This window comes from Kordiimonas sp. (assembly GCF_048260245.1).
In the GTDB taxonomy this organism is placed as follows: domain Bacteria; phylum Pseudomonadota; class Alphaproteobacteria; order Sphingomonadales; family Kordiimonadaceae; genus Kordiimonas.
The window spans coordinates 1-56,606 of record NZ_JBLXGZ010000016.1 but is presented as its reverse complement, the minus strand read 5'-3'; the positions used below and the strand labels follow the sequence as shown (position 1 = coordinate 56,606).

General features: G+C 55.6%; 55 protein-coding genes (1 of these 55 running past the window's edge). 28 read left to right on the top strand and 27 right to left on the bottom strand.

Annotation, left to right across the window (positions count from 1 at the left end):
- Nucleotides 1-1,569, bottom strand: partial view of an AsmA family protein gene (locus ACN0VM_RS10150; RefSeq protein ID WP_417450767.1) — the start only. Its footprint begins 1,899 nt before the window's first position; 1,569 of the gene's 3,468 nt are visible here — the first part of the coding sequence; it begins with the start codon at nt 1,567-1,569; its stop codon lies beyond the left edge, outside the window.
- A gap of 224 nt (nt 1,570-1,793) precedes the next feature.
- Between ACN0VM_RS10150 and ACN0VM_RS10145 the strand changes: the two genes are divergently transcribed.
- From ACN0VM_RS10145 to ACN0VM_RS10135, 3 genes are all read left to right on the top strand, one after another.
- Entirely contained in the window at nt 1,794-3,599 is a 1,806-nt protein-coding gene (locus tag ACN0VM_RS10145; RefSeq protein ID WP_417450766.1) for a chloride channel protein, read from the top strand.
- 105 nt (nt 3,600-3,704) lie between these two features.
- Nucleotides 3,705-6,062 carry an ATP-dependent helicase gene (locus tag ACN0VM_RS10140; protein WP_417450765.1) on the top strand — a complete coding sequence of 786 codons (2,358 nt, stop codon included), beginning with the start codon at nt 3,705-3,707 and terminating at the stop codon, nt 6,060-6,062.
- Between the two features lie 20 nt (nt 6,063-6,082).
- Nucleotides 6,083-6,994, top strand: coding sequence for a 50S ribosomal protein L11 methyltransferase (locus ACN0VM_RS10135; RefSeq protein WP_417450764.1), 912 nt, complete (start codon nt 6,083-6,085; stop codon nt 6,992-6,994).
- Nucleotides 6,995-7,057: 63 nt separating this feature from the next.
- Here ACN0VM_RS10135 and ACN0VM_RS10130 read toward each other — a convergent pair whose 3' ends face one another.
- From ACN0VM_RS10130 to ACN0VM_RS10110, 5 genes are all read right to left on the bottom strand, one after another.
- A complete protein-coding gene (locus tag ACN0VM_RS10130) occupies nt 7,058-7,384 on the bottom strand; it encodes a hypothetical protein (protein WP_417450763.1) in 327 nt (108 codons plus the stop codon).
- 216 nt (nt 7,385-7,600) lie between these two features.
- A complete protein-coding gene (locus tag ACN0VM_RS10125) occupies nt 7,601-8,569 on the bottom strand; it encodes a TIGR00341 family protein (RefSeq protein ID WP_417450762.1) in 969 nt (322 codons plus the stop codon).
- 80 nt (nt 8,570-8,649) lie between these two features.
- The gene (gene ligA / locus ACN0VM_RS10120) at nt 8,650-11,010 is read right to left on the bottom strand and encodes an NAD-dependent DNA ligase LigA (protein WP_417450761.1); all 2,361 of its coding nucleotides are present in this window, start codon (nt 11,008-11,010) and stop codon (nt 8,650-8,652) included.
- Nucleotides 11,011-11,019: 9 nt separating this feature from the next.
- Nucleotides 11,020-12,690: a DNA repair protein RecN gene (gene recN, locus ACN0VM_RS10115; RefSeq protein WP_417450760.1), complete on the bottom strand. Its 1,671-nt coding sequence runs from the start codon at nt 12,688-12,690 to the stop codon at nt 11,020-11,022.
- 18 nt (nt 12,691-12,708) lie between these two features.
- Entirely contained in the window at nt 12,709-13,518 is an 810-nt protein-coding gene (locus ACN0VM_RS10110) for an outer membrane protein assembly factor BamD (RefSeq protein ID WP_417450759.1), read from the bottom strand.
- Nucleotides 13,519-13,723: 205 nt separating this feature from the next.
- Between ACN0VM_RS10110 and ACN0VM_RS10105 the strand changes: the two genes are divergently transcribed.
- Nucleotides 13,724-14,134, top strand: a complete 411-nt coding sequence (locus tag ACN0VM_RS10105) for a helix-turn-helix domain-containing protein (protein WP_417450758.1) — start codon at nt 13,724-13,726, stop codon at nt 14,132-14,134.
- A 32-nt stretch (nt 14,135-14,166) separates the two neighbouring features.
- On the opposite strand, the gene ACN0VM_RS10100 is transcribed toward ACN0VM_RS10105, so the two are convergent.
- Entirely contained in the window at nt 14,167-15,045 is an 879-nt protein-coding gene (locus tag ACN0VM_RS10100) for a branched-chain amino acid aminotransferase (RefSeq protein ID WP_417450757.1), read from the bottom strand.
- Between the two features lie 113 nt (nt 15,046-15,158).
- On the opposite strand from ACN0VM_RS10100, the gene ACN0VM_RS10095 reads away from it, so the two are divergent.
- The 7 genes from ACN0VM_RS10095 (at nt 15,159) to ACN0VM_RS10065 (ending at nt 21,509) form a co-directional block, all read left to right on the top strand.
- A complete protein-coding gene (locus tag ACN0VM_RS10095; RefSeq protein ID WP_417450756.1) occupies nt 15,159-15,647 on the top strand; it encodes a MarR family winged helix-turn-helix transcriptional regulator in 489 nt (162 codons plus the stop codon).
- A 255-nt stretch (nt 15,648-15,902) separates the two neighbouring features.
- The gene (locus ACN0VM_RS10090; RefSeq protein ID WP_417450755.1) at nt 15,903-16,295 is read left to right on the top strand and encodes a hypothetical protein; all 393 of its coding nucleotides are present in this window, start codon (nt 15,903-15,905) and stop codon (nt 16,293-16,295) included.
- 39 nt (nt 16,296-16,334) lie between these two features.
- Nucleotides 16,335-16,922, top strand: a complete 588-nt coding sequence (locus ACN0VM_RS10085; RefSeq protein WP_417450754.1) for a PAS domain-containing protein — start codon at nt 16,335-16,337, stop codon at nt 16,920-16,922.
- Nucleotides 16,923-16,994: 72 nt separating this feature from the next.
- Nucleotides 16,995-17,642: a carbonic anhydrase gene (locus ACN0VM_RS10080; RefSeq protein ID WP_417450753.1), complete on the top strand. Its 648-nt coding sequence runs from the start codon at nt 16,995-16,997 to the stop codon at nt 17,640-17,642.
- A complete protein-coding gene (locus tag ACN0VM_RS10075) occupies nt 17,635-17,934 on the top strand; it encodes a nucleotide pyrophosphohydrolase (RefSeq protein ID WP_417450752.1) in 300 nt (99 codons plus the stop codon). The genes ACN0VM_RS10080 and ACN0VM_RS10075 overlap by 8 nt, the downstream gene beginning before the upstream one ends.
- 118 nt (nt 17,935-18,052) lie before the next feature.
- Entirely contained in the window at nt 18,053-19,420 is a 1,368-nt protein-coding gene (locus tag ACN0VM_RS10070) for a dicarboxylate/amino acid:cation symporter (protein ID WP_417450751.1), read from the top strand.
- Between the two features lie 67 nt (nt 19,421-19,487).
- Complete coding sequence (locus ACN0VM_RS10065) at nt 19,488-21,509, top strand: M28 family peptidase (protein ID WP_417450750.1); 2,022 nt, start codon at nt 19,488-19,490, stop codon at nt 21,507-21,509.
- A 3-nt stretch (nt 21,510-21,512) separates the two neighbouring features.
- Here ACN0VM_RS10065 and ACN0VM_RS10060 read toward each other — a convergent pair whose 3' ends face one another.
- The 4 genes from ACN0VM_RS10060 to petA form a co-directional block, all read right to left on the bottom strand.
- Nucleotides 21,513-21,932 (bottom strand): RidA family protein, encoded by a 420-nt coding sequence (locus tag ACN0VM_RS10060; protein ID WP_417450749.1) that lies wholly within the window; start codon nt 21,930-21,932, stop codon nt 21,513-21,515.
- A 110-nt stretch (nt 21,933-22,042) separates the two neighbouring features.
- The gene (locus tag ACN0VM_RS10055; RefSeq protein WP_417450748.1) at nt 22,043-22,837 is read right to left on the bottom strand and encodes a cytochrome c1; all 795 of its coding nucleotides are present in this window, start codon (nt 22,835-22,837) and stop codon (nt 22,043-22,045) included.
- Nucleotides 22,838-22,849: 12 nt separating this feature from the next.
- Complete coding sequence (locus ACN0VM_RS10050; RefSeq protein ID WP_417450747.1) at nt 22,850-24,121, bottom strand: cytochrome b; 1,272 nt, start codon at nt 24,119-24,121, stop codon at nt 22,850-22,852.
- Nucleotides 24,122-24,131: 10 nt separating this feature from the next.
- Nucleotides 24,132-24,686 (bottom strand): ubiquinol-cytochrome c reductase iron-sulfur subunit, encoded by a 555-nt coding sequence (petA, locus tag ACN0VM_RS10045; protein WP_417450746.1) that lies wholly within the window; start codon nt 24,684-24,686, stop codon nt 24,132-24,134.
- A gap of 292 nt (nt 24,687-24,978) precedes the next feature.
- Here petA and ACN0VM_RS10040 point away from each other — a divergent pair, with 292 nt between their 5' ends.
- The 5 genes from ACN0VM_RS10040 to ACN0VM_RS10020 all read left to right on the top strand — a co-directional run bounded on the left by ACN0VM_RS10040 (nt 24,979) and on the right by ACN0VM_RS10020 (nt 27,904).
- Complete coding sequence (locus ACN0VM_RS10040; protein ID WP_417450745.1) at nt 24,979-25,443, top strand: tRNA (cytidine(34)-2'-O)-methyltransferase; 465 nt, start codon at nt 24,979-24,981, stop codon at nt 25,441-25,443.
- Between the two features lies 1 nt (nt 25,444).
- Complete coding sequence (hemF, locus tag ACN0VM_RS10035; RefSeq protein WP_417450744.1) at nt 25,445-26,311, top strand: oxygen-dependent coproporphyrinogen oxidase; 867 nt, start codon at nt 25,445-25,447, stop codon at nt 26,309-26,311.
- A gap of 6 nt (nt 26,312-26,317) precedes the next feature.
- A complete protein-coding gene (locus ACN0VM_RS10030) occupies nt 26,318-26,764 on the top strand; it encodes a YqaA family protein (RefSeq protein ID WP_417450743.1) in 447 nt (148 codons plus the stop codon).
- Nucleotides 26,765-26,788: 24 nt separating this feature from the next.
- The gene (locus tag ACN0VM_RS10025; protein ID WP_417450742.1) at nt 26,789-27,250 is read left to right on the top strand and encodes a nucleoside deaminase; all 462 of its coding nucleotides are present in this window, start codon (nt 26,789-26,791) and stop codon (nt 27,248-27,250) included.
- 84 nt (nt 27,251-27,334) lie between these two features.
- A complete protein-coding gene (locus ACN0VM_RS10020) occupies nt 27,335-27,904 on the top strand; it encodes a YSC84-related protein (protein WP_417450741.1) in 570 nt (189 codons plus the stop codon).
- Nucleotides 27,905-27,972: 68 nt separating this feature from the next.
- Here ACN0VM_RS10020 and ACN0VM_RS10015 read toward each other — a convergent pair whose 3' ends face one another.
- Nucleotides 27,973-28,527, bottom strand: coding sequence for a TetR/AcrR family transcriptional regulator (locus tag ACN0VM_RS10015; RefSeq protein WP_417450740.1), 555 nt, complete (start codon nt 28,525-28,527; stop codon nt 27,973-27,975).
- 88 nt (nt 28,528-28,615) lie between these two features.
- On the opposite strand from ACN0VM_RS10015, the gene ACN0VM_RS10010 reads away from it, so the two are divergent.
- Nucleotides 28,616-29,356, top strand: a complete 741-nt coding sequence (locus ACN0VM_RS10010) for an SDR family NAD(P)-dependent oxidoreductase (RefSeq protein WP_417450739.1) — start codon at nt 28,616-28,618, stop codon at nt 29,354-29,356.
- A 10-nt stretch (nt 29,357-29,366) separates the two neighbouring features.
- Nucleotides 29,367-29,969, top strand: a complete 603-nt coding sequence (locus ACN0VM_RS10005) for a 2-hydroxychromene-2-carboxylate isomerase (protein WP_417450738.1) — start codon at nt 29,367-29,369, stop codon at nt 29,967-29,969.
- Between the two features lies 1 nt (nt 29,970).
- Here ACN0VM_RS10005 and ACN0VM_RS10000 read toward each other — a convergent pair whose 3' ends face one another.
- The 7 genes from ACN0VM_RS10000 to ACN0VM_RS09970 form a co-directional block, all read right to left on the bottom strand.
- Nucleotides 29,971-31,146: a CCA tRNA nucleotidyltransferase gene (locus ACN0VM_RS10000; protein ID WP_417450737.1), complete on the bottom strand. Its 1,176-nt coding sequence runs from the start codon at nt 31,144-31,146 to the stop codon at nt 29,971-29,973.
- Nucleotides 31,127-31,468 carry a hypothetical protein gene (locus ACN0VM_RS09995; protein WP_417450736.1) on the bottom strand — a complete coding sequence of 114 codons (342 nt, stop codon included), beginning with the start codon at nt 31,466-31,468 and terminating at the stop codon, nt 31,127-31,129. The genes ACN0VM_RS10000 and ACN0VM_RS09995 overlap by 20 nt, the downstream gene beginning before the upstream one ends.
- 1 nt (nt 31,469) lies before the next feature.
- Complete coding sequence (locus ACN0VM_RS09990) at nt 31,470-32,117, bottom strand: CoA pyrophosphatase (RefSeq protein ID WP_417450735.1); 648 nt, start codon at nt 32,115-32,117, stop codon at nt 31,470-31,472.
- Nucleotides 32,114-32,701: a DUF1285 domain-containing protein gene (locus ACN0VM_RS09985; RefSeq protein ID WP_417450734.1), complete on the bottom strand. Its 588-nt coding sequence runs from the start codon at nt 32,699-32,701 to the stop codon at nt 32,114-32,116. Before ACN0VM_RS09985 ends, ACN0VM_RS09990 begins: the two co-directional genes overlap by 4 nt.
- A gap of 62 nt (nt 32,702-32,763) precedes the next feature.
- Nucleotides 32,764-33,339: a GNAT family N-acetyltransferase gene (locus tag ACN0VM_RS09980; protein ID WP_417450733.1), complete on the bottom strand. Its 576-nt coding sequence runs from the start codon at nt 33,337-33,339 to the stop codon at nt 32,764-32,766.
- A 309-nt stretch (nt 33,340-33,648) separates the two neighbouring features.
- Entirely contained in the window at nt 33,649-34,947 is a 1,299-nt protein-coding gene (locus ACN0VM_RS09975; RefSeq protein ID WP_417450732.1) for an OprO/OprP family phosphate-selective porin, read from the bottom strand.
- Between the two features lie 320 nt (nt 34,948-35,267).
- A complete protein-coding gene (locus tag ACN0VM_RS09970) occupies nt 35,268-37,319 on the bottom strand; it encodes a methyl-accepting chemotaxis protein (RefSeq protein WP_417450731.1) in 2,052 nt (683 codons plus the stop codon).
- Nucleotides 37,320-37,610: 291 nt separating this feature from the next.
- Between ACN0VM_RS09970 and ACN0VM_RS09965 the strand changes: the two genes are divergently transcribed.
- Together ACN0VM_RS09965 and ACN0VM_RS09960 are read left to right on the top strand one after the other, a co-directional pair.
- Nucleotides 37,611-37,994 (top strand): PRC-barrel domain-containing protein, encoded by a 384-nt coding sequence (locus tag ACN0VM_RS09965; protein WP_417450730.1) that lies wholly within the window; start codon nt 37,611-37,613, stop codon nt 37,992-37,994.
- Between the two features lie 33 nt (nt 37,995-38,027).
- Nucleotides 38,028-38,186 (top strand): YqaE/Pmp3 family membrane protein, encoded by a 159-nt coding sequence (locus tag ACN0VM_RS09960; protein ID WP_417450729.1) that lies wholly within the window; start codon nt 38,028-38,030, stop codon nt 38,184-38,186.
- Nucleotides 38,187-38,339: 153 nt separating this feature from the next.
- On the opposite strand, the gene groL is transcribed toward ACN0VM_RS09960, so the two are convergent.
- Nucleotides 38,340-39,989: a chaperonin GroEL gene (groL, locus tag ACN0VM_RS09955; protein WP_417450728.1), complete on the bottom strand. Its 1,650-nt coding sequence runs from the start codon at nt 39,987-39,989 to the stop codon at nt 38,340-38,342.
- A gap of 59 nt (nt 39,990-40,048) precedes the next feature.
- Entirely contained in the window at nt 40,049-40,336 is a 288-nt protein-coding gene (gene groES, locus ACN0VM_RS09950) for a co-chaperone GroES (RefSeq protein WP_262691100.1), read from the bottom strand.
- Between the two features lie 419 nt (nt 40,337-40,755).
- Between groES and ACN0VM_RS09945 the strand changes: the two genes are divergently transcribed.
- Nucleotides 40,756-42,318 (top strand): hypothetical protein, encoded by a 1,563-nt coding sequence (locus tag ACN0VM_RS09945; protein ID WP_417450727.1) that lies wholly within the window; start codon nt 40,756-40,758, stop codon nt 42,316-42,318.
- 73 nt (nt 42,319-42,391) lie between these two features.
- Here the strand turns inward: ACN0VM_RS09945 and ACN0VM_RS09940 are convergent, their stop codons facing one another.
- Entirely contained in the window at nt 42,392-44,167 is a 1,776-nt protein-coding gene (locus ACN0VM_RS09940) for a hypothetical protein (protein ID WP_417450726.1), read from the bottom strand.
- 157 nt (nt 44,168-44,324) lie between these two features.
- On the opposite strand from ACN0VM_RS09940, the gene ACN0VM_RS09935 reads away from it, so the two are divergent.
- A complete protein-coding gene (locus tag ACN0VM_RS09935) occupies nt 44,325-45,638 on the top strand; it encodes an FAD-dependent oxidoreductase (RefSeq protein ID WP_417450725.1) in 1,314 nt (437 codons plus the stop codon).
- A 13-nt stretch (nt 45,639-45,651) separates the two neighbouring features.
- Here ACN0VM_RS09935 and ACN0VM_RS09930 read toward each other — a convergent pair whose 3' ends face one another.
- Genes ACN0VM_RS09930 through ACN0VM_RS09920 form a run of 3 tightly spaced genes read right to left on the bottom strand, consistent with a single transcriptional unit; the run spans nt 45,652 to nt 48,087 of the window.
- Nucleotides 45,652-46,074: a PaaI family thioesterase gene (locus ACN0VM_RS09930; protein ID WP_417450724.1), complete on the bottom strand. Its 423-nt coding sequence runs from the start codon at nt 46,072-46,074 to the stop codon at nt 45,652-45,654.
- Nucleotides 46,075-46,096: 22 nt separating this feature from the next.
- Nucleotides 46,097-47,227 carry a sialidase family protein gene (locus ACN0VM_RS09925; RefSeq protein ID WP_417450723.1) on the bottom strand — a complete coding sequence of 377 codons (1,131 nt, stop codon included), beginning with the start codon at nt 47,225-47,227 and terminating at the stop codon, nt 46,097-46,099.
- An 8-nt stretch (nt 47,228-47,235) separates the two neighbouring features.
- Complete coding sequence (locus ACN0VM_RS09920; RefSeq protein ID WP_417450722.1) at nt 47,236-48,087, bottom strand: AIM24 family protein; 852 nt, start codon at nt 48,085-48,087, stop codon at nt 47,236-47,238.
- Between the two features lie 146 nt (nt 48,088-48,233).
- On the opposite strand from ACN0VM_RS09920, the gene sppA reads away from it, so the two are divergent.
- From sppA to ACN0VM_RS09905, 3 genes are all read left to right on the top strand, one after another.
- On the top strand, nt 48,234-50,066 hold the full coding sequence (sppA, locus tag ACN0VM_RS09915) for a signal peptide peptidase SppA (protein WP_417450721.1): 1,833 nt from the start codon (nt 48,234-48,236) through the stop codon (nt 50,064-50,066).
- On the top strand, nt 50,066-50,467 hold the full coding sequence (gene msrB, locus ACN0VM_RS09910; protein WP_417450720.1) for a peptide-methionine (R)-S-oxide reductase MsrB: 402 nt from the start codon (nt 50,066-50,068) through the stop codon (nt 50,465-50,467). The genes sppA and msrB overlap by 1 nt, the downstream gene beginning before the upstream one ends.
- Before the next feature lie 138 nt (nt 50,468-50,605).
- On the top strand, nt 50,606-51,232 hold the full coding sequence (locus ACN0VM_RS09905) for an FMN-dependent NADH-azoreductase (protein WP_417450719.1): 627 nt from the start codon (nt 50,606-50,608) through the stop codon (nt 51,230-51,232).
- A 71-nt stretch (nt 51,233-51,303) separates the two neighbouring features.
- Here the strand turns inward: ACN0VM_RS09905 and ACN0VM_RS09900 are convergent, their stop codons facing one another.
- Nucleotides 51,304-52,689: a DUF3667 domain-containing protein gene (locus ACN0VM_RS09900; RefSeq protein WP_417450718.1), complete on the bottom strand. Its 1,386-nt coding sequence runs from the start codon at nt 52,687-52,689 to the stop codon at nt 51,304-51,306.
- Nucleotides 52,690-52,751: 62 nt separating this feature from the next.
- Entirely contained in the window at nt 52,752-53,408 is a 657-nt protein-coding gene (locus ACN0VM_RS09895) for an MBL fold metallo-hydrolase (RefSeq protein ID WP_417450717.1), read from the bottom strand.
- Nucleotides 53,409-53,860: 452 nt separating this feature from the next.
- Between ACN0VM_RS09895 and kynA the strand changes: the two genes are divergently transcribed.
- The 3 genes from kynA to kynU all read left to right on the top strand — a co-directional run.
- The gene (gene kynA, locus ACN0VM_RS09890) at nt 53,861-54,721 is read left to right on the top strand and encodes a tryptophan 2,3-dioxygenase (protein ID WP_417450716.1); all 861 of its coding nucleotides are present in this window, start codon (nt 53,861-53,863) and stop codon (nt 54,719-54,721) included.
- 11 nt (nt 54,722-54,732) lie between these two features.
- Complete coding sequence (gene kynB / locus ACN0VM_RS09885; RefSeq protein ID WP_417450715.1) at nt 54,733-55,371, top strand: arylformamidase; 639 nt, start codon at nt 54,733-54,735, stop codon at nt 55,369-55,371.
- The coding region (kynU, locus tag ACN0VM_RS09880) for a kynureninase (protein WP_417450714.1) at nt 55,368-56,606 on the top strand (1,239 nt) is incomplete at its 3' end. The genes kynB and kynU, both read left to right, overlap by 4 nt.

Below are 56,606 nucleotides of genomic sequence, written 5' to 3'. Positions count from 1 at the left end.
CAGCAGTGAAGGCGCTGGCAACACTATCGGTTCATCGTTATTTTCCGGCAGATAGGCGTCGAGGTTAATATTGTCAGCGGTGAGCGCGACGCTGGCGGGCCATGCCTCGGTATAATCACCACGCACTTCACCGCTGAGGTTGGTCGTATCCAGCCGACTTTGGATGCCGGTAACTTCCCAACTGGCAGGTGACAGCGTAACCGTCGCGTCCAGATCGGCGGTAGCCAGACGCCCGACAGGCAACTGCCCTGCCGGGTCATACCCGGCCCAGCGCAGGAGGTCTGGCAGGTTGCCCGACGAAACCGTCAGCGTGCCTTTGCCGGTTTTATTCATGCCGACGCGTCCAAGAAAAACGAGGTTTGTCGCGCCTGGCAGCAAGGCTTGCAGGTCGCTTACAAACGGTCCGCTGTCATTAACCCCAACAGCGAAATCCACCTGCTGGATAATATCCCCCTGTGTTTGAATACCTTCAATTGTCACATCCACGGTGCCAAATACCGGTAAGTCGCTCATGCTATCAGTTTTGCCGACTGCTTCGGCCTGCTGAGCTTGCGGCGCTGTTTCCGTCGCTGCCAGCCAAGGAGCCAGGTCAACAATACCCAGCGACAGAGTGCCCCCCACGTGCGTTTTGCCGCCGCGCGGTGCGAGTGTGAGATCCATCCGGCCATGTGTGTCGCCAATGTGCAGTGTGCGGGAGGTCGCCTTGGTCACGCCAGATGTGCGTTCTACCTGCACATCAAGGGCAAATGCCTGCTCAGGGAGCGCCACCGCGCTGCCCTCACCCGTTGCAAGGCTTTGAATTGCCGATACGAAACTACTGAATTCCGCGCCCTGAACCTGCAAGCGCCCGGTAAATCCGTCGTGATCCAGACGACCTGATAGATCGGCATCACCACCGCGAATGCCGATGTCGGCCTTGACCGACATGATGTCACCATCCGCTCCGGGCCGCAGTTTGCCCGACGTTGTTACTCGCTCATCACCTGTGGTGAAACCGCCTTCCCATTCAAGCGGCCCCGATGGCAACGTGCCGGAGAGCTCAAGGTTTATGCCGCTGATCTGGCGCTTGCCGCCATCTGCAAACATAATAGTGACCGCGCTGTTCGACAGCGACAACCTGTCCATCTGAACGGGGGCGCTGCTCTCCTCCGCCTGCCCGTCACTTTCTGGCCAGCCGCGCAAGCCAATGCTGCCGTCCGTGCGCTCTTCCAAGGTTACAGCGATACCGCGCAGGCCCAAGTGCTGCACTTCAAGCTCTCCCCTGATCAATGCACCAAGGCCAAGGCTCGCCTCAATGAGTTCAGCGGTCGCGACGGGGTCAATCGCGCTTTCCTGTGCGGGTAACAGCCTAACTGATTCGGCGGACATGGACGGACGCGGGAGTATGCCCAAGCGAATGTCCCCGGCGAGCTCAACACGCATGCCGAGGCGGGATGAAACCAATTCAGCCAATTTACCGCGATACTGATTCCAGTCGAGAAAGCTGAGGACGGCCGATGTCAAAATGACCAGGGCGGCAAGCGACCCCACTACCCATAAAACAATCCGTCCCGGCTTTCCAATTTTCATTCGACCTCTCCGTTTCAATAAAGAGTGCGCATTAGAGCACAGGATTGCAAGCGTGAGTGCTGATACGAACATATCAATGGGGCAGCCATGGGGCGAATTTTCTTAACCTTTTTGAAAAGCCACACTAAGGTTCAAAATCAAATTTTGATCCGGTTAACACATCATATGCTGAAACAACTGTTTTACACTGCGATTATTCATGCTGGATGGAGGCAAAATCAGGCATGACCAGTCGCCGCACCAAAAAACTGCTCTCCAAACTGCGCCGCCGTGTCAGAGCCTCACTTTTTAGTTCCGGCGGCTATGAGTTTGGCGCGATTACCGTTATTGCGGCCATCACTGGCGTTGTGGCCGGCTATGCCGCGATCGCCTTCTATCTCGGCATAGGAGAACTGCTTCAATTTGCTTTCGGCCCAGATGAAGATGCTCTTGCGACAGGCGCGGCCAGCTTGCCCTGGTACCATTTGCTGGCTGTTCCCGTCATTGGTGGTCTTGCCGTCGGACAGTTACTGCGCTTTTTGCCAAACCACCAGACACGCGCCGTACCAAACGTGATTGAAGCGGCCGCCCTGAACAATAGCCAGCTTAGCCTGCGTGAAGGCCTGCTGAGTGCGGGAACCACGGTGATTTCGCTCGGGTCCGGCGCGTCTCTTGGCCGGGAGGGACCGGTGGTACACCTCGGCGCGACGCTAGCTGCAGCGATTACACGCGTACTACACCTCAACCCCGCAGTTGCGCGCACCTTGCTAGGGTGTGGTGTAGCGTCAGCGGTCGCCGCGTCTTTTAACGCTCCCATCGCTGGCGTCTTTTTCGCGCTAGAGGTTATCATCGGACACTATGCCCTGCATGCGTTTGCCCCGGTGGTTATCGCGGCCATTGCAGGTACACTTGTCAGCCGCGCGCATCTGGGCAATTTCCCCGCATTTGAAACTGCGGAATATTTCATTACCAGCTTCTGGGAATTTCCGGCCTTTTTCATTCTCGGCATCGTGTCAGCCCTCGCTGCAGTTATTTTCATGTCAGGTATGAACTGGGCGGACCAGATCAGAGTGCGCCTGAACCGGATTCCCTATTGGCTGCAACCCGCAATCGCCGGGCTTTTTGTCGGCCTTATCGCGCTCTATTTTCCCGAGATTCTAAGCGTAGGCTACGAGGCGACCAGCAAAGCGCTGAACGGCGAATATGGTTTTGAACTGCTGATATCATTGGTGGTCGCCAAAATGGCTGCAACGATCATCTCTTATGGTGGCCGGTTTGGCGGCGGTGTCTTTTCTCCGTCCCTGTTTCTTGGCGCCATGGTCGGCGGAGCATTTGGCATTGCTGCCGGGTCTGTATTCCCGGCCCTTGCATCCACCCCCGGCCTATATGCCGTGGTCGGCATGGGAGCTGTTGCTTCAGCGGTACTTGGCGCGCCGATATCCACTATGTTGATCGTGTTTGAAATCACCGGTGACTATAATGTCACCATAGCCGTAATGATTGCGTCGGCTATCTCCAGCATGGTCACAAACGCCTTTTTCGAGCGCTCCTTCTTCCACATGCAGTTAGCCAACCGCGGCGTGCGCCTTGAAGGCGGCAAGGCAACCTATCTGCTAAAGTCTGCTCAGGTCATGCACCATATGACCCGGGACTTTTTCACCCTGCGCGACAATGAGCTTGCGATCAAGGCGAGGGAACTTCTCGTCACACAAGGGGGGGGTATGCTTGTCATTACAGACGATACCGGAAAAATGTCCGGTGTGCTGAGCATTGGCCAGTTGCCTATGGAGATTTTCGAGGGCGACACGGCGCTTCAGCACACGGTATCCGAATACATGCGAGACCCTCCCCAACTTGTCTACGCCAACCAGCCGCTACAAACAGCGCTGCATAAGCTGGAAGTAAGCGGTGAAGATATTCTGCCGGTGCTGTCGTCAGCGCAAGAAGGAATCGTCGTTGGCCTTATCCGCCACAGAGACGTGATGAAGGAATATAACCGGGCATTGCTCGAAAGTCAGGGCGGGGATATGGAAATCGGCCGCCGACGCTAAAAAAGCGACCGTAATCGCCCACAGGAACAAGCCGGGAACAAAAGTTTTTCGTCCCAAGGCAATCCCACACTTTGCGCACTGCCACATGGGTGCTATAGACACCCAATGATGAGTGATCCTTTTGACCTAGATGACCTCGGTGAAGACCTGCCTCCGCAGTCCTTGCCTGCAGCAGATATGCCACCACCATACCTGAACGGCCTGAACGCACCGCAGCGCGATGCCGTTCTGGCGACCGAAGGTGCTGTGCTGGTGCTTGCTGGCGCAGGCACCGGGAAAACACGGGTGTTGACCACGCGCCTCGGCCATCTGATGGCGACAGGGCGTGCGGCACCGTGGAATATTCTTGCTGTGACCTTCACTAACAAAGCAGCGAAGGAAATGCAGGAGCGCGTCGCGCGGGTGATCGGCCGCCCGGTTGAAGGTATGTGGATCGGCACCTTCCATTCCGTATGTGTGCGTATTTTGCGCAAACATGCCGAACTTGTCGGCCTCAAATCCAACTTTACCATCCTTGATACCGACGACCAGATCAGGCTACTCAAACAGCTCATCCAAGCTGAAAACATTGACGAGAAGCGCTGGCCTGCCCGCACGCTTGCCGGGCTGATCGACCGCTGGAAAAACCGCGCGCTCACCCCGGCAAAAGTCCCGCAAGGTGAAACCTTTGCTTTTGCAAACGGCCTGGGCGGCACCTTATATGAACAGTATCAGGCGCGCCTCCAGGTATTGAACGCCTGCGACTTTGGTGACCTTCTGATGCATGTCATCACCTTGCTCCAGAACAACCCGGATGTGCTGCGCGAATACCATAACCAGTTCCGCTATATTCTGGTCGATGAGTATCAGGATACCAATGTCGCGCAATATCTTTGGCTTCGTCTGCTCGCCCAAGCATCAAAGAATATCTGCTGCGTGGGTGATGATGATCAGTCTATTTACGGGTGGCGCGGCGCCGAAGTTGGCAACATCCTCAAATTCTCCACCGACTTCCCCGGCGCCAAGGTTGTCAAGCTTGAGCAGAACTACCGCTCAACCGGGCATATCCTCGCCGCCGCCGCCGCGCTGATTGCCAGCAACGAAGACCGCTTGGGCAAAACCTTATGGACAGAAAGTGACGACGGCGAAAAGCTTGATGTGCGCGGTGTTTGGGATGGCCCCGAAGAAGCGCGCGCCATTGGCGAGGAGATCGAGAGCCTACAGCACAAAGGACAAAAGCTCAGCGAGATTGCCATTCTTGTGCGCACTGGCTTCCAGATGCGCGAGTTCGAGGAGCGCATGATCACCCTTGGCCTGCCCTACCGCGTGGTGGGCGGCCCGCGTTTTTACGAGCGCGCTGAAATTCGTGATGTGATGGCTTATCTACGTGTGATCGCGCAGCCCGATGATGACCTTGCATTTGAGCGCATCATAAACGTACCCAAACGCGGGCTTGGCACAACAGCTGTGCAGAATGTGCACCATCTGGCGCGATCGCATGGCATTTCCATGACCCGGGCCGCACGGCAGATCACCGGGCTTGATATGCTGAGGCCACAGGCGCGTAAATCCATCACAAACCTGATGGATGATTTTGACCGCTGGCGTGGCCTTCTGCACTCCCACAGTCATGTTGAAGTTACCGAGATGATTCTGGAAGAATCAGGCTATATGGAGATGTGGCAAAACAACAAATCTCCCGAAGCCGCAGGGAAGCTTGAGAACGTCAAGGAAATGGTCTCCGGCATGGGTGAATTTGAGAACCTTGGCGGTTTCCTTGAACACATCGCGCTGGTGATGGAAAACGACAACAACAGCACGCTTGAAAAGGTCACCCTTATGACCCTTCATGCCGCCAAAGGCCTTGAATTCGATACTGTTTTTCTGCCCGGTTGGGAGGAAGGCCTGTTCCCGAACCAGCGCGCACTGGACGAAACAGGCGTGCGCGGGCTTGAGGAAGAACGCCGTCTTGGCTATGTGGGCATCACCCGCGCCAAACGGAAAGCCTACATCTATTTTGCCGGCAACCGCCAAGTATTCGGCCAGTGGCAGTCAAGCCTGCCGAGCCGTTTCATCGAGGAACTGCCGGCTGAGCATATCGAGATGGAAACTGCCCAAGGGTTATATGGCGGCCGCAGCCAGCGCAGCGGCTGGGGTGAAGAGCACAGCAGCTTTGGCGCCGGGGACGACACAGGGTATTATACCTCAGGCGGCGACAAATATGGCCCCGGCTGGCAGCGGGCGCAAAGCTGGCGACAAAACCAGCAAAGCAGCTATGGCCGCACCATTGAGGCAACGCCAACCCGTCCTAAAAAGAAAAAAACCGCTGCACCAAAACTGAGCGATATCGCAATCGGCGAACGGGTATTCCATGATAAATTTGGCTACGGCCTTGTCGAGGATGTGGAGGGCAACAAATTGCTCGTCGCTTTCGACAAGGCTGGAAGCAAACGGGTGGTTGACACCTTTGTAACCCGTGCCTGACGCGCACTTAGGAGCTTACCATGACCGACAACATCTGGTGCCTTAAAGGTCAACTGCCGCTCGAGCGCGCGCAGAAACTGGAGACACTACTTGAGACCATGGGCGATGAACGGGGAGAATTTCCGCCAACCCTGTCCTACTTTGAGCAGGCACCCGGCCAGGACTGGATGGTAGAGATTTTCTTCGCCGAACAACCAGCCGATACCTTTGTGGATGAAATCCTGAAACGCGCTACGCTGGAAGCTTGGCCACATGAGTTCAGCCGGGTTGAGAACAAAGACTGGGTTAGCGAGAGCCAGAAGCTGTTATCACCGGTTGAAGCTGGCCGCTTTTTTGTCTTTGGCGCACACGATGCCGACAAAGCGCGGGACGGCGCTATCAACATGCAGATTGATGCCGGACAAGCATTTGGAACCGGCAAACATGAAACCACCGCTGCCTGCCTTGAAGTCCTTGATAGGTTAGCTGGCGAGATCAACCCGGATACCGTTCTTGACCTTGGTACCGGCTCCGGCGTTCTGGCACTTGGCGCACACAAGATATGGTCGGAGGCCAAAGTCGTTGCAAGCGACATCGACCCCATCGCCGTCGAGGTTACAGATGAAAACATTGAGATTAATGATGGCACCGCCAGAGCTATAGGCGACAACAAAGCCGGCATTGCAACACTCGCCGCCGACGGCCTGGATGATCCGGCCTTCACATATGAGAAGCCATTTGACCTGATTATCGCCAACATTCTGGCCGGGCCGCTGATCGACCTGTCAGACGATATCACTGCAGCGCTGGCGAATGGGGGCACCCTCGTGCTATCCGGCCTTCTTGTCAGCCAGAAAAAAGAAGTCCTCGACGCCTATCAGGCTCGAGGACTAGTATCTCTGGGCAGAGTAGAGAAGGGAGAATGGCTCGCGCTTACTATGAGCAAACCATGAACCTCATTTGAGGTTCGGAAGGTGCGGGCGATCCAACGGGAATGGACCGCCACGCTGTAATCTCTAGTGAGCTAGCGCACCGCCACCGAAGGTACCGCCACCCATACCGCCAAAACCACCGCCGAGGCTGCGAGGCCGCGTGATCTTGAACTGGGAAGGCTTACGTGCTGGCTCGGCGCGCATCATGCCGTTCGCTGTCATTAGGGTGAAAAAATCACCTTTAGCGGTAAGGTCAAGGGCGAGTTCAATCGCTGCTTCTTCAGCTGCGACCAGAAAGAATTCCTTGGCTTTCGAACCACATACGGCGCCCGGCACTTTGCCATTGGCAGCCATGAGGCCCATAAAACTGAATGCATCAACCGTTTCGAATTCTTTTGCTGCGTTAGCCATCGGCTTTCTCCTTCACCTGTCCCGCTAAACTTTTGCGCCGACCACTGTCGGCACCGGGTAGATAGGCTTGTAGAGGGCGATTAAGTAGCTATTAAAAGCGCAGACTAGCCATGCGTTAAATGCATACGTTAAAAGGAAAGCCTCCCATATTACGCACGTCATGAAATGGTAGCAGTTTGACTGTTTTACGACAGGTACTTGAAATTTACCGCGCTTTCAGGAAACGGACCGAATATCGATGACAAAAACAAGCAAGATCAGCAAAGTCGCCCAAACGCCTATTCCGCTTAACAGAAACGGAATTGCCATCCGGCGCTCAAACCACCGACGCGGCCTTATGCCTTTCGCAAAGAAAACCAGCAAGCCAGAGAGGTTGACGCATACAACGTTGGAAACCAACAACAGTAGCGCGCCATAAGCTAACATAAACTCCCCGCGCCCAAGCAGAAAACCAAGGGCCGCGGCTGGGGGTAGTAGCGCGACGGCAACCATGACACCGACAAGCGTCATCGAGAGCCCCGAAGTCAGAGACAGCACACCCGCCATCCCCGATGCGGCCGCAAGCGCTAGACTGCCCAAGTCTATCTGGGTGCGTAGCATGAGTTCCTGACTATCAGGTGTTTCATGCCAGACATAACCCATCAGCGCTGAACCGCCGACCGCAAGAGCAATACCGCCAAACGCGGTCAGGAAAGCACGGCTCATCATCTCTTTGTCACCCAGAGATGTACCAAAAGCGAAGGCGAGGTTTGGGCCCAACAGTGGCGCAATTACCATAGCACCCACCACGACCGCGACATTATTCTGGATAAGCCCGACCAGCGCGACGATGGTGGACAGAAGGGTCAGCGTAAGATAGTTCAGGTCAGGACGCGCGCCCTGCCGCATCTTGTAATAAAGTTCCTCCCGACTGTCATTTGAACCACCCACCTCAACATGCGGCAACGTAGTATCCACCGGCAGAATGGTGATACGCGCCTTTGTGGAGGTGCCCAGGAGCGACTGCAGATCATCAATGATTGCCTGGCGTCCGTCAGCATTGGTCAGGAGGAAGAACACTGCATGATCGTCCTCAAGCGGCACACCCTTGTAATAAGAAATCACACAATCATGCTCTGTGGCCAGTTTACGAATATTAGCCTCGATAGAGACCGGAGCCACCACCTCAATCAATTTGAGCGACATGAATAAATTCCCCTAAGGTTAGATCGCCACACTAGCGGCGGGCAACTCACCTCACAAGCGTCAAAGCAGAGGAAAGACAATTAGCCAGCGATATGGGCCAGCCACTCATCCTCGCTCATGGTGCGTACACCTAAATCCTGCGCTTTCTTGAGTTTGGAGCCAGCGCCAGGACCCGCGATTACAATGTCTGTCTTTTTCGACACCGAGCCAGCCACTTTAGCGCCGAGAGACTCGGCCTTGGCCTTTGCCTCATTCCGCGTCATTTTCTCCAGACTACCGGTAAAAACCACTGTCAGACCGGAGACAGGGCTGTCGCTGGCCTGTGAGGCCGCTTCACCAATACTGAGTTCCGCGACAAGGCGCTCAAAAGCTGAACGGTTCTGCGGTTCGGCATAAAAATCCTCAATGTTGAGAATGGCATCCACGCCAATACCATCAATGTTGGCGAGTTCCTGATTATGGGCATGCAACGCACGGGCGGTATCCGCCGGAAAGCGGAAGTTATTGTTGTTCAGGAACCCTGCAACTGTCTCCAGGTGTGCCACCTTGATATTATCACCTTTGAGGCGGCCAGCTTTTATACGCTGCACGCGCTCGGCGATTAAGCGCACATAAGCGTTGGGGTCAGCGAGCAAATCTCCCGGACGCAGGGCATCCTCAAACGCCTTCAAGGTACCAAACTTCATCAGCACGTAATTGAGCGAGGACAATTCCTGCGGGCTGAACTGCGCCTCAAGGTCCTCAATAAGCGTTAGAGCCTCAGCCAGATAAGCCCTGAACGCCGACACATTGCAAAAGTGCCGCGCGAGCAATTTTGCAGTTTCCTGTCCGATCGACGGGATACCGAGGCCAAACAGGAAGCGGTGGAAATCGATCTTGCGGCGCTCTTCAATCGCTGCCATCAGGTTATCGACTGACTTGTCGCCCCAGCCCTCTTTCTGCTTCAACTCATCGGTGCGGGCAGACAGGTCGAATATGTCACCGGGTTCCTTCACCCAACCCCATGTTACAAAGGCTTCGATCTGCTTGGCGCCGAGTCCTTCAATATCAAAGGCGTTACGGCTTACAAAATGGCGTAGGCGTTCTGTAAGCTGGGCGGAGCAGATCAACCCACCAGAACAGCGTACGACAACGTCATCGCCCTCCGCTACGGCTTGCGAGCCGCAAACAGGGCATTCTTCGGGAAACTCAAACGGCTGAGCGTCAGCCGGGCGTCTCTCCATGACCACAGCCACCACTTGCGGGATCACATCACCAGCGCGCTGGATGATGACTGTATCACCTATACGTACACCCAAACGTGCGATTTCGTCCCGATTGTGCAAGGTGGCGTTTGAGACAACCACGCCGCCGACAGTCACGGGTTCAAGCTTGGCAACGGGCGTAAGTGCCCCTGTGCGGCCAACTTGGATGTCGATATCACGCAGGATTGTCATTGCCTTCTCTGCCGGGAATTTGTGCGCAATGGCCCAGCGCGGTGCGCGTGCCACCATGCCCAGACGATCCTGCAGATCAAGCCTGTCTACTTTGTAGACAACGCCGTCAATGTCATAATCAAGCGTTGGTCGCTCTTCCTCAATCAGGTGATAGCGCTTTGTTGCCTCACCTGCCCCCTCGCAGCGGATCATCAGCGGGTTAACTTCAAAACCCCAAGCTTTGAAGCACTTGATCATGCCCATCTGCGTATCAGCGGGCATGTCGCTCACCTCACCCCAGGCATAGGCAAAAAACCTGAGAGGCCGGGATGCCGTGATACTGCGGTCAAGCTGACGCAGGCTGCCTGCAGCGGCATTGCGTGGATTGGCAAATACCTTGGCGCCCTTGGCCTCCTGCGCCTCATTGAGCGCAAGGAAGTCAGCCTTGCCCATATAAACCTCGCCGCGCACCTCAACGACCTCCGGCCATCCGTCGCCAGCCAACTCATCGGGTATATCCGCAATCGTGCGGGCGTTCGCTGTCACATTTTCGCCCACCGTCCCGTCGCCGCGCGTGGCCGCCTGTACCAGCTTGCCCTTCTCGTAACGCAGGGCAAGCGAGAGACCGTCAATTTTGGGTTCTGCCGTCAAATAGAGCGGAAGATCAGCAGCCTGCCCCAGAAAGCGGCGCACTCGTGCAACAAACTCGCTCACATCGTCATCGCTGAACGCATTCTCAAGCGACAACATGGGTTTTGAGTGGGTAACCTTCGCGAATTTGCTGGCACGTATTTGCGCACCTACACGCCCAGAAGGGCTGTCGGTCCGAACCATGGCTGGAAAGCGCGCTTCTATTGCTTCATTGCGCTGTCGTAACGAATCGTATTCAGCATCTGACACCGCCGGGTCGTCCTGCCCATGATAAAGCTGGTCATGGTATGCGATTTCCATCGCGAGGCGGGCAAGCTCTGCGCGAGCCTCTTCCTCCGAAAGCTCTTCAACAGGCAGGTCGGATGCTTCAGCCATGGATCGGTCCTATATTGTCGCGGTCAGTAATTTGTCAGCGGCAGCGCGCGCCTCATCTGAAATAGTCTCTCCCGCCAGCATACGGGCTATTTCCTCGCGGCGTTCGGCATTGCTCAGTTTAACCACACGTGTGCGGGTTTCTCGGTCCGTGTCATGTTTGGATATCTGGAACTGGCTATCGCCGCGCGCGGCGACTTGCGGGCTGTGGGTCACCACAAGAACCTGCGCGCCTTCTGTCAGCCGCTTAAGCCGTTCCCCAACGGCGCTGGCTGTTGCCCCGCCAATACCGCGGTCCACTTCGTCAAACACCATGACAGGCACGCTGGACTTTTGCGCAAGCACTACCTTAAGCGCCAAAATAAACCGCGCCAGCTCGCCACCCGAAGCGATTTTGACAAGGGCACCAAAAGGCGTACCCGGGTTGGTTTTGACTTCAAATGTGATCTGGTCCGCTCCCGAGGAAGACCACTCACTTTCCGGCAAGGTATACACGGATGTGCGAAAAATCGCTTTCTCGAGCTTCAAGGGCGGCAATTCGGCCATTACCAATGTATCCAGACTCCCAGCCGCCTCCGCGCGGCGTCCGCTCAAAACCCTGACAGCTTGCGCAAAAGCCTGCGACGCTGCCTTTGCTGTTGCACGAAGCCCTGCCACGGTTTCATCTCCCGCCTCCAAAGCGGCGTGACGGGCTTCAAGTGCTGCCTGCATAGAAGCGAGGGCGTCCGGCTGACAATTATGCTTGCGTGCGAGGCGGCGAATTTCGAAAAGCCGTTCCTCCGTTCGCTCCAGCTCCAGCGGATCAAACTCCAGATCCCGGGCCAATGTTTCCAGAGCGGCGATGCCCTCACTGAGCTCTATGGCTGCGCGGTCAAGCGCTTCCATAACCGGGGTTAGCAATGTGGCCACCTCGGCCTCAGTGCGTTCCATTCGTCGCAATACGCCGCGAACGATACCATCCACGCCGCCATCAGCCGCAAGGGCCTCTTGATATTCACTCAGGCTTTCGGTCAATTTCTCGCCCTGCATCATCAGGGAGCGTTTATCGGCGAGCAGGCTTTCCTCCCCGGCTTCAGGGCTGAGGCTCTTCAGTTCTTCCACAGCATGAGCGAGGAATTCTTCATCACGGCGCGCCTCCGCTAGATTTTGTTCCGCCTCTTCAAGTGCCCGCGCTGCCTTGCGGCTTGCCTCATATGCCGCAGCAACAGCGTTCATATCGGCTTGGTAGTCGCCAAAAGCGTCGAGAAGCGCACGGTGTGCTCCGGCATCCAGTAGCCCGCGGTCGTCATGCTGGCCGTGCACTTCAACCAGCAACGCACCGAGGTCGGAAAGCATACCCTGACTGATCGGCTGATCATTCGCCCATGCACGGCTGCGGCCATCTGCTGTGATTTGTCGCCGAAGGATAACCAAACCATCGCCTGCGTCCATCCCTTGCTCTTCGAGAAGCAGGCAGGCCGGATGCTCGGGCTCGATAGAGAATGCGGCAGAAACACTGCCCTTCTCCTGCCCCTGCCGCACGAGGGCGCGGTCAGCGCGGCTCCCTGTCGCAAGACCAAGGCTATCAAGCAGGATTGATTTGCCGGCCCCCGTTTCGCCGGTCAACACAGTTAGACCTGCCGCAAACGACAGGTCCAGCTTATCAATTAAAACAATGTCACGAATGCTGAGACTTGTCAGCATCGCGCCCCCCTTGATGCATTAGAACGGCCAGATTTTGCTGAGCCAGGATTTATCACTATATTCAGGCACCATGTCCTTACCGCTCAGAAGCGAATAGCTGTAACGGTACCATTTGCTGCCTGGGAAGTTGTGGCCCAGCACAGCTGCCGCCATTTTAGCTTCTTCTGTAATGCCAAGAGCAAGGTAGACCTCGACCAGACGGTGCAAGGCTTCCGGCGCATGGCTTGTGGTCTCATAGTTTTCGATCACAGCCCGGAAGCGGACCTCGGCGGCCAGAAATTCATGTTTATTCTGGTAAAAGCGGCCAACTTCCATGTCCTTGCCGGCCAGGTGGTCGCGTGTCAGGTCAAGCTTCAGCTTCGCGTCCTTGGCGTAATCCGAATTCGGAAAACGCCGGATAACTTCTACAAGAGAACTCTCGGCGTCGATCGTCTTTTGCTGGTCCCGGCCTACGTCCGAAATCTGTTCATAGTGGCATAGTGCGATAAGGTAATAGGCATAAGGTGCGCCGCGGTTACCCGGATGCAACTGCAGGAAGCGTTGCGCCGCAAGTATGGAATCGTCATACGCATTAGTCATATAGTGTGCATACGCTGCCATCAGTTGTGCACGGCGTGCCCACACGGAATAAGGGTGCTGCCGCTCAACCTCATCGAAGGCTGCAGCCGCAAACTTATACCGTTTTTTCGCAAGGTTATCCTGTGCCAGATTATACAGAACCTCAACATCCCTCGCTATATAGCGGTCTTCGTCATCTTTGGAACTGCAAGCAGCAACACTCATCAAGAGCACACTCAATACAGGTATCTTCAGCCAATTTGCTGTCATGGCAGTCTGTAACTCCCGTAATAGGCGAAATGTCCCCTTGCATTTCACCCATAAGGTTATAATCTCATAAACATGCAACCAATAGTATAGTTTCACCAACCACAAGAAGGAGATACCTGGCCGCATCGGCGTTGGCGAAATCTCTAGCACAGTAAGTCGCAAGCGCCAACGGAGAATCCCCATCGGCAAAACTGGAGCAAAATGTATGGTCAGACATAGTGACGAAATTGAGGAAGGCTTGCTCGAACTTTCAGCGAGAAAAGCTGACCTCATCGACAAACATGTAGGACGCCGTCTTAGGGACCGACGTCGCACACTAGATCTCTCGCAGCAGGATATTGCCAACATTCTCAGCATTTCCTACCAGCAGGTTCAAAAGTACGAAAGCGGCCTCAACCGCATCAGCGCCGGGCGGCTGTATCTGCTTGCGCACATCATGCGCACGAATGTGGGGTATTTCTACGAGGGGCTGCCCTCAGGTGATGAAATCCTTTCCGGTCGTATCACGGAAATGGACCTCATCATTCCTGAACTGGATACCCTGCCAAACGCCAATGTTCGTGATGCGCTCAGCGACCTGGTTCGAGCAATCAAAGAATCAAAGATGTTAAGCTGAGATCCCGGACCAAACCCATACGGGGAAAGAGGTCAGGCTTTCCCCTTCACCAATGCATCATAATCAAACATGAGTGTCTTTGTGATCTCCCCGACTTCAAAGTTATAGGGCCCGATTTCGGAAAGCGGCGTAACCTCGGCTGCTGAACCCGTCAGGAAAGCTTGCTCAAAGCCTGCCATTTCCTCCGGCATGATCGCACGTTCGATAACTTTGATATTTCGCTTTCTAGCCAATTCAATCACAGTCCGGCGCGTAATGCCGTCAAGAAAGCAATCTGGTTTAGGCGTGTGAAGCTCGCCATCTTTTACGAAGAAAATATTGGCGCCCGTCGCTTCTGCCACCTGCCCGCGATAATCGAGCATGAGTGCATCATCATAGCCTCTGGCCTCCGCCGCATGTTTAGACATGGTACAGATCATGTAAAGACCAGATGCCTTGGCATTCGTTGGCGCTGTATCAGGAGCTGGGCGTCGCCACGTTGATATATCGAGCCGCAACCCCTTCAGCCGTGCTTCTGGGGAGAAATAAGATGGCCACTCCCAAACTGCGATTGCCGCATGAATGGTATTTTGCTGAGCGCTGACCCCCATCATTTCACTGCCACGCCATACGACTGGCCGACAATAGGCATCTACCAACTCGTTCTTGTCCAGCAAAGCCATGCAGGCTTCGTTAATTTCCTGTTGGCTGTGGGGGACCTCATAACCAAGGATATTAGCGGAATTGAATAACCGCTGTGTATGCTCCTTGAGCTTAAAGACGGTTCCATTGTATGCGCGCTGGCCCTCGAAGACCGCGCCCCCATAATGCAGGGCATGTGTCAATACATGAACGTTGCAATCCCGCCAAGGATGAAACTCACCGTCCATCCACATCCATCCATCACGGTCATTATAAGGCGCACTTGCCATTTCTATTCTCCGAAAACACCTAACAAATAAGAATATTTCGCTTTTTGCTTGATCGGTGTAACATTGTGTCGATATTATGTCAATAACACTGACATAAATTCAATTGGGCCGCTATGCAACGAAAATTACCACATTCCAACTTATATCTTCGTGAAGAAGAACTTCGCCGCGGTGTCGAACTGCTCTATTTTGCTTATCGCGACTTCACCAGTGATCCCGACGAAATTCTTGCGCAGTCCCGGTTCGGGCGGGCGCATCACCGTGTCCTGTATTTCGTCGGCCGCAACCCCGGCACAACAGTGTCCGGACTATTGTCTCTGCTGCGGATCACCAAGCAAAGTCTGTCCCGCGTGTTGGGCCAATTGGTAGAAGAAGGCTATATTCGGCAGGATGCGGGACTTGAGGATCGCAGACAGCGTTTGCTTCACCTGACAGATAAAGGCAAAGCATTTGAACAAGAGCTTTTTGCCAGTCAAAGGGACCGTGTTGCCGAAGCATATAAGCGGGCTGGACCAGAGGCTGTTGCCGGCTTTTGGGAGGTTCTGCTCAACATCGTGGATACTGACGAACGTGATACGGTGCTGCGACAGATTGAAAAGTGACAAGATTACAGGCATGATGCAGCGCTAAGGAGTAGCTGCAAGGTGCCAGATCTTGATCCTGAATTTGACAGTTTCCTGAATTGTTGGCGCGGCCTACCCAGGCGCGCTCACCCTTTCATTCCATGCCGCTCTGATATTTCCCCCGCCACATTTGGCGCACTACTGCATTCAATTTGCCTTACTGAAGCTCTCGGCGCCAAAAACCTCAGGATATGTTATGCAGGTAGCGGCTTCGAACGAAACGCAGGCTTCAGCTTGACCGGCAAAAATTACTATGACCTTCTGCCTGCATCCTTTCATAAACCTATGTCGATTTTCCACAACAACATGCTCGATACACCGTGTGGTGCCTATGTCGCAGATGTCATCGGAACGACCGCCGGAACCAGATATATACATCACACCCTGCAGCTTCCTGCGGCCGACGAAGCCGGTAATATCTGCTACCTGATTGCCTTTGGTCTTGCCCGTCGGCCCTACGGTGACCAAGGCATTAGAACCGAAACCAGTCACCAGCCTTCTAACATAAAGGAATTATTTTATATTGATCTTGGTGCCGGCATGCCGTCTGCCTACATCAAAGACTTCGAGTTTCACGCACCCGCCAAATCACGCGACAAGCGGAAAACCTCGACCTCCACCCAATAGACCACGCACCAGATTGATAAATCCTGCAAAACAGGCATAATGAGCCTGAAAGGTATGCTGTTGTCCTCGCTTGAACTTAGTGAAGAATTTGACACCTTTTTGGCGTACTGGGATGCCCTGCCCAGGGAACGGCACCCGTTCCTGCCCTCTAAGCAACACATAACCCCGGCGCGTTTTGGCGGCGTTATACAAAACATTGGCATTGCCGAAAGAATTGGTGACCTCGATATGAGAGTTCTTTTTTACGGCAGCGGTATCGAGAGGGTCTCAGGCATAAAAGTGACAGGACAAAACTACTACGACTTGCTGCCGCAGGAATTTGTCAAACCGCTTTCCATTTTTCATGCTTATGTGTTTGAAATCCCCTGCGGCGCCTATGTGGGAGATATTGTGACCACCTCCTCCGGTGCGCAATATCTGTATGAAACAATACAGTATCCTATGGTAAACGAAGACGGCGAGGTGAAGTATCTCCTCGTATACGGACTGGGCCGCAAACCCTATGGCGAAGAAAGTGACCGAGTCAGCGCAACCATAGGTCGCGCCAACATCAAGGAAATGCATTATATCGATATGGGCGCAGGCGCGCCGTCTGCCCACATTGAAAATTTTAAATTCTACCGCTAAGTCGTTTAGGCCGCTGGTGAAAAAAAGCCGGCGAACCCAGACAAAAAGCACACATTGAGGGGCCCCGAATAGATGAGTATTGATGAAAGATTACAGAAGGGATATCGCACCTTCAAGGAACAGGCTTTTGAGCGGGACCGGCAAATTTACGAAGACCTAGCCACCCACGGCCAGACCCCGCACACGCTGGTGATCGCCTGTTCGGACAGCCGTGTGCTGGTCCAGCAAATTTTAACCGCAGGCCCCGGCGATCTATTTGTTGTACGCAACGTCGCCGCAATGGTCCCGCCCTATGAGCGAGACTCGGGATATCACGGTACCTCTGCGGCAATTGAATTTGCGGTAACGGCCCTTGAAGTTGACAATATCGTGGTCCTGGGCCACGCCGGGTGTGGCGGTGTCGCCAGTGTCGTGGACCGTAACATGCCCGAGGACAGCTTTGTTGGCCAATGGATGCGCCCACTACACAACTGGCTGAAGCATTATGGCCACCTGACAGCCGAAGATCCGGCCACCCGCAAGCGCCTGCTTGAGCGGGCCGCTGTATATCTTTCCATACAGAATCTGAAATCCTTTCCCTTTGTGGCCGAACGGGTCAGCGCTGGCACCTTGGCGCTTGAGGGGTTGCTCTTCAACATTCACACCGGTGACCTTTCAGAGGTCATTGCCAAACATGATACAGCTTTCAGCCTGCGCTCGGTGCTTGCGTCCAGTGACTGAAACACAGAAATCCATCGCAACCTGGGCCGAGGATACCTTTGGTCCCGCCCAAGAGCACAGCGTGCTGGTCCGCCGGGCAATGGTAGAGCTGGAGGAACTGCTGGAAGCGACTGACGCCGGTGACCCATGCGAGATTGGCAAGGAAACAGCCGATATCGCCATCCTGCTATACCGCCTGATGGAGTTGAACGGCCTATCACTGGCTGAAGAGGTAGACAAAAAAATGGCCGAAAACCGCAGCCGTCGCTGGCTGGCCAAAGGGGACGGCACCGGCAAGTATATAAAGGGGTAAGTAAAGGTACATACTCAGGACTGCATCTGCGCGTTGTTGTCACAAGCTTCAGCAACGACAAGCGCCTGTTAAGCATGCTATATTTCCACTGGACACAATCATCGTATGGATAATGGTCATGACACGGCTGACAAACGGCTTTTTCAGACGATCCACCCACCACCGCGGCATGTCGAAAGCTCTGCAAAAGCTGATCAATGCTCACCTGTGGGCGCAAATTTTGCTGGCCATGACGCTGGGCGTGACAACCGGCGTAGCGCTGTCGCCAAGTGGATGGCAGATGGTGGCCCCGTCAACCGCCGATCAAATCGCCGAATGGCTCGCCCTGCCCGGGCACCTTTTTTTGGCGCTGATCCAGATGATTGTCATTCCCCTTGTTATCTGTTCCATCCTGCTTGGCATTGCGTCCAATAAAGACCCTGAGACCCTAAAAAAGCTAGGGTTCAGGGTTCTGCCCTATTTCGTTTTCACCACCACTGTCGCCGTGGCTATCGGTTATGTCGTTGTTACTCTGATAAGCCCGGGGGATTTTGTTGACCAGGCCATGGTGCAGCAGCATCTGGCCAACACTCAGGCAGGCGAGATACCTGCCATCCTGCCAGAAGCTTCGTCGCTGCCAGCGCGTATCGTATCCGTCGTCCCCACAAACCCACTCGCGGCGGCGCTTGATCAAAGCATGTTTCAGGTTGTGGTGTTCGCCATTTTGCTGGGTGTTGCGGCGGTATCACTGCGGGCTGAAGAAGCCGCGCCCGTACTGAGTCTGGCGTCGTCGCTTATGGGCATCTCGATGCGCATTGTCGGGTGGGCCATGCTTCTCGTGCCCTATGCAGTGTTCGGTCTGCTGGCACAGATCACCATAAAGGTAGGGATCGACATCCTCTTAGGTGTCGGTGTTTATGTGCTGACGGTACTTTTGGGGCTTTTGTGTCTGCTTGTTTTTTATATGCTGCTTATCTCCACCCTCGGGCGACGCAACCCCTTTGGTTTCCTGTCGGATGCCAAAGAAGTCATGCTGCTGGCCTTCTCTACCTCGTCGTCTGCCGCAGTCATGCCGCTTTCCATCAAAACCGCCGAAGGCAAGATGGGTTTACCCCCCTCCATCGTGCGCTTCATGATTCCGCTTGGCGCCACCATCAATATGGACGGCACCGCACTCTATCAGGTCGTGGCAGCTGTGTTCCTGACCCAAGTATTTGGCATAGACCTCTCTGGCGGGCAGATAATCCTGTTGATGATCACCACCGTCGGAGCCTCGATTGGTGCACCCAGCACGCCCGGTGTCGGTATTGTCATCCTTGCCAGCATTCTCGAGAGCCTCGGCGTACCAAGCTCCGGCATTGCCCTCATCATTGGGGTTGACCGTATCCTTGACATGTCGCGCACATCGGTAAACGTCACCGGTGATCTTGTTGCTTCAACAATCGTCAACCGCTGGGTTGGCGGCAGTGACACCGGGTCAGGGACTGGCGAGGCACCAACAGGCTGACACACAGCTTGCAAGCCTCCCAATAGCTGCCTAAGCTTGGTTAACCATTAGGCAGGGGGAGCCAACCATGACCAGACCAATCAGCCAGTTCACTACCGTGCTTTCACTTGCTGCGTGCCTTGTCGCCGCCCGCGCCAATGCCAGCGACTTGAGCGATTTTCTCCCCGACACGGCGCTGAAAAGCATCGCGGCCGAGACTTCCGGCATCGCGGCCAAGCGCAACCTTGATGAGATTACTCTGTATCACCGCACGCGTGGGAGCCAGCAATTTGACGCCGCCGCCAAACTGGTCGCGGAACGTTTGAAATCATACGGTTTCGACACGGTGGAGGTTATGCGGTTCCCCGCAGACGGCAAAACCATGTTTGGCACACAGAAATCCCGCCCGGCATGGCAGGTGGACTTTGCCGAACTTTGGGAAATTGGCCCTGACGGCACCCGCGTCCGCAAACTGGCCGACTGGGCGGCCCGTCCGCTCACCCTCGCACAAGATAGCGACAGCGCCGATATCGCTGCCAACCTTGTCGACATCGGTAGTGGCACGCTTGAGGCGGACTACACCGGCAAAGACATCAAAGGCAAAATTGTGCTGACCTCTAGCCAGCCCGCAGCCGTTGAAGCCCTCGCCCTGAAAAAATACGGTGCAACAGGCATCCTGTCCTACGCCGCAAACCAGAAAAGCGCATGGTGGCAGTTGGATGACAGCCTCGTGCGCTGGGGCCACTTAAGCTCATTCCGCGAAGGGCCTGCCTTTGCTTTCATGACCAGCCTGGGTGAAGCCCGCGCCCTTCAGGCCAGGCTCAAGCGCGGCGAAACCATCCGCTTCCATGCCAGAGTTGAGGCACGTCGCGAGGCTGGCGAATACAGGGTCGTTACCGCGACCGTTCCGGGTAGTGACCCGGCGCTGGAGAGGGAGGAAATCGCCTTCAGTTGCCATCTGGACCATCCCCGTCCCGGCGCCAACGACAACGCCAGCGGTTGCGTAGCCATTCTTGAGGCCGCACGCACATTGAAGCACCTTATCGGCACCGGTGCCTTGCCTGCCCCCAAACGCACCATCCGCTTCCTGTGGCCCGCCGAGATCGAGGCAACGCTTATTCTTCTGAACGCGAGACCTGAACTTGCCGAGCGCCTCAAGCACGTTATCCATATGGATATGGTCGGCGGCGGACCCGAGACCAAGGCCGTGTTCCGTGTCTCCCGTGGGCCTAAAAGCACCGCGGATGTCTCAGGCGACATTGCTTGGGCAATCGCCGATTTTGTCAACGCCCATAGCCTTGCGTTCGCTAGCGGCGATGATACCGACTTCCCGCTCCATTCACCCGAGGGGGGCCGCGAACCATTGCTTGCGCTCAAGGAGTGGCTGTCGATGGGTAGCGACCATGACGTATTTGCTGCTGGCAGTTGGGGCATCCCTGTTACCTATATGCATGACTGGCCGGACCGTTATATCCACACGACCAAGGACATCGCCGCCAATATCGACCCCACCAAGCTCAAGCGCGCCGCCTTCATAGGCGCGGTGCAGGCCGCTATACTGGCCGGGGTGACCGATGCAGATGCTGATGCGCTCATCGAGCTGGAACGCCCGGCTGCGGTTGTGCGTCTCGCGGAAACGATGCAAAGATCAGGGAATTACTCAGCGGATGATAGGGCTACCGCGCGGCTCGGCTATTGGCTGACAGAACAAAGAATTGCCCGCAGTATCTCGGGCTATGCACCGGCTGCCGACCTGACGTCGCTGGCCGCGTTCACCAGTGCCATGATCTCGCTTGAGGGTACGCCTGCGGCGGTGACACGTACCGGACCAGTTTACCGCCGCAATCCCGCACTCAAGGGCACGATGAACGGCTTTGGCTACTCATACCTCACAGACAAACTTGGCGCAGACGAGGTCAGTGCACTGGCGCTACTGAAGGCAGACAATGGCCGAGCCATAAGCTACGAGGCGCTAAACTATGTGGATGGCAGGCGCAGCGTGGGCGAAATTCACACCATGCTAGTGGCCGAATTTGGCCCTACTGCCCGCACAGCCGTTGAGGAATATCTCGCCGCGCTTGAGAACATCGGGGTACTGCAGGCAGAGTAGCTTTTATTTTTTCACCGTCGCCAGACACTCGATCTCTACCCGCGCGCCAAGGGCAAGACCGTTTGCGCCCATGGCGCTGCGGGCAGGGAAGCGGTTTTCAAAATAGGTGCGGTACACCTCGTTCATCGCCGCCCATTCTTTGATGTCCGCCATCATCACCAGGCATTTCACCACATGGTCCATGTCAGAGCCATTGGCCTCCAGCGTGGCCTTGATATTATCCATCGTTTGGCGGGTCTCAGCCCCGATACCGCCCGGCACAAGCGCCATGGTACCCGGCTTGGCGCCCAGTTCACCCGACAGATACAGCATGTCACCCACGCGCACCGCTTTCGAGAATGGCAGCTTGGCTTGTTCATCTTCTGCCGAAACCGCTACTGCCGCCAGCAACAGGCTTGCCGCACACATAATTTTCCTGATCATCATCGTTCCCCTTCGAGTTTTCCTGCCAAAGACTATCGGATGCAACGGTTTGGCCCAAATGAAAAAAGGGCCACCCTGCGGTAGCCCTTCCTCAAACTTATGTATCACGCTTACTTTTTGTCTTCGTAAACGTTGCGGCCTGACTTGATCGGCTTCCAGATCTTCTTCATCGACAGATAAAGAATAATCGTCAGGATACCGAGGAAGATCAGAACCTTCAGGCCCATATGGTGACGGTCAACAAGCTTCGGTTCACCAACATAGGTCAGGAACATGACCACGTCTTTTGCCATCTGTTCCGGCGTTGCTGCTGTGCCGTCTTCATAGTCAACGATCCCTTCCGCCAAGGGTGGCGCCATGGAGATAGCACCGCCCTTGAAATAAGGGTTGTAGCTTTTGCCTGCAGGCATTTCATGGTCGGCCGGAGCGTCCTCATAGCCCGTCAGCAGGCTATAGACATAGTTCGGGCCATCATGACGTGCTTTGGTGATCAGCGAAAGGTCAGGCGGTACCGCGCCACCGTTCGATGCAGCAGCAGCTACCTCGTTCGGGAACGGGTTTGGGAACTTGTCCTGTGGCAGGCCGGACCGCTCGTTCGGGTCACCGGCGTCATCGACACCGTCGACAACAGTATATTCGGCAGCCCAAGCTTTGATCATGTCCTCTTCGTAGCCAAGGTCGGCGAGGTTACGGAAGTGGAAATACTTCAGGCTGTGGCATGCGGAACAAACCTGTTTGTAGACCTGCCAGCCGCGTTGTGCCGACTGCTGGTCAAACTGACCAAACGGGCCATCAAAAGACCATTCCATCTGCATCGGGTGCTTTGCAGCACCTGCCGCAAAAGATGCGCTTGCAAGGCCCGCAGCAGCGGTCAGGGCAATCGCAATGTTTCTTACAAATTTCATCGTGGATTCCCCTTACTCAGCCGCTTTAACAACTGGTTTTGCAATGCTTTCCGGCAACGGCAGCGTTTTCTCGATTTTTCCGAGAAGCGGCAGGATCACCAGGAAGTGCGCGAAATAGTAAGCCGTACCGATCAAGCCCACCATCGGCCAGATGCCCTCAGGCTTCTTGCCGCCAACCACAGTCAGGACAAACATGTCAATGACAAGGAAAAGGTAGAACCACCGGAACGTAGGACGGAACTTGCCGGAGCGAACCTTGGACGTATCGAGCCACGGCAGGAACAGCCACACGAGAATCGATGCAAACATGGCAATCACACCCAGAAGCTTGGCCGGGATGAACACAATGTCTGTGAACGGGATACCGATATCAAACGTGATCGAACGCAGAATCGCATAGTAAGGCAAGAAGTACCATTCCGGCACGATGCTGTCTGGTGTTACCATCGGGTCAGCCGGGATATAGTTATCCGGGTGGCCAAGGGCGTTAGGCAGGTAGAAGATGAACAAGGCGAACACAAAGAAGAAGACACCGGCACCAAACGCGTCCTTGATGGTATAGAACGGGTGGAACGGGATCTGGTCAGCGTTCGACTTCACGTCGATACCAAGCGGGTTACCGCTATCGGAGATTTTCTTCGCCCAGAGGTGAAGGATAACCACACCGGCGATCACGAACGGCAGCAGATAGTGCAGGCTGAAGAAGCGGTTCAGGGTCGGATTATCAACCGAGAAGCCACCCCACAGCAGGGTCACAATGCTCTCGCCCACAACAGGGATCGCAGAGAAAAGGTTGGTAATAACCGTTGCACCCCAGAAGGACATCTGGCCCCACGGCAGTACATACCCCATGAAAGCCGTTGCCATCATAAGCAGGAAGATCACCACGCCCAGCATCCACAACACTTCGCGTGGGGCCTTGTAGGACCCGTAGTAAAAGCCGCGGAAAATGTGGATGTATACGGCGATAAAGAAGAAGCTCGCCCCGTTGGCGTGCATATAACGGATGAGCCAGCCGTAGTTCACGTCGCGCATGATACGCTCGACGCTGTCGAAAGCCATTTCGGTGTGCGGCGTGTAGTGCATTGCCAGCACGATACCGGAGATGATCTGAACAACCAGCATCAGGCCCGCAAGCGAGCCAAAGTTCCACCAGTAGTTCAGGTTGCGCGGGGTTGGCGTATCAGGGCCAACCACATTATTCACCAGCGAGATGATCGGCAGGCGCTCTTCAACCCATGCGGCGACAGCGTTTTTGGGTTTTGCAACATTCCATTCAGCCATGAGAGCCCCCTTACCCGATCTGGAGAGTTGTGTCAGTGACGAAAGAATAGGTCGGCACTTCGAGGTTTTTCGGCGCCGGGCCCTTCCGGATACGGCCGGCAGTGTCATAGTGCGAACCATGGCACGGGCAGAACCATCCGCCGTAGTCGCCGCGTTCGTCACCAGCTTTAGTGCCCAGCGGTACGCAGCCGAGGTGGGTACAAATACCCATCACCACCAGCCACTCATCGTGGCCTTCCTGCACCCGCGCAGCATCTGGCTCTTTGTCGATCAGCGCATCAACGGGAACGGCACGAGCTTCCTCGATTTCCGCTGACGTACGGTGCCGGACAAAGACAGGCTTGCCGCGCCACTTAACGATAATAGCTTCACCAACGCCGATAGCGCTGAGGTCAATTTCAACCGATGCCAGAGCAAGCGTGTCTGCTGCCGGGTTCATCTGGTCAATGAAGGGCCAGACCGCCATGACAGCGCCTACGGCACCCATGCTTGCAGCGGCCACGTGAAGAAAGTCACGCCGGGTGGCGCCGTCTTCAGCTTCGATAGTCTCGTTGATAGTGCTCATCTAATCTTCCCTGACAGGAACGTGATGCGAAAGGCGATCAGTCGTTGTGATTCTCGAACGTAGTTCTACCTCTGCATGGTGGCAAATCTCTGCGTCACAAGGCCGCAGCCGACCACCTGCCATAAATTCAATCGCCAGACAGCCCCTGCCCAGCGAATTGGGATTGGTTTAGTCGGACGCGCGTTAAGAGGCAAGGATTTATCGGTCAGATTCCCAAAAAAAATGGCGGAAAAATGTTCCTGCACCGCTCTAGCCGTTGCATCCGGGCCACAAGGCGATTAGCGTGCGCGCCATGGAAATAGCGCTTTTTGAACCGGACCAGCCGCAAAACACCGGCACAATGTTACGCCTTGCCGCCTGCATGGGCACCCCCGCCCATGTTATTGAACCGTGCGGCTTTCCCTTTTCCCACAAGGCGTTTCGGCGCTCGGCCATGGACTATGCCAACCTTGTGGAGTTGCTCCACCACATGGACTGGGCCAGCTTTTGCCGTGCACGGGAAAAGGCTGGCAAGCGCCTCATCCTCTTGACCACAAAGGCAGACACGGCCTACACCGATTTTGAATTTTCGCCAGATGACATCCTGATTGTCGGCAGTGAATCAAGTGGTGCACCTGCGCAGGTGCATGACGCCGCAGATGCCCGCGTGACGATTCCCATGGCAGTAGGGGCACGCTCTATAAACGTCGCAGTATCGATGGCAATGGTACTAGGTGAAGCAATCAGGCAAACAAACGGTTGGCCTAAAGGAAACTGAAATGGATCTGGAAGACAAAAAACAACAAGCCGCCGCATGGTTCCTGAGCCTGAGGAACCAGATTTGCGAGAGCTTCGAATCCATCGAGGATGATAATAAGGGCCCCCTGAGCGACCGCACACCCGGGCGCTTTGAACGCAAGACATGGGACCGCACCAATCAGGGCGACGGCGCCGAGGGCGGTGGCGGCACCATGTCGATCATGCGAGGCGGCCGGGTATTCGAGAAAGTGGGTGTCAACATCTCCACCGTCCACGGTACTTTCACGCCCGAGTTTGCCAAAAGCATCCCCGGCGCTGAGGAAGACCCACGTTTTTTTGCCACCGGCATCAGCCTCGTGGCCCATATGAACAGCCCTCGCGTGCCTGCCGTGCATATGAACACCCGTTTCATCGCCACCACACAGGCGTGGTTTGGCGGCGGCGCAGACCTGAACGCCCCCCTGCCCGACGCCTCAGACACCGCCGATTTTCATGCCGCCTTTAAGCAGTGCTGCGACAAACACGGGCCGGATTATTACGAGCGCTTCAAGAAATGGTGCGACGAATATTTCTATATTCCCCACAGGGGCCGTGCACGCGGCGAAGGCGGCATCTTTTATGACCGCCTGGCAACCGGTGACTGGGAAGCAGATTTTGCCTTCACTCAGGATGTCGGTCGCACGTTCAACGAGATATACCCTACCCTCATTCGCCGTCACATGAACGAGGAATGGACCGACGCCGAGCGCGAGACGCAACTTGAATATCGCGGATATTATGCTGAATTCAACCTTGTGTATGATCGCGGCACCACCTTCGGCCTCAAGACCGGCGGTAATGTTGAGGCGATTCTCATGTCCCTGCCCCCCGAAGCCAAATGGCCATAGACCTCAATGCCTTGGGGTGACCTTGGGCTTTATGGCGGCCTGTTCCTCAATGCGTTTATTGCGGCCACCCTCCTGCCTGCCCTGTCAGAGATCACGCTGGCCTCTCTCGCCGCAACAGGTACAGGGCAGCCTTTGTTGCTGTTTACCGCAGCGACAACAGGCAACGTGCTTGGGTCCGTGCTTAACTGGTGGCTCGGCCGACGCCTGCTGTCCTATAGGGACCGCCGGTGGTTTCCATTCTCGGACAAACAGCTGGAAGGGGGGCACCAAATTTTTGAACGCTTCGGCTACGCCGGGCTTTTATTTGCCTGGCTGCCAATAGTTGGTGACCCATTGACACTTGTGGCTGGTGTGCTCAACGCGCGACTTGTCCCCTTCCTTCTTCTGGTAACCCTAGGCAAGGCCGCACGATATGGCCTTGTCTTGTGGGGTGTTCATGCGGCATTTAGGTGACTGGGTAGGGAAGGGCTCACGATAATGCAGACAGATACAGATCAACAGTTCATGGCCGAGGCACTTGCCCAGGCACAGAAAAGCTATGATGAGGGCGGCCTGCCCATCGGCGCCGTTCTGGTCGAACACGGCAGGATTATCGCCAAGGGCCACAATCAGCGTGTGCAAAAGGAAGATCCCACCGCGCACGGCGAGATGGACTGTATCCGCAACGCCGGGCGCCGCGCACGCTATGAAACCACCACACTCTATACTACCCTCAGCCCATGCATGATGTGCGCTGGCACCGTCGTACAGTTCGGTATTCCAAGGGTCGTTATTGGAGAGGCCGAAAATTTCAGCGGCAATGAAGACTTTCTGCGCCAGAACGGGGTAGAAGTCGTGCGCCTTGACGAACCTACCTGCACCAGCCTGATGGCACAATTCATTCGTAACAACCCGGCGCTGTGGGACGAAGATATCGCAGGCAACGACCTGCACAAATAATGCCCATGTCGTGCCATATAATTGGCATGATTGCAGTCTAACGGTACACTTGGATTTATTCTCAATCGCATGAGGCTTCTTATTATGACACTGTTCCGTTCTATCGCGACACTTTTCCTTGTTATGATTGTGGGCGGCCAAAGTCTGGCCGACAGCCCGGCTGAGAAGCGCGAGAAAATACTGATGATGCGCGAAGAGGTGCTGTCGGAGCTGTTTGACCAGCGCCCGCAAGCCCGTGCCGAAATTGACGAGGCGGTGGGCTACGCCGTTTTTTCCAATGTCGGCGTGCAGGTATTTCTGCTCGGCGCCGGGGGGGGCCGCGGCGTGGTGCGTGACATCAAAACCGGTGAGGACACCTTCATGAAAATGGCAACCGCCAGTGTCGGCATCGGTCTTGGCATCAAGGATTTCCGCGCCGTATTCATTTTCCACAGCCGTGATGCGCTGGGTGATTTCATCAAAAACGGTTGGGATTTTACTGGCGAAGCTGATGCCGCCGCGCGCTCAGGCGACAAGGGCGGCGAAATTGGCGAAGCCGCATCCGTACGCAAGAAGGTCAGCGTATACCAGTTCACCGATGGCGGCCTGATGCTGCAAGCATCCTTACACGGCACCAAATACTGGAAAGACAAAAAGCTGAATGCTCTCGACTAGCGAAAATAAGATCCCGTATCACAAATGATAAAAAAGCAGGCCCCTCGCCTGCTTTTTTGTTTAGGCGATCATCGTGCCAACAATTCCCGCCGGGTGGACGCCAGAATATTGTCAGCCACTGTCCGGTCTCCCACCGCGCGAGACAACACAAGCGCGCCTGTCGCTGCACTCAGGACGGTAACCATACGCGCTGGCGAGATACCCAATTCAGGAGCCAAGCGTTCGCTATACCCTTCTACACGCGCGGAAAATAAAGCTTTAACCGCATCACCTTTTCGCGCTGCTTCACAGGCCACCGCCGCCAGAGTGCACCCCTGCCCGGGCGTGTCGCGGTGCGCCGGGGACAAATAGACCTCCAGAAACGCCTGAAGCGACGGCCCGCCGCGGCGCTTCATAGCACGAGACAGACGACCTTCATCTTCGCTGAAAGCATGCGCCAGCGCCTGAGCCACCATGTCGTCTCGTGACGTAAAGTGGCTATAGAAGCCACCATGGGTCAGCCCCGCTTCCTGCATGAGTGCTGCCACGCTAAGGCCGTCGAGGCCCTGTTCGCGAAACCGTGTCGCGGCAATTGCCACGATCTTTTCATGGTTATCCTGTTTCTGTGCGCGGGAATAGCCCATGTACACGGGTCCTGATTCAGCTTGACGATCTGTATTATGAGTATCATATTAATCTACATGATGTCTATCATATAGAATTGGAACATGCATGTCTGATGCAAAAATATGCGCCATTGTCGGCGCGGGTGACTTCATCGGCCGCGCGATCGCGCTCAGGTTTGCGCGCGAAGGCTATGTCATTTTCGCCGGTCGGCGTAACGGTGGCAAGCTTGCGCCGCTGAAGGATGAGATTGAATCCATGGGTGGCAGATGCGAGATCCGCGCCCTTGATGCCCGCAATGAGGAGGAAATTACCGCCTTCATGAGCGACGCCGCAGATGCAGGCACCCTCTCGGCCGTCATTTTCAACATCGGCGCCAATGTCAACTTCCCCATTCTCGACACCACGGAGCGGGTCTTTCGCAAGGTGTGGGAGATGGCTTGTTATTCCGGTTTTTTGGCCGGGCGAGAGGCAGCGCGGCATATGGTTATGCAGGGTGCAGGCTCAATCTTTTTCACGGGCGCCACCGCCAGCATGCGCGGTGGCGCGGGTTACGCGGCTTTCGCCAGTGCAAAGTTTGGCCTGCGGGGGCTCGCGCAGGCCATGGCGCGGGAGCTTGGGCCCCAGAACATCCATGTTGCCCATCTGGTTATTGATGCAGCTGTCGACACCGAATGGGTGCGCGGCATGATCAGCGAACGCGCAGGCCCTGACGCGCTAGAAGCCATGGGGCCGGATGATCTTCTCGGCCCGGATGCCGTTGGTGAGACCTATTGGCAACTTCATAACCAGCACCGCAGTGCCTGGACCCATGAGCTCGACATTCGCCCTTATGGCGAGAAATTTTAAGGAAACCACGATGCCCATGTGTGAATTCATTTTCGATTTTGGCAGCCCAAACAGTTATTTAGCTTGGAAAGCTCTCCCTGACCTGGAGAAGCGCACAAGCGCAGAGATCACCTATACCCCCGTACTTCTGGGCGGTATTTTCAAAGCGACCGGTAATGCGTCACCTGTGGTGGCCTTTGCCAATATCAAAAACAAGCTTGCGTACGAGATGCTGGAAATACGGCGGTTCATAAAAAAACACAAGCTGACACAGTTTACAATGAACCCGCATTTCCCGGTGAATACGTTGCACCTTATGCGCGGCGCAATCGTTGCACAGCGTGAAGGTTTCCTTGATGCGTATGTGGTGGCCGTGATGCATCATATGTGGGAAGCGCCCAAAAACTTGGGAGAGCCGGAAACCATCGTCGCAACGCTCAACGAGAGTGGTCTTGACGGTGCCGACATTGCAGCAAAAAGCCAAACGCCGGACGTAAAGGCAGCCCTGATCGCCAACACCGAAAATGCCGTGGCGCGTGGCGTATTTGGCGCCCCCAGCTTTTTTGTTGGCGATGAGCTGTTTTTCGGCAAGGACCGCCTCCCTGACGTTGAAGATACATTGCTGGGCCGCTAAGCTATACCTTCTCCAGCAAGTCGGCGCGGGAAAGGCTAAAGTCGCTTTTCACCCAGAGGTCTTCAAGCGCGACCAACCTGCGGCTTACCTCTGGCCCCGGCTCAAGACCGTGATCAATCAAATCCCCGCCTTTCAGCGGGAAGACCGGCTTTTCCCAAGACTTGAGAAGCCGAACCAACTCATCTGGGGGGTCGTCTTCCGCCGCCAGCACACAGACCTGCGCAGCATTCCTCCCCGCGCGGTAAATAAATGAACGCAGTTCAGCCGCGGTACCAGGAACCCCCGCAACCCAACCACCGGTCATGGCCTCGAGCCGCACCCTATCTTTTGTTGAAAGCCTGAACTGACGTGCGAACGCAGCGACCTCATCCTGTTTGAGCACAAGCCAGCAGGCGAGACGCATCAGCGCATCGATCTCAAAATCAAACATCTGCTCCCGCGCGATATAGCGGCTCAGGCGCACGCTGTTGAGCGGTCCAAGGCGCAGGACAGCCGTTGCACCGATGCGTTCGAATGCCGTTATGCTCTCATTCGGCTCAGGCGCCGCGAACAGTTTCAGGAGCTCACTGCGCACCCGTTCCGCCGACAGGGCTTTCAGAAGCGCTACTTTCTGTCGGCATGCCGACATGCCTTCGCGGTCAGGTTCGCCCTTTCCGTACCATGCGTGAAAGCGGAAAAAGCGCATGATGCGCAGCGCGTCTTCTTCAATGCGGGTTTCTGCATCGCCGATGAAACGTACCCTGCCCGCTTTCAGGTCGGCCTGACCATCAAACGGATCGTGCAACTTGCCTTCTGGGGAAAGGTACAGCGCATTAAAGGTGAAGTCGCGACGGGCAGCATCGGTTTTCCAGTTATCGGTAAAGGTGACAGTGGCCCGCCTGCCATCGGTCTCCATATCCATGCGCAGTGTGGTGATCTCAACCGTGTCACCGTCACAGACAGCGGTGATTGTGCCGTGTTCGATGCCGGTGGGCACAGCCTTGATACCGTGAGCCTCCAACCTTTCCTGCACCACCTCCGGCGCAAGCGGGGTGGCGGCATCAATGTCGCGCACAACGCGCCCGGCCAGCCAGTCACGCACAGCGCCGCCGACAAAACGGATATTGTCAGACCCCAGGCTGCTCACAATTTTTCTGACATAGGGGCGGTCCAGCCAGTCAGCGTGGGCCTTGCTCACTATCCTCTTTGCCTTCCTCATCGTCGGATGTCTGCTCATCCACCTCATCAAGGGGGACAAAGCGGCCTGGCACGACCTGACCGTTTTCGCTGTGTGGCGGGATATATTTGGTGCGAGGGTCGCCGGTGCGGTCGTCAACCAGCTTTAGCCCGACACCTGCAGCAAGTCCCACCACAACCAGAACAGCCAGCGTTTTCTTGAGCCGTGCGATATCGGCCAGCTGTTCTTCTTCGGTTTGGTCTTCTTTCATTCGCCAGCGCAGCCAAACAATAACGACAATGACCGGAAGGGACATAAGAAGAAGTTTCAGAAAAATTGCCATATTACCCTATCGCCTCGCTTCGCACTGTCGGCGCGCTATCCGCAGCATGTTCCATCACATCAACCAGATTGACCAACATGGCCGCTGTGGCGCCCCATATAAAAAAGTCCCCAAAGGGCATGGCATAATATTCGCGCCGAATGCCCTGCCATACCGCACTTTGCCTTTTGTGGTTACGGCGGTCGAGGATAAAATCAAGCGGCACCTCGAAGGCGGCTTCCACCTCCGTCACCTGCAGGCGCAACTCAAACCCCGGCTGTACCAGCCCGACCACCGGCACAATCTCAAACCCCGTGCCTGTGCGGTAGGTATCTAGAAAACCGCAGACATCAATGTGGTTGGCACCCAGGCCGACCTCTTCATCCGCCTCGCGCAGCGCTGCAGCAACGGCATCGGCGTCGCTTTCATCAATTTTACCGCCTGGAAAGCTCACCTGACCCGCGTGTTTACTCAAATGCTCAGTGCGTTTGGTCAACAGGATGGTCGGACCGCTGCCATGATCAACAATAGGCACGAGCACAGCAGCATCGCGCGGCGGCTTGGCCTGTTCTGCCAGCCGCCCCGGCTCGGCATTCAGGTCATAGTCGCTGCGGCGCCCGCGGGCAGCAGGGTTATCGTCCTTGAGTGCTTGGGCAAGCCAGTTTCTCACATGTCACCGTCGTCAATTTCACCCAGAGAAAACAGTGTGCCGCGACTTGGTACCACGAGGCAAGTCTTGCCGTCCCTGTTTTGCGTTTGCGCGTGCTCCACCAGTTGATAAAAAACCGGACGCGCGATCAGCGCATCAAGCCGGCCCCTTACGCGGATATAGGGCCGGGGTTCGCCGGAACTGGTATCGACTTCAACCCGGAGAGGGTGGTCTTTGTCTGCGATGACCTCGTCGCCCACGTTGGTGGTAAACTTGAGCGCCTGCTCGTCTCCTTCGCGGATGACCTCGAGCGCGGTCGCGATAAAATGAGCGTCCTCGACCTCAATACCAATCTTTTCCACCGGGGTAACAAGGTAAGTTTTACCGTCTTCGTCTTTCCGAAGTACGGTGGAGAACAAGCGCACCATGCGCTCGCGACCGATCGGCGTTCCCATATAAAACCAGGTACCGTCGCGCTTGATCTGCATGTCGATATCACCGCAAAAGTCGGGATTCCACTTTTCAACCGGTGGGTAGCGCTGGCCTTCCACCTGTTTGATGATGTCCTCAAGCTTGATCTGTGTTTTGGTGTTGTTCACGGGCATAGATACCTCCTGCCCCTTAATGTAAGGGGCAGGTATGGCAAAGAAAAGACTATGTATTTTGTTTATGCTGCTACGACCGGCTGGCCGCGGTCGTAGCCGCCGACCAGAACAGGTGCCGGCGCAGTACGCGGCGGCGCAGCGGGCATGACCTTACCGACCGCAGGCAGTGATGGGAGTGCCGTGCTTTGGCGCACAAGTAAGCGCCGCGCATCCCGACCACCCGGCATTGTGATATAGTTTGGCAGCACGCTCTCAAAACCAAACCGGCCATAATAAGCGATATCACCCACAAGCAGAATGCGCCGGTGTCCCGCTTCAGTGGCTGCGGTGATCGAGCGCCGCATCAGTTCACCGCCCACGCCGTGGCTTTGCATGCCGGGCGCTACCGCAAGCGGACCCAACAGCAGAGCATGCATGTCGGAGCCACGAATAAGATCGCGCACAAGCACAGGCCAGAAGCGAACAGTCCCCACGATACGGCCATCCGCACGTGCAACGCGCGACAGCCGCGCAACAGGATCCACATTTTCCCGCAGGGCGTAGGAAGATTTTTTGAACCGGTCAGGTCCAAAAGCCACATCGAGCAGCGCCTCTATCTGCGCTTTGTCGAAGGGCCGTTCTTGATCAAAATTGATCATCGGCTTTTTCCCATATCAAAGGAGCTTGCACAGAAACTCCAGGAGCATAACAACACGTTTAGAATCAGGTTCTTACGTGTCGTCGCATTCGGTTATACCGGTTGATATGGGTGCTCTTTAGCATGGCGTCCGTGACAGTTTTGTGTTCAAGAAGTTGCGTATTTATAATTTCAAAGCCGTCAGTTCAAGTGACTTTTTCTAGGCTATTCCATAGCTGGGGTTTTGCATTAATAATTTGTACCATGCGGCCCAGAAAAAGCAGTGACCCAGGAAGGGCCACCGCCTTATTTGTCTGCAGTTCATATCCAGTTACCAGTCAATCTGCATCCTGAGGGTAACGACATCGGCATCGTTGGAGCCATCGGCGCCATTAGCGGGCACATTAAAGGCTTTATCAAATGTGGTATGCGCATAGTTGGCCATGAGACGCGAGTGTCGGTTCAGGTACCAGTTTACCCCCATAAGATAGGTGTCCTGCTCACCACCGTATACGCCATAACCGGTGAGATCGACACGATCGAAGCGGGCGGCGACCTGCCAGGCCCCCATGCCACCTTCATGAACCGGTTTATTGACTTTAGGGCGGCCCCACGCGCCTTTGGTCAGGCTAAGGGGTTTTCCCTCGCCGGTGATAAACCAGCCCGCCTCAATGTAGCCACCCCAGAATGTGGCATTACCACCATCCGACGCCGCATCCTTTGCCGTCAGCTGCGACCACTCCGATGCCACATGCAATGCCCCGTATTGCACCGCCCCTTCAAGGATCATCAGCATGTCCTTGTCAGTGACAGTGCCCGTATCAACAAAGCGGTCTGCAAGGTGCGAGTAGGCACGCTGACGGTAGCGCAGCCCACCGTCACCCGCGTCCTGATAGCGTGCCGACGCGCCCATAAGCCACGTGCCGCCCTCAAAACTTTGGCCGTAGGTCACCCGGCCAGCAAAAATAAACCCTTCATCCTCTAAGCCGCCATCGTTTTTGCCCCGGAAGGCACCCAGATTAAACGACCAGTTTTCACCACCGTTTTTGTAGCCGATGCCAATATTGCGCCCGAAGGAAAACGCATCTGTAAATGCCGAGCGTTCCATGAACGTGGTGTTTAACAGAGAGGTTGTCTCCTCCAGAGAGACTGACGGCTTATAGTGGCCAAAGCGCCATGTCCCGATAGATGTCTTATACTCGAGGGTCGCATCGGCCAATGCCACCTGATCGCCAGCAAAGTCAGCCTCGATAACATATTTGACGTCTTTCCAAGCCTTGCCTTGCACGCCAATACGGGCCGCACGCATCTCGGTGGCTTTCACACCCATGGTGCTGTCGCCATCTGTAGCCCATGCAGCATCCGCGAGGATGCGGCCCCGCACATTGACCTCAAACAAGCCGTCGTCTGTCGCCAGACCAAAAGCTGGTTCTGCACTGGAAATTTTCGGGCGCTTGGCCTGTTTTTCCTCGGACGCCTGCTGTTTGGCTTCCAGTTCTTCGATGCGCTTGGCCAATGCTGCCAATTGTGCTTTCATTTCTTCTATCGACTGCGCACCTGCAGGAGCCGTTAGTAGTGTGACCAAAGCCGTTGCGCCCAGCAAAGTCACCAGCTTGTTTCGCTTAAACATCTGTTTTTCCTGTCGGTTGGCCAATCAAGAGCAGGCACCCAACTGCCTGCTCTCTGGCTTCTTTTTCACTCACTTCCCCAAACTCATGAAACGCGCCTCGAATGAAGTGCCTTTCCGGCATTCGCATTTAAAGACCATAACAAATATTACAAAAAGACACTGACTCTAACATCATGATTTATAATAACTTTAATACATTAAAGCTTCGTAAATCCGTCAAAATCGCGCCCTTTTTAATTCCTGAGCGAGACTAAATTACAAATTCATTACAAAAATGAAACACGTTTTCTACTGTCAGGGCGCAAATAATGGAACTTCGTTTACATAGCCCTCACGTCAGCCAGGAACCTGTCCACTTCGCGCTTTATGCTCGCGGCGAGAAGCTCCAGTTGCTCCGCTGCCGACATCACGTCGGAAGAAGCCGCGCCTGTTTTTTCTGCCCCCTGCGAGACCTGATGAATTTCTGAGGTTACACGCTGCGTACCCTCTGCTGTATATTGGACACTACGACTAATTTCATTGGTCGTTGCTTGTTGCTCTTCCACTGCAGAAGACACATTAAGCATGACGTTATTCAAGCGCTCGTTCGCCTCGCCAATAGTATGAATGACGCTGACGGCGACACCTGTAACATTCTGCATATCCATGATCTGAGAGGTGATCTGTTCGGTTGCTTTGGCGGTCTGGTTCGCAAGGCTCTTAACCTCACTAGCCACAACGGCAAAGCCCTTTCCTGCTTCGCCGGCCCGCGCCGCTTCGATTGTTGCGTTCAGAGCCAGCAGGTTGGTTTGTTCTGCAATATCATTGATCAGCTTGACAACATCTTCGATCTGCTTCGAGCTTTCAGAAAGCTTTCCAATGGCCTCGCCGCCGCGCTCGGAAGCGTCCACAGCTTCTTTCGAAATAGAGTTTGCATTTTGCATCTGCAGGTTTACTTCAGCAATGGATGCCGCAAATTCTTCAATCGCAGATGCCATTGTGGAGACGTTTTCCTGCATCTGCGTCGACGCTTCGCTAACCGAGTTGACCTGCCGCCCTGTGGTATCCGCAACGTCCACCATTTGTTCGGCGGTGTCCCGCATTCTAACAGACGCGGTATCCAGGTTCTCTACCGCATCGCAAATGGTACTGTCGAACGAGGAAACAAGGGTGTTCAGGTGGTTTGACCGCTCCTCTCTAAGCTGGGCATCCTCGCGTTCGGCTTCGATCTTGGCACGTTCTGCGGCCGCTTCGGCGGCAGCGCGGTCGCGCTCTTCTTTGGCTTGTTCTTCAGCTTTCAGGCGAGCCTCAGCTTCAAGCCGCACACGCTCCGCAGCGCTATCGCGCAACTGTTCAGTTGTGCGCGCCATACTGCCCAGTTCATCGCGGAACTGAGTACCGGGAATGGCGATGGTGTAATCTCCCCCCGCGATGCCGCGTAACGCGCTTTCCAGTGCCTGAACCGGCTTCACCGTCGACCGGATAATGGCGATGGCCGTAAGAACGGCCAAAACGATCATCGCAAAAGTAACGATCACAATCGTCTGAAATGACGACACTTCAATGGTTTCTGCTTCCGCGACTTTTTGCGCATAATTTTTGCTCGACACCTTCATCAGAACATCGAAAGGGCTTTCCATTTCACTATAGATATTACTGAGTTCGCTCAGGTCATCTTCTATAGCGAGACGCTTGCTCGCATACGCGTTGAAAGAGGATGTGTATTCGGCCAGTCTCTCTGAAATCTGCGCTTTGACACTTGGCTTAAATGGTGCGCTCTCTAGCGCAGTTTCAAACTCGCGACTGCGATCCGCCACCCGGTCAATATATTTGCGGTCAACCCGCATGATGAAATCTTTTTCGTGCCGCCTCATCATCAGCATGAGAATTTCAAGCTGGTCATTTTCGTTGGCCTGCAAAAGCTCTTCAATATTCCGAACAGCGATGCGCAGCTCGCCTTCCAGACCCTTGTTCTCGTCAAGGCCCAGCGCCACGTGGTTATCGACAACAATGTGAAACTGCACCCGGTGCTGGGGCACAATGCGCTTCAACTCGCTCACGGCCGCCTGCATCGCTGTATCTTTAAGGGTGCTCTGCAGCGCGTCCAACTTTGTTACGGCGAGGTCGCTGGCTTCATCGTACAGTTGCACATACTCCATATCCCGCCGCAGCAGAAAATCCTTCTCACGTCGACGAATTTGAAGGGACTGTCGCTCAACATCCCGCGTAAGCGTGCTGATTTCGCTGAAATGTTCGGCGTCACGCGTCGCTCTTTCAACAATATTGTCAGAAATCATAAGCGCAACGAGAATGGCAACAAGCCCCAACACGCCAATCGCAGCAAGGATAAAGACCCTTAGGGAAATTGACTTATTCTGAAGCCAATTGAGCATATAGTTTCCTTCCAAGCAGAAACATGCCCCCAATCATAATTTTGCACCCGGCAATCTAAAATGCACACATCCCAATAAGCGCGCATTGATCCGCCAATCTTCCAGTCTATTCGAGCTATCCGATGTTTAACGTTTAGTCCCAAAGCGTTAATTTTTCGAAAACGACGTTCGCCAACGCCGTGTCCTTTATATGTTTTTTATGCTCTGGCCCAGCAAACCGCACAGCAAAGAAATACGTGGGCATGTAAAACCTTCATTTATGGATCAAGCTATGGGTTTCTGGAGGACATAATGGCCTATCAAGCGGTTTCGGTAACAAAGATGAGCAATCAGCAGGTGCTCGGCCTGAATGGCGAAAAACTTGGTATTATAGAAGATATTGTGATGGACGTTGATGGCCGCGCCTTTCACCACGTCATTATCTTGCGGCGCGGCGGTATTTTGGGCACGCCTCTGGGTGCACAGCACTATGCCTTTCCTTTATCCGATGTCACAATCTGCGCTGACGGCCAGTGTTGCAGACTTGACCTCACCGAAGAGCAACTCGAATTGCTTCCTCAAATTGATGGAAAAGACTATTCTTGGTCCGCTGAACCACTCAAACACCACCGTATGCGGCAGGCCGCTGGTGAAAACTTTGCTGTAACCGGTCTTGATTTCGCCAAACAACGCTAACTTTTATTACGCAATAAACTGAGGACACAACCAATGGATATTCTACGCATCATCATCGCAATTCTGCTGCCGCCACTGGGCGTTTTCCTGCAGGTCGGCATCGGCGCGCAGTTCTGGATCAACATCTTGCTGACGATCCTTGGCTACTTCCCCGGCATTATCCACGCGATCTACATCATCGCCAAGCGTTAGGGCCAAGCGTTAGGGCCAAGCGTTAGGGCCAAGCGTTAGGGCCAAGCGTTAGGGCCAAGCGTTAGGTTTATTCGCGCATCAGTCCCCCAAAAGAAAACCTCCCGGAAATCACTTTCCGGGAGGTTTTTTGTTTTCAGCGTTAGAAGGCGTGGCTTAGAAGCCCATGCCGCCCATGCCGCCCATATCAGGCATGCCGCCGCCCGCAGGCATGGCTGGCTTGTCTTCAGGGATTTCAGCAACCATAGCTTCGGTCGTGATCATCAAACCAGCGATGGAAGCCGCATCCTGCAGTGCAGTGCGAACCACTTTGGTCGGATCAATGATGCCTTTGGCAACGAGGTTGGTATATTCCTCATTCTGGGCGTCGAAACCGAAGTCATCGTCATCTTGTTCAAGAAGCTTGCCAGCAACAACTGCACCGTCAACACCCGCGTTCTCAGCGATCTGGCGTACAGGAGCTTGCAGCGCTTTGCGGATGATGTTGATACCTTTTGTCTGGTCGCCGTTGGCGCCTTCAAGGCCTTCGAGGGCTTTGGTAGCGTACAGCAGGGCAGAACCACCACCAGCAACAATGCCTTCTTCAACGGCCGCACGGGTTGCGTGCAGCGCATCGTCAACGCGGTCCTTGCGCTCTTTCACTTCAGTTTCGGTAGCACCGCCAACCTTGATCACGGCAACACCGCCGCTCAGCTTGGCAAGACGCTCCTGAAGCTTCTCTTTGTCGTAATCGGACGTCGTGGCTTCAACCTGGGCTTTGATCTGCTCGCAGCGCGCCTTGATGTCTTCCTCGGAGCCAACACCGTCAACGATGGTGGTGTCTTCCTTGGTGATCGCAACGCGCTTGGCAGTACCGAGCATGTCGATGCCAACGTTTTCAAGCTTGATGCCGAGGTCTTCGGAGATAACCTGACCACCGGTAAGGGTGGCGATATCTTCCAGCATGGCTTTGCGGCGATCACCGAAACCAGGGGCTTTCACGGCAGCGATTTTGAGGCCGCCACGCAGTTTGTTCACAACGAGAGTTGCCAGCGCTTCGCCTTCGATGTCTTCCGCAACGATAAGAAGCGGACGACCCGACTGCACAACAGCTTCAAGAAGCGGCAGCATCGGCTGAAGGTTGGAGAGTTTTTTCTCGTGCAGGAGGATGAGCGGGTTGTCGAGTTCAACCGTCATTTTCTCTGCATTGGTGATGAAGTAAGGCGACAGGTAACCGCGGTCGAACTGCATACCCTCAACAACGTCGAGTTCGCTTTCGAGACCTTTGGCTTCCTCAACGGTGATAACACCCTCTTTGCCAACTTTTTCCATCGCTTCAGCGATCATCTTGCCAACAGCTTCTTCGCCGTTTGCGGAGATGGTGCCGACTTGAGCGATCTCACCATTGGTGGTGATGTCTTTGGTGCGGGCCTTGAGGCTTTCAACAACTTTTGCTGTTGCAATGTCGATACCGCGCTTCAGGTCCATCGGGTTCATGCCAGCCGCAACCGACTTCATGCCTTCGCGTACGATGGCTTGAGCCAGAACAGTCGCAGTCGTCGTGCCGTCACCGGCGACGTCGTTGGTGCGCGAAGCTACTTCTTTCACCATTTGCGCGCCCATGTTCTCGAACTTGTCCTTGAGTTCGATCTCTTTGGCAACCGATACACCGTCTTTGGTGATGCGCGGCGCGCCGAAGGATTTTTCGAGAACAACGTTACGGCCTTTTGGACCTAGCGTGGTTTTAACCGCGTTGGCCAGCGTGTCCACACCCTTGAGGATTTTGGCACGGGCCTGTTCGTTAAATTTTACTTCTTTAGCAGCCATGGTATGGGGCTCCTGAAATTATGTGTTTGACTGATGTCTGGACAAAAGGCGTCGAGTGATTACTCGATGATGCCCATGATGTCTTTTTCTTGCATGATCAGCAGGTCTTGACCGTCGATCTTGACTTCGGTGCCGGACCATTTGCCGAACAGCACTTTGTCGCCAACCTTGACGTCCAGCGGCGTTACTTTGCCGTCGTCACCGCGTACGCCGGTGCCAACTGCGAGAATTTCGCCTTCGGATGGTTTTTCTTTAACCGTATCCGGCAGAATGATGCCGCCTGCGGTTTTAGCTTCGCTTTCAATGCGCTTGACCAATACACGGTCGTGAAGCGGACGAAGAGCCATGGTTTGTCTCCTAAATGATAAACCGGAAATATGAACTGTTAGCACTCGCTTCCCGTGAGTGCTAACGCAAGACCCTATTTATGCCCTTCGTGTGACAGCTTCAAGAGGCAGCGTGCAAAATTTTCATGAATCTTTTTTAACGTGGCCGCACGCTGCAAGGCCTGCGGCACAAATCAGGGGTTACGACAGGCGGCGGCTCGCATCGCCACCGCAGGACCGATGCTGCTCTTTGTTCTGAACTGGCCCTTGATGGTTTCCTGCGGAGCAACGGCCCCGGCATGCAACGCTTCGCTCTGCAACGGCAGACAGCCATAAAAGTCTGCACCCAAACTAATCATAGGTTTACCCGGTAAGCTCACATGAATATGCTGGGAACAGTTTTCAATTTACACCAAACTCTTCTTCCTTGGGGGCCTTGAATGAATAAAGTTTTAGTGGGCGGTGCACTTGTCGGTGCCGCACTTGCGGGTGGCTATTTTTATGCCGCACACAGCATTGAGAGCAATATCGAGCAGATGCTTGCAAGCTATAACGAGAGCGCGGAAAACGAGTTCACCATCAGTTACGATGATCTCGATCCCAGCTTGCTATCCGGCACCGCCACCGTGAGCGGCATTGTAGCCCAAAACCGGGCAACACCTGCGCAGTCCATCAAGGTGGATACCGCGCGGCTTGATGTTGGTTTCGGCTTTGACGGCGATGCAGACAACCTGAAGTCCGTAAAGCTCAATAATGTTGCCGCGTCAAACGTGTCTGAGACAATAAGGATTGGTTACCTGCATGTGGCGGGCGAAGGCCTTGACGACCTGAGCAAAGCAAGCAGCTTTGCGTCATGGAGCGGGTCCCTGCACAAGGTCGAGGTTCTGGATGTCGAGGTGAAGTCCTCCGCGCCCGACAGCGTCTTTGTGCTTGATGCCTTTGTGCTCAACACCTCCGACGACGGCAACTGGCTGGACGAATTTCGCATCAAAAACATCAGCATGACCTCCACCCTGCCAAACGGCAGCCCCGCTGAAGGCAAACTGGAAAAATTTGAAGTCTCCGGCGGCGACATAGGCGCGCTGCGGCGCTTCATTGAAATGACACAAGCCCAGGCAATGTTTGGCGTGGCCGACCCAGCCATGTCGCGCGAGATGGCCCATGAAATGGCCCGTCAGTCGCTGAATTACTTCGGCTTTGAAGGTTTCGAGCTTGTCGGGCTTACGGCAATTCTGCCCAATGGCTTGGGCATCGACGTTGAGAGCCTATCGGTCAGGGATATTGATCGCCGCGCCGGCATGGTCGTTGGCGCCAAAAGCGAAATCAGCGAGTTCGTCGTCAGCAACCTGGGCATGGCATCACCCGCGGCTGCACAGATGATGACCATTGCGGGCATTGATACCTTCCGGCTGAATGGCAGAAGCACCATTCGCTATGACGAGCAGGACAAACGCCTGCTGGGCCAAAGCAAAATGACGATCAGCGACATGTTTGGTATCGACAGCAAGATGACATTCACTGACGTCGACGTGGAAAAAATGGCAAAGAAACTGCTCGCTGTACAGCAGGCCCAGTTCGACTTCATGGAAGAACTGCAGGCAAATCCTGATGACCGGCTGACGCCGGAAGAAGTCAACCAACGCATGATCCAGCAGATGGTTGAGGCATACACCGGCTATTATAGCGGGTTTGACCTTGCGCTCGTTTTAGCTGACATGGGCGGCACAGAACGGGTGTTCAATGTCTATTCCGCGATGAGTGGCGTACCAGTGCCTGACCTCAAGGTCGCGCTGATTGGCGGCATTGAACAAATGACAAACACAGAACTTGGCGCCACCACGCCCGAAACGCTGATGCCTGCGGTAAAGGCCTTCTTCGCCACACCGTCACAACCACTGTATCTGAAGGTGAAGAGCAAGAAGACACCTGATGAGGAAGCGCTGCAGGGCCTGAGCAAAGACAACTGGCCGGACCTTCTGGACGTCTCCTTCAGCCTGAGATAGGCAAAACGGGCAAAACCGAATAACAAAAATGGGCCTCATATGAGGCCCTTTTCTTTTCAACATAGCGGCTCGCTTAAAGCTTGATAAACGGCACGTCCTTGCCATTGCGGCTTGCACTCATTAGCAGCTTTTCCGTCATCGCGGCTTCGCCCATGCGGCCCAGCTTCTGCTGCGTTTCCATCAGGCCATAAAGCGACCATGCGCTATTAGGATGCCTGACAAGGCTGGCTTTGAAAGCGTCTTCCGCCTCACCAAAGCGGCCCGCGGCGTAAAGCGCTGCACCCAAGCTTTGCTCGGCGGCATAATACCAGTAAGGCGGTTCCATATACGGCATGCTGTCCTGTGCCGCGACGGCAGCGCGGAACGCTTCTATCGCCGCATCATAATTGCCCAACGCCTGCTGATATTTTCCCTCAATACTGTGCGATGCCAGCGTGAGGATGCTCGCCGCCGGGAAACCACCGGCATTTTTCGCGCTGCCATTCTCAAGAAGGGCATCAATGGCGGCTTTTTCATCCAGCGCCCTGCCGTCACCCAGTGTGGCATAGGCTGTGGCGCGAGCGTAATGCCACATGGCTTTCAAATAAGGGATGTCGTCGCCCGGGTCTGGAACCTCAAGCACTTTATCGAGCGTGCCAAACTGGGCATAGACAAAATAGGGCGCGGCCTTGATGGGTGCAATCCACTCCGCTTCCCTGACGACCTCTATAGGGATCAGGGCGTCCAGTTTGTCGGCATACTCAAGCGCGATGTCTGCGTCCGCTGCCATCTGGGCGGAAACCAGAACAAAATGCACATTGTGCGGATAATAGCCAAACCGGTAAAGGGTCGAGCCTGAGACCTCCTTCAGGTAAGCTTCATCCACCGCCACCGCCTTCACATTGGTCTCCAGACTGTCGAGATAGCGCCCAATGCGAAAATAGATATGCCCCGGCATATGGACCAGATGCCCTGCCCCCGGTGCGAGGCCCGCCAGCTTATCGGCGTAGGGCTCAGCCCGCGTTGCCATGCTGCTGGCTTCATAAAGGTGAATATAAAGGTGGATGGAGCCATAATGGTCGGGGTTCTCCCGCAAGACCGCTTCCATCGTATCAATCGCGGTTTGGATATGGGGCTTTGGTGTGGTGAAATCACGCTCCCAATAATCCCACGGGCTGATGTCCATCAATGCCTCAGCGTAGAGCGTCGCGATGTCCTGATCTTTAGGATATTTTGCGTGCAGGCCTGCCATGGCATCGGCAAACTTCTGGTCAAGGTCGCCGCGTTCTGCACCAGCGCCAGCTTCATACCGTGCCTCAAGCGCTGTGATCAGGTCGCGTTCCCGCCCGTTGGCGCCAGCGGCAAGCGCCTTGGCTTTCTCAAGCGCTGCGACAGCGTTTTTATTGCCGTCAGCATCCATCGGCGCATTGATGTTGGGACCATAGGCCAGCGCCTCGCCCCAATGGCAGATGGCACAGTCCGGATCGGCGGCTTGTGCGGCCTTGAAGGCGCGGATCGCCTCCCAGTGGTTAAACCCGTACAGCAGCGCAAAACCCTGACGAAAATAAGCGCGCGCCAACAGAACCTCGCTTGAGATCGGGAAATCACGGCTATCCAGCCCGCTAAGAAATGGCACATCATCGTGTCCCCCAGTCTCATCCGCGTGCGCCGCGCTTGAAATCAGGTGCGCGATATCGGGGCGGAACAGTGAACCACGGTTTGTCCCCACAGGGCCGCAAATATTGCGCCGTATTTCCGTGGGGTTGAACGCATAGGAAATGTCACCGGACACCGGCTCGGGCGACGGCAAAAGCGTGTTCGCACCAGCCACAGCGGCCAGAAACAGCATAGGTGTAATAAGAGATTTCATAATTCTTTCCAGTCTGTGCACAGTCGCTTCGAATTACGCTGAACAGATGAGGCCGCAAAAGTTTAGCAGAACAGCGCAAAAGAACCACCTGTTTTAGGCCCCTTGGCCCGGCCAGCGTTCCGTGGCATGCTGCCAGCCAGCAAAACGGGAGGGACGCATGGCATCCAATGGTGCGGGCTTACTCAATGTAGCGATTATCGGTGCGGGGCCTGCAGGCTATTATGCTGCAGAGGCACTTACCGGTGGCGACGGCAACGTACATGTGGATATCATTGACCGGTTGCCGACCCCCTTTGGCCTGATCCGCGCCGGTGTGGCACCCGACCATCAGTCGATCAAGAATGTCTCGCGCCGCTATGAAGCCACCAACAGCCGCGAGAATGTGCGCTTTGTTGGCAACCTTGCGCTGGGGCGTGACATCACGCTCGCCGAACTCAGGGAACTCTATGACGCCGTTGTGCTCGCAACAGGCGCGGGCAAAGACCGCCCGCTTGGCATTGAAGGCGAAGACCTCAGCGGTGTCATCGGGTCTGCCGCCTTTGTCGGCTGGTATAACGCCCACCCCGACTATAAAGACCTGAACCCGGACCTGCGGGTTGCCTCGGTCGCGGTAATCGGCAACGGCAATGTGGCGGTTGACGTCGCGCGGGTGCTGGCAAAAACCGCATCCGAGATGACCAGTTCCGACCTCGCCGCCCACGCGGCGAGCACGATCCATGGTTCGCCCATCCGGGACATCTATATCCTGGGCCGCCGTGGTCCGCTTGAGGCCAGCTTTACCCCTAAAGAGCTTGGCGAGCTGAACCAGCTGGAAAACTGCGTCGCACTGGTGAAACCGGAACAATTGCCAGACAGAGCTGCGGACGAAAGCCTGACCGGCGCGGCAAAAAAGAACATGGCCACGCTGCGCGCCATCGCGGCCAACAGCCCGGATGCCAAGCCGGTGCGCCTGCACTTGCAATTTTACCGCCGTCCCATGGCGATCATGGGGGAGACATGCGTATGCGGCATAAGACTTGAGGAAACCAAGGTCGAGGACGGCAAATGTGTCGGCACCGGCATGACCGAGGTATTGCCTGTGGGCCTTGTGGTGCCGTGCATCGGCTACCGCACCAGCCCCATCCGCGACGTGCCCTATAGCGAGCGTTACGGCTGTTTCGAGAATGAGGGTGGCCGGATATTGGACAGACTATACTGCGTAGGCTGGGCGCGACGCGGACCAACAGGCACCATCGGCACCAACAAACCCGATGGGCTGGAAGTTGCGAACAAAATTCTGTCGGAAGTCAAAGCGTCCGGCAGGGAAGGCCGCGACGGGCTTGACCGTATTGTGCGTGAACGCGACCTTCATATCGTCACCTTCCAGAGCTGGAAGAAAATCGAAGCCAGTGAGGAAGCGGGCGCACAAGCGGGCGCGCCGCGCAAAAAACTGGTCGATGTGGCGGAGATGGTACGCATCGCCGAAAGCTGACGTACGGCTCGCGTCAGGATTTGCGGATACGCTTGAGAATACCGCTGAAGGTCAGGATCGTGGTATCGCCGGTAAAGACAGTACCGCGCATGAAGATCAGCGACCGTGTGGCACGCACCACCTCACCCCTTGCTTCAATCAGCGCATCCTGCGGCCCTGCGGAAATGAATTCAGCATTGAAACCTGCCGTTACCGCCGCGCCGTCCGCAAGTTCACGCCGGGCAATGGCAAACATGGAAAAATCGGCAAAGGTCATCAACAGGCCGCCATGCAACATGCCGTGGCCGTTGCAGTGTTTGCGCTCGGAAATGAAGGCGCATTTAATGTCTTCACCTTCTTCGTTGAAATAAAACGGGGCAATCAGATCTTCAAACGGGTCTTCCCCACCCCATGTACGGTAACCACGGGCTTTCAGGTCTTCGGTTGTAAGCGCCACGCGCTGTTCCTCTCAAAATAAACTAATCAATCTCGACTAGCGTGCCTTCAATGCCGCGAAGGCCGCGTTCATCTGCAATATAGTAGGCAATCAGGATTTGACCACTCGGCAGTATCGTGGCGGACGGATAACCGGTGTCGCGGCTGGCGCTATCATCGCGGATGATAATCTCCTCCGCCTCGGCGACTTCCTGCCCCGGTGTTATAATCCTTGCACGTACGCCCATCGGTTCATGCCGGTATCCATAGACCAATAACAGACGGCCATCCGGCAACACCAGCGGGTCATAGGGATGCCCCTTCAGTTCCACCGTTTCAGGCGGATCAAAACTGCGTCCCTCGTCGTTTGAGGTCGCGGTCACCAGCCGGTCTTCGTTATGTCCGGTACGGTTAAATACCGTCACACACCCCGCCGGCCACTGCGCCAGCGCGGGCTCTGCCAGGGAAATGTCTGGCATGGCGACCATGGTGTCCGGCACAGACCAGCTTTCGCCGCCATCCCTGCTTTCAAAAAAACGCACAACAGGCAGTTCCTGCCCCTGCACATTACCTGCATAACCCGCAATCAGCAGACTGCCGTCCGCGCGCTCAATCATGCGGCCGCGAATGGGCGCGCTGAGTGGTCGGTATTTCATCGTGCGCGGCCCGCTTGTGGGTTCATCCGGCAACAGAATATGGTCCGACCATGTCACGCCCTCATCATCGCTGTAGCGCACATAGCTGGCCCAGTAGACATAGCCCGCGCCCAGATGCTCTTTCATCACAGGCGCTTGCCCCATGTCCTTCAGTTTGTCAGCAATCTCCCGCGTGACCGGATACCAGAGAAAACCATACTGCAACAGCCGACCTGAAGAAGTGAGGAACAGGTTTGCATCCTGATCCCCTGCTTCCGCATAGGTTGGCAAGCTGCGTGCGCCCTGCACTTCCTGCATGGTGGCGTCAAAACGCATCACCGCAATGTGAGAGCGAAAGTGCCAGTGGTCGACACTGTCGCGTTCATCCGCTGCGGCCCCGCCCAGCATCCAGCGGTGGTCGGGCGCACGGCGAAACGCCAGCAGCACCTCCCCCGATGGCAACGCCAGCACATTCGGGAAAGCCGCATAAAAACGTTCGTCCCGGTAAAGGGTTTGGTGGCGGATGATACGAAGTCTCATAAGGTGTCCTAAAAGCTGTTGTCGCCGTCCAGTATACGCCCGATGCCGCCAAGGACCGACCCTTCGCCCCTATCCTTGCCGCCATGTTGCGGCGCAGCGGCCAGTACCCGGCCCGCGAGGCGGCTGAACGGCAGACTTTGCAGCCAAACCTTGCCCGGCCCCTGAAGGCGCGCAAAAAAGACACCTTCTCCGCCAAAAATCATCGACTTGATGCCGCCCACCCGTTCGATATCCATATCAACATCTGCGGTCATGGCCGCCACGCAGCCTGTGTCCACATGCAGCACTTCGCCGGGCTTGAGCTCTTTTTCAATCAAAGTGCCGCCCACATGCACAAAGGCCCAGCCGTCGCCGTCAAGACGTTGCATGATGAAGCCTTCACCGCCAAACAGGCCGGTCATGATTTTGCGCTGCAGGTGAATGCCGATCTGCACCCCACGCGCAGCAGCAAGGAAGCTGTCCTTCTGACAAATAATACGCCCGCCATAATCCGATAGCTTGAATGCAAGGATATTACCGGCATAAGGCGCGGCAAATGCCACCCGCGCCTTGCCCGCGCCTTCATGGGTAAATACGGTGGTGAACAGCCCTTCCCCTGTTACTAGCCGTTTACCCGCACCCAGCAGTTTGTCCATAAAGCTTGCCTCTTGGCCTGCCCCGTCGCCAAACACTGCGTGCATGGATATATCCGCTGATTTGAACATCATCGTACCCGCCTCTGCGACAGCGGATTCGCCGGGGTCTAGCTCGACCTCAACAAATTGCATCTCGGCACCCTTGATCTCAAAATCGACATCATCAGCGATAGAATGGCGGCGGTTGTGGCGTGAAATTGGAACATTTGGAATATGGCTGGGCACTGTTTTTCCCTTTGTCTGGTTGTCGCTCGCTGTACAAAAGTGCTTAACATTCTTGGCATCGCCCCTTGACGGTGGGGCTTTGGCGTCGCACTTTCTATTAATGAAGGCATGTTGCCAACTCTTTTCAAGGTCTGGAGAAAATCGCCATGAAAGGCGTCTGGGTTATTATTAAATCCATTTTCAAGTTTATTCAGGGGCTGGGCACAACCGCGCTCGGGCTTCTTGTTATTTTGCTTCTGGTCGGTGTTTACTTAGGTAGCAACCGGGATACCCGCCCCTCTGTGCCGACTGGCGCCGTGATGGTGTTGTGGCCTAACGGCATGATTGTAGAGCAAGCCGAGTATCCGGACCCGCTGGAGGAAGTCTTCACCGACTTCAACAGCGTACCGCCGCAAACCAGCATTCATGACATCCTGCGCTCGCTCGAACGTGCCAAACGCGATGATCGCATTAAGGCGGTAGCTGTGCTGACGGACAATATGTTTGGTGCAGCACCCAGCCACTTGCATGCTATTGCCGACGGCATTCGTGATTTCAAGGAAAGCGGCAAGAAAGTTTACGCGATATCAAGTGCCTATAGCCAAGGCACTTATATGATCGCGGCCGAGGCAGACAAGGTCTATATGAACCCGCTTGGCAGCGTTCTGCTGACGGGCTTCGGCTCCTATCCGACCTATTTCAAGGATATGCTCGACAAGATCGAAGCCAACGTGAATGTGTTCCGGGTCGGCACCTATAAAGCCGCAGTGGAGCCTTTTATTCGCAACGATATGTCCCCGGCGGCAAAGGAAGCCAACATGGCCTTCCTCAACAGCCTGTGGGACCAATATGAAGGATCGGTGGTTGAGGCACGCGCGCTCCAGCCCGGAGCGCTGACAGCGGCCATGCAGACCGTAAACGCAGACCTCCGCGCTGTGAATGGCGATTTCGCCCAGTTGGCCGTCAGCAACGGTCTTGTTGACGAACTGGCCCCGCGCGCCACGTGGCGACAGGCCCTGATGGACGAATATGGCGCCACGCCAGACGGTACGTCTTTCAAACAAATACACTTTCAGGCCTATCTGGCCGCAACTGACCGGCCAAACCGCAGCCGCAACGAGATTGCGGTTATCACAGCACAGGGTGAAATTGTGATGGGCGAAGGTCCAATCACTGTAACCGCCGCTGAAACCACCGCAGGCTACATCCGTGACGCGCGAAACAATCCGAACACGAGCGCCATCGTGCTAAGGGTGGACAGCCCCGGCGGCTCGGCCTTCGCGTCAGAGATTATCCGCCAGGAACTTGTCGCCGCACAAGAGAGCGGCCTCAAGGTCATTGCCTCCTTTGGCCCCGTGGCTGCCTCTGGTGGTTACTGGATATCCGCCACTGCTGATGAAATCTGGGCAGCGCCCAGCACCATCACCGGTTCGATCGGCATCTTCGGCATTGTGCCCACTTTTGAGCGTACGCTTGAAAAGGTCGGCATTCACACCGACGGTGTCGGAACGTCACCGCTGGCTGGTGCCTTCAACATCACCCGCCCCATGAGCGACAGCGCCAAGGATATTATCCAGCAGTCGATCGAAGCGGGCTATGGCCAGTTTCTCAGCCTTGTAGCTGAAGGCCGCAACATGTCGGTTGAGGATGTGGACAAAATCGCGCAGGGCCGCGTTTGGGTTGGCACCAAAGCTCATGAACTGGGGCTGGTGGACCATCTGGGCGACTTTGGCGACGCGGTGAAAGCGGCGGCAACTTCGGCTGGCGTTGAAGACTTCAACCTTGTTTTCTACCGCGATCAGCCTGATAAGTTTGACCAGATGCTGGCAAGCCTGATGAATTCGTCCTTAGGCGACAACTTCAAAGGCTTGTCCGGCAACCAGATGTCGCCTTTGATGAAAACAGCGCTTGAGTTGAAGACCGAGGCTGAAAAGCTGTTCCGTTTCAATGACCCGGACGCACGCTACGCGGTGTGCTTTGTCTGTAAGGTACGCGACTAATGAGCAAAGACCCGGTAGCAAAAAGCGACGCCGAATGGCGCGATGAGCTGACGCCAGAGCAATATCAGGTGTGCCGCTGCGGCGGCACCGAGGCACCCTTTTCCGGGCGCTACTGGAACACCAAGACAAAGGGCATCTACCTGTGCACAGCGTGCAAGGCACCGCTGTTCTCAAGCGAGACCAAATACGACAGCGGCTCGGGTTGGCCCAGCTTCTATGACGCCATCGGTGACGAGGCTGTGGTAGAGAAAACCGACACAAGCCTCGGCATGGTGCGCACGGAAATTCTGTGCGCACGCTGCGAAAGCCATCTGGGGCACGTATTCCCCGATGGCCCACCGCCGACCGGGCTCAGGTACTGCACCAACTCCGCATCACTGGAGCTTGAGCCGGAAGATTAGGTTTGCTGTTAAGATGAGCCGCGTTTCAAAAAACGCAACACGGCGTGGCAGAATCTCACGCTACCGTTTCGCCAGACACATCATACATTCCCTCTAACAGCAGCGCACAGCGCAAAAGCTTTAAACGAGGAATATATGATGACCAGCAGCAACAACACCCACCTGACCCTCCTGCGCGTTGACGCAAGTGCGCGCAAGACAGGCTCCATCACCCGCGATTTCACCAACCGCTTCATCGACAGCCTTGGCCAGCAACAGGATATGGCCGTGCTCAACCACGATGTGGCTGACGGCTTGCCCTTCGTCAATGAGGACTGGGTTGGCGCCAACTTCACCCCTGCGGATGACCGCACGGAAGCGCAGAAAGAACACCTCGCGCTTTCCGACCGGCTAATTGCCGACCTGAAGGCAGCCGATGTTCTGGCCATTGGCGTGCCGGTCTATAACTTTGGCGTGCCCGCTGCCCTCAAGGCGTGGATTGACCAGATCGCGCGCGCGGGTGTGACGTTCAAATATACCGAAGCCGGCCCTGAGGGTCTGTTGAAGGGCAAAAAAGCCATACTCTTTATGGCCTCTGGCGGTACGCCCGTAGGCGCAGCCTATGATTATGCCACCACCTATATGCGCCATGTGCTGGGTTTTATTGGCATCACAGACGTGACCATCGTTGCCGCCGATAAAACAGCGGTGGACGCCGATGCCAGCCTCAAGGCCGCGGAAGAGCAACTGACCGGCGCGGTTGAAAGCTTCAAACAGGCGGCATAAGTACCGAGCAATAGCCACCTGGAAAGGGATAACGCACCGCATCCTCGCGCGGTGCGTTTTCTCGTTCCCGCCTAGAGGTCACGCAAGCCGAGAAGCACCGCGCCGATAATCGCAATCGACATGATGGCAAAATACGCCACCCAGATAAAACCGGCCTTGAGAAAGGCGCGGATGAACCCCTGTTCCTGCCCAACCTTGAGCGCAATGATCAAGTAAATTGACGTACCCCACCAGAACACACCCAGGCCCATATCGGCACCAAAGCGCGGCACCACGATGATAAGCGCCGTCATCAGCAGGAACAGGAAACTGTGAAAGTGCAGTGAAAACACAAGCTGGTGCAATATAAGCCGGTCTTTCTTCCAGTGAAAAAGCCGAAGGATCAGCGCAAACACCGGCACCAGCACAAAAAGCGCACGCGGCAGCCATTCGTTAAACAGTTTGTTCATCTGCTCCGGCTGACGAAGCGCACGAGCGGCTCCCTTGACCACCTCCTTCATAAATTCAGGCGTATCAGGGTTACTCAAAACCTTGTCGATATCTTCCTGCCGCAGGCCCTCGTGCTCCTCGCCGTCATTGTCGACAAACATATCGACGTCGACCTCATAGGGAAAATCATCATCTTCATCGCCCGGCGGGCGCACCTGCAGTGCCTCAGGGTCCTCAAGCAAATTCTCAAGCGCGGTGCGCGCACCTTCCGGCATCTCGTCGCCGGTTTCTTCAAGTGCCTTTTTCAGACTCTCGCGCACCTGCTCGGCCTGCACTTCAGCAGCTTCATCCGCTTTATCGCTATCGCTGTCTTCATCACCGATATCTTCCCTGATTGCTTTTTGCACCTCGGGGATCAGATCAGCGGCAGTCAGCACGCGGCGGCTGTCCGGGCTGGCTGGCACGATACCGGGTGCTGGCGGCAGTGCAAGCGGCTCAAGCCCTTCGGCCTCACGCAGGCGGTTAAGCTCTTCAAGATGCTTGCCCGTTTCCTCGGTCGCGACGCGGCGTTTTTCGGCCTGCTCCGCTTCCGTCATCCTCGGGCTGACATCAATATCAAGAATGAGAACATCGGCAATGGCGACGATGACAAAAAACATGATCGAGACAGTGATATAAAGCCTGAGTGGCGGCACAAATTGCGCCCGGCGCCCCATGGCGAAAGCACGTGTTAGCCCACCAGGCACGAGCACAAGCAAAAACAGCGTCTTGAAAAGGCGGCTGTCGCTGGAGAAGACATTGTCGAGAATTTCACGCAAAAGCGACCAGAAGGGCCGCTTGAAGTCATCATCGCGCTGGCCGCAGATATGGCAGAAGGGACCGGTCAGCTCCGCGCCGCAATTACTGCATCCCAGCTCGGCTTCGCGCACTTCCTGCGCCCGGAGTTTATGCTCACCCCGTTTGCGCAGCTCACGCCTGAGGCGTCTCCGTTTAAGCTGAACGATCCATTTTCTGACAAGCCTGCGCATCGCCTATCCCCCTTAAAAGCCTTATAGCAAAGGGGGTTGCCCGTTTCCAGTACGGAATAAGTCTAGCGTGCAGACGCCAGGGCCCGGTCGCCAACATGCGGGTTTGATTGCCGCTCCGCCCCAAAAGTGGACAAAGGGCCATGCCCTGGCACAAAGGTTACATCATCGCCCAGCGGCCAAAGCTTGCCGGTAATAGCGTTGATCAGGTCTGCATGGTTGCCCTTGGGGAAATCCGTACGTCCGATCGAGCCCTTGAACAATACATCACCCACAAAAGCGACCTTGTGTTCCGGCTCAAAGAAAATTACATGGCCCGGCGTGTGGCCCGGCGTGTGGTAAACCTGAAGGGTGATATTGCCAATGCTGACCTCATCGCCATCCTTCAGCCACTGGTCAGGCTGCACACATCTCAGCCCCGGCAGGCCGTACTGCGCTGCCTGTGCCTCGATGCCCTCGAGCCAGAACAGGTCATCCTTGTGCGGGCCGATCACCGGCAGACCGAGCGTTTCGCGGATATCCTGTGCGCCGCCTGCGTGGTCAAGGTGACCGTGGGTAAGGAATATCTTCTTCGGTGTCACACCCAGCTTTTTAGCTGCGTCCAGAAGCTTGTCCGCCTCTCCGCCCGGGTCAACAAAGGCGGCCTCCATGGTTTCGTCGCACCAGATGATGCTACAATTCTGGGAAAAGCCGGTCACCGGTACAATCTGGGCCTTAAGCATATACACTCCTTAAACTCTCAGCCAACCATAACGGCTGGCGACACCGCCTTCAAGCGTGCACCCTTTAGATAGGGCCTTACACCAGCAAATAAAGGCTTGTATGGGCGCTCTGCCTATAGCATAGGATTCCAGCAAGAAACGACGGAGTGCACCATGCGTAAAATTCTGACGATGACCGCTATTCTGGGGCTCCTGTCCGGCTGCGCCATTGTAACGGTACCGGTAAAAGTCGCCACGACCGCAGTCGGCACCGCGGTTGATATCGTCGACTGACGCCTGAACCGGATTTTACCAGCTTCACCCACGGCCGCCGCATTGCGATGCGACACATCGATGAGTCCGCACAAACAGCTACATTGATAATGCCGTCAAATGACGCTAGCATCCCTGTATTTTAGCTCTAAAATAAAGAGAGCAAGACAAGTGTAAGACATCAGTCGCAAGGAAACATCATGGCACAAAAGACAGAAACCAATAAAAACCCTGCCACTTCCGTCGACGTAAGCGGAGAGGATATTCACTGGCAACAGGATATTTCCTATGGTGGATACCTGAAGCTTGATGAACTGCTGGCGTGCCAGACCCCGCTTTCCGACAAACACGACGAGATGCTGTTTATTATCATTCATCAGGCATCGGAACTGTGGATGAAATGCTGCCTGCACGAAATCGGCGCGGCGATGGACCATGTGAAGGCTGACAACCTCGGCCCCGTGTTCAAGATGCTGTCGCGTGTTGCGCGTATCCAGACCAACCTCAAGCAGTCGTGGGAGATACTCTCGACCATGACACCGTCTGACTATGCTGCCTTCCGCGACGACCTTGGCCAAAGCTCCGGCTTCCAGAGCTTCCAGTACCGCGAGATGGAATACCGTCTTGGCAACAAGGCTGAGCGCATGGCCGAGGCCCACAAAGCGCGCCCCGCCCATTATGACCGCCTGCAGATGGTGCTGGATCAACCAAGCTTTTATGATCTCTGCATCAAGCTTCTCGCCCGGCGCGGTTTTGATATACCCGCCGATGTACTGGACCGTGACTGGCGCCAGCCCTATGTGGCAAACGCCGCCGTGGAAGCCGCATGGCTTGCCGTCTACCGCGACCCAAAAAAATACTGGGATCTCTATGAACTGGCGGAAAAACTGGTGGACCTTGAACATCACTTCCATGCCTGGCGCTTTGCCCATATGAAAACGGTGGAGCGTATCATCGGCTACAAGCGCGGCACCGGCGGCACCGGCGGGGTTTCTTATCTCGTCAAGGCGCTGGACCTCCGCTTCTTCCCCGAACTCTGGACGCTGCGCACAAGCCTATAGGGAACACCCTCATGACCCGCATCTTTGACATTTCGCAAACCATCCGCCCCGGCATCCCTGTCTGGCCCGGCGATAGCGAGTTTACGCTTGACCGCACATGGCATATCGAACCCGGCTGCCCGGTCAATGTTTCCGCCATGACCATGTCGACCCATACCGGCAGCCACGCCGACAGTCGCCTGCATTTTGACAAAAACGGCATCGATTGCGCCAACACCGATCTCGCGGCCTACATTGGCCCCGCCACGCTGATTGACCTGTCAGACGTCGTGCCAGCCGGTGCGCTGGTTGAGCCGCGCCACCTCGAAGCCGCCCTGCCCGGTTTGGCCGAACGTGTGTTGATCAAACTGTTCAAATCCTTCCCGCATGACGGCTGGGACAGCGATTTTCCGGCCATGAGCCCCGATGCCATCCATCTTTTGGCCTCGCACGGCTGTAAGTTGATCGGCCTTGATGTGCCCTCGCTCGACCGGGAAGACAGCAAAACGCTCGACGCGCACTTTGCCGTCGACAAGGCAGGCATGGCCATTCTTGAGGGCCTTGTGCTCGACGATGTGCCGGTGGGTGACTATGAGCTCATTGCCCTGCCGCTTAAAATTCAAGGCGCCGACGGCAGCCCTGTGCGCGCAATACTTCGGAGTTTACCATGATCCCTACCTCGCTTGACTGGTGCCAGAACCAGGACAAAAACGATCCGCTTGCAGAAAAACGTGCGGCCTTCGACCTACCGAAAGGCGTGATCTATATGGACGGCAACAGCCTTGGCCCGCTGCCAAAAGCCGTACCACCGCGCCTTGACACGGTTATCAAGCGCGAATGGGGCACCGACCTTATCAAAAGCTGGAACACAGCAGGCTGGATCGACCTGCCAACCCGCGTGGGCGCCCGTATTGCCACGCTTGTTGGCGCAAAACCCCATGAAGTGGTGATGGCAGACAGCACCAGTGTAAACATTTTCAAGGTTGCCGCGGCCGCCTGCCGCCTTAACAAGGGCCGTACAAAAATCATCTCCGAGCCCGGCAATTTCCCGACCGACCTTTATATGATGCAGGGCCTCGCCGATTTTCTGGGTGAGGACTATGAGCTTGTCACCGTGGACCGAAACGAAATATTGGATGCGGTGGATGACAATACTGCCGTCGTGCTTTTGACCCACGTGCATTATGTCACCGCCGACATGTTCGATATGAAAGACATCACCGCTGCCGTGCAGGCCAAGGGAGCCCTGATGGTTTGGGATCTCAGTCACTCGGCTGGTGCAGTGCCGGTTGACCTCGGCGGCGCGGGTGCCGACTTTGCCGTGGGCTGTGGCTATAAATACCTCAACGGTGGCCCCGGCGCGCCTGCTTTCCTCTATGTGGCAGACCGCCACCTGAGCACGGTACGCCAACCGCTTTCCGGCTGGTTTGGCCACAAAAATCCGTTTGATTTCAAGGATGAATTTGAACCCGCCGCCGACATCCGCCGCATGCTGGTTGGCACCACCGGTGTACTCGCTGCCAGCGCGCTTGAAGAAGCCCTGAAGGTATTCGAGGATGTCGACATGCGCTTGGTGCGTCAAAAATCACTGGCGCAGGCCGACCTTTTCATGGCGCTGGTGCGCGAAAAGCTGGTGGGCCATAATATTGGCATTGTCACGCCCGAGAAACACAGCGCACGCGGTAGCCATGTTTCACTGTCGTTCGCGGAAGGCTACGCCGTGATGCAGGCGATGATCGACCGTGGCGTCATCGGTGATTTCCGCGCGCCAAACTATATGCGCTTCGGCTTCACGCCGCTTTACCTCTCGTTCGAAGACGTTTACCGCGCCGTGGATATTCTCGCCGACATCCTCGACAAGGAAATCTGGCGCGACAGCAAATATAAAACCCGGTCGGATGTGACC

What these genes read in the sequence shown, in the direction of transcription:
- ACN0VM_RS10010 (WP_417450739.1), top strand. Translation starts at nt 28,616, where the DNA reads ATGTCTGATGCAAAAATATGCGCCATTGTCGGCGCGGGTGACTTCATC.
- ACN0VM_RS10050 (WP_417450747.1), bottom strand. Translation starts at nt 24,121, where the DNA reads ATGGCTGAATGGAATGTTGCAAAACCCAAAAACGCTGTCGCCGCATGG.
- ACN0VM_RS09965 (WP_417450730.1), top strand. Translation starts at nt 37,611, where the DNA reads ATGGCCTATCAAGCGGTTTCGGTAACAAAGATGAGCAATCAGCAGGTG.
- ACN0VM_RS10130 (WP_417450763.1), bottom strand. Translation starts at nt 7,384, where the DNA reads ATGGCTAACGCAGCAAAAGAATTCGAAACGGTTGATGCATTCAGTTTT.
- ACN0VM_RS10030 (WP_417450743.1), top strand. Translation starts at nt 26,318, where the DNA reads ATGCCTTGGGGTGACCTTGGGCTTTATGGCGGCCTGTTCCTCAATGCG.
- ACN0VM_RS09895 (WP_417450717.1), bottom strand. Translation starts at nt 53,408, where the DNA reads ATGCTTAAGGCCCAGATTGTACCGGTGACCGGCTTTTCCCAGAATTGT.
- ACN0VM_RS10080 (WP_417450753.1), top strand. Translation starts at nt 16,995, where the DNA reads ATGAGTATTGATGAAAGATTACAGAAGGGATATCGCACCTTCAAGGAA.
- groES (WP_262691100.1), bottom strand. Translation starts at nt 40,336, where the DNA reads ATGGCTCTTCGTCCGCTTCACGACCGTGTATTGGTCAAGCGCATTGAA.
- ACN0VM_RS10085 (WP_417450754.1), top strand. Translation starts at nt 16,335, where the DNA reads ATGAGCCTGAAAGGTATGCTGTTGTCCTCGCTTGAACTTAGTGAAGAA.
- ACN0VM_RS09975 (WP_417450732.1), bottom strand. Translation starts at nt 34,947, where the DNA reads ATGTTTAAGCGAAACAAGCTGGTGACTTTGCTGGGCGCAACGGCTTTG.
- ACN0VM_RS09935 (WP_417450725.1), top strand. Translation starts at nt 44,325, where the DNA reads ATGGCATCCAATGGTGCGGGCTTACTCAATGTAGCGATTATCGGTGCG.
- groL (WP_417450728.1), bottom strand. Translation starts at nt 39,989, where the DNA reads ATGGCTGCTAAAGAAGTAAAATTTAACGAACAGGCCCGTGCCAAAATC.
- kynA (WP_417450716.1), top strand. Translation starts at nt 53,861, where the DNA reads ATGGCACAAAAGACAGAAACCAATAAAAACCCTGCCACTTCCGTCGAC.
- ACN0VM_RS09960 (WP_417450729.1), top strand. Translation starts at nt 38,028, where the DNA reads ATGGATATTCTACGCATCATCATCGCAATTCTGCTGCCGCCACTGGGC.
- recN (WP_417450760.1), bottom strand. Translation starts at nt 12,690, where the DNA reads ATGCTGACAAGTCTCAGCATTCGTGACATTGTTTTAATTGATAAGCTG.
- ACN0VM_RS10025 (WP_417450742.1), top strand. Translation starts at nt 26,789, where the DNA reads ATGCAGACAGATACAGATCAACAGTTCATGGCCGAGGCACTTGCCCAG.
- ACN0VM_RS10100 (WP_417450757.1), bottom strand. Translation starts at nt 15,045, where the DNA reads ATGGCAAGTGCGCCTTATAATGACCGTGATGGATGGATGTGGATGGAC.
- ACN0VM_RS09905 (WP_417450719.1), top strand. Translation starts at nt 50,606, where the DNA reads ATGACCAGCAGCAACAACACCCACCTGACCCTCCTGCGCGTTGACGCA.
- ACN0VM_RS09985 (WP_417450734.1), bottom strand. Translation starts at nt 32,701, where the DNA reads ATGCCCGTGAACAACACCAAAACACAGATCAAGCTTGAGGACATCATC.
- ACN0VM_RS10040 (WP_417450745.1), top strand. Translation starts at nt 24,979, where the DNA reads ATGGAAATAGCGCTTTTTGAACCGGACCAGCCGCAAAACACCGGCACA.
- kynB (WP_417450715.1), top strand. Translation starts at nt 54,733, where the DNA reads ATGACCCGCATCTTTGACATTTCGCAAACCATCCGCCCCGGCATCCCT.
- petA (WP_417450746.1), bottom strand. Translation starts at nt 24,686, where the DNA reads ATGAGCACTATCAACGAGACTATCGAAGCTGAAGACGGCGCCACCCGG.
- hemF (WP_417450744.1), top strand. Translation starts at nt 25,445, where the DNA reads ATGGATCTGGAAGACAAAAAACAACAAGCCGCCGCATGGTTCCTGAGC.
- ACN0VM_RS10145 (WP_417450766.1), top strand. Translation starts at nt 1,794, where the DNA reads ATGACCAGTCGCCGCACCAAAAAACTGCTCTCCAAACTGCGCCGCCGT.
- ACN0VM_RS10065 (WP_417450750.1), top strand. Translation starts at nt 19,488, where the DNA reads ATGACCAGACCAATCAGCCAGTTCACTACCGTGCTTTCACTTGCTGCG.
- ACN0VM_RS10095 (WP_417450756.1), top strand. Translation starts at nt 15,159, where the DNA reads ATGCAACGAAAATTACCACATTCCAACTTATATCTTCGTGAAGAAGAA.
- ACN0VM_RS10060 (WP_417450749.1), bottom strand. Translation starts at nt 21,932, where the DNA reads ATGATCAGGAAAATTATGTGTGCGGCAAGCCTGTTGCTGGCGGCAGTA.
- ACN0VM_RS10110 (WP_417450759.1), bottom strand. Translation starts at nt 13,518, where the DNA reads ATGACAGCAAATTGGCTGAAGATACCTGTATTGAGTGTGCTCTTGATG.
- ACN0VM_RS09940 (WP_417450726.1), bottom strand. Translation starts at nt 44,167, where the DNA reads ATGAAATCTCTTATTACACCTATGCTGTTTCTGGCCGCTGTGGCTGGT.
- ACN0VM_RS10020 (WP_417450741.1), top strand. Translation starts at nt 27,335, where the DNA reads ATGACACTGTTCCGTTCTATCGCGACACTTTTCCTTGTTATGATTGTG.
- ACN0VM_RS10005 (WP_417450738.1), top strand. Translation starts at nt 29,367, where the DNA reads ATGCCCATGTGTGAATTCATTTTCGATTTTGGCAGCCCAAACAGTTAT.
- ACN0VM_RS10125 (WP_417450762.1), bottom strand. Translation starts at nt 8,569, where the DNA reads ATGTCGCTCAAATTGATTGAGGTGGTGGCTCCGGTCTCTATCGAGGCT.
- ligA (WP_417450761.1), bottom strand. Translation starts at nt 11,010, where the DNA reads ATGGCTGAAGCATCCGACCTGCCTGTTGAAGAGCTTTCGGAGGAAGAG.
- ACN0VM_RS09945 (WP_417450727.1), top strand. Translation starts at nt 40,756, where the DNA reads ATGAATAAAGTTTTAGTGGGCGGTGCACTTGTCGGTGCCGCACTTGCG.
- ACN0VM_RS10070 (WP_417450751.1), top strand. Translation starts at nt 18,053, where the DNA reads ATGACACGGCTGACAAACGGCTTTTTCAGACGATCCACCCACCACCGC.
- ACN0VM_RS09970 (WP_417450731.1), bottom strand. Translation starts at nt 37,319, where the DNA reads ATGCTCAATTGGCTTCAGAATAAGTCAATTTCCCTAAGGGTCTTTATC.
- msrB (WP_417450720.1), top strand. Translation starts at nt 50,066, where the DNA reads ATGAGCAAAGACCCGGTAGCAAAAAGCGACGCCGAATGGCGCGATGAG.
- ACN0VM_RS09980 (WP_417450733.1), bottom strand. Translation starts at nt 33,339, where the DNA reads ATGATCAATTTTGATCAAGAACGGCCCTTCGACAAAGCGCAGATAGAG.
- ACN0VM_RS10140 (WP_417450765.1), top strand. Translation starts at nt 3,705, where the DNA reads ATGATGAGTGATCCTTTTGACCTAGATGACCTCGGTGAAGACCTGCCT.
- ACN0VM_RS09900 (WP_417450718.1), bottom strand. Translation starts at nt 52,689, where the DNA reads ATGCGCAGGCTTGTCAGAAAATGGATCGTTCAGCTTAAACGGAGACGC.
- ACN0VM_RS10055 (WP_417450748.1), bottom strand. Translation starts at nt 22,837, where the DNA reads ATGAAATTTGTAAGAAACATTGCGATTGCCCTGACCGCTGCTGCGGGC.
- ACN0VM_RS09925 (WP_417450723.1), bottom strand. Translation starts at nt 47,227, where the DNA reads ATGAGACTTCGTATCATCCGCCACCAAACCCTTTACCGGGACGAACGT.
- ACN0VM_RS10135 (WP_417450764.1), top strand. Translation starts at nt 6,083, where the DNA reads ATGACCGACAACATCTGGTGCCTTAAAGGTCAACTGCCGCTCGAGCGC.
- ACN0VM_RS10015 (WP_417450740.1), bottom strand. Translation starts at nt 28,527, where the DNA reads ATGGGCTATTCCCGCGCACAGAAACAGGATAACCATGAAAAGATCGTG.
- ACN0VM_RS09995 (WP_417450736.1), bottom strand. Translation starts at nt 31,468, where the DNA reads ATGGCAATTTTTCTGAAACTTCTTCTTATGTCCCTTCCGGTCATTGTC.
- ACN0VM_RS10105 (WP_417450758.1), top strand. Translation starts at nt 13,724, where the DNA reads ATGGTCAGACATAGTGACGAAATTGAGGAAGGCTTGCTCGAACTTTCA.
- sppA (WP_417450721.1), top strand. Translation starts at nt 48,234, where the DNA reads ATGAAAGGCGTCTGGGTTATTATTAAATCCATTTTCAAGTTTATTCAG.